The 54,367-nt window shown below is 69.4% G+C and carries 67 protein-coding genes (1 of these 67 only partly in view); 8 read left to right on the top strand and 59 right to left on the bottom strand.

Features of this window, described 5'->3' with window-relative positions; all coding sequences use genetic code 11:
* On the bottom strand, positions 1-538 hold the 5' portion of the coding sequence (locus tag ACFVTX_RS04215; RefSeq protein WP_386898310.1) for an ABC-F family ATP-binding cassette domain-containing protein. It extends 1,163 nt beyond the left edge of the window; only the first 538 of its 1,701 coding nucleotides appear in the window; it begins with the start codon at positions 536-538; its stop codon lies beyond the left edge, outside the window.
* Positions 539-682: 144 nt separating this feature from the next.
* Between ACFVTX_RS04215 and ACFVTX_RS04220 the strand changes: the two genes are divergently transcribed.
* The gene (locus ACFVTX_RS04220) at positions 683-1,837 is read left to right on the top strand and encodes a MalY/PatB family protein (RefSeq protein ID WP_386898313.1); all 1,155 of its coding nucleotides are present in this window, start codon (positions 683-685) and stop codon (positions 1,835-1,837) included.
* A gap of 60 nt (positions 1,838-1,897) precedes the next feature.
* Here the strand turns inward: ACFVTX_RS04220 and guaB are convergent, their stop codons facing one another.
* Entirely contained in the window at positions 1,898-3,400 is a 1,503-nt protein-coding gene (gene guaB / locus ACFVTX_RS04225; RefSeq protein ID WP_386898315.1) for an IMP dehydrogenase, read from the bottom strand.
* 405 nt (positions 3,401-3,805) lie between these two features.
* On the opposite strand from guaB, the gene ACFVTX_RS04230 reads away from it, so the two are divergent.
* The 4 genes from ACFVTX_RS04230 to ACFVTX_RS04245 are packed head-to-tail and all read left to right on the top strand — an operon-like array spanning position 3,806 to position 7,618.
* A complete protein-coding gene (locus ACFVTX_RS04230; RefSeq protein WP_386898316.1) occupies positions 3,806-4,957 on the top strand; it encodes a branched-chain amino acid ABC transporter permease in 1,152 nt (383 codons plus the stop codon).
* Positions 4,958-4,973: 16 nt separating this feature from the next.
* The gene (locus ACFVTX_RS04235; RefSeq protein WP_386898735.1) at positions 4,974-5,954 is read left to right on the top strand and encodes a branched-chain amino acid ABC transporter permease; all 981 of its coding nucleotides are present in this window, start codon (positions 4,974-4,976) and stop codon (positions 5,952-5,954) included.
* A complete protein-coding gene (locus tag ACFVTX_RS04240) occupies positions 5,944-6,858 on the top strand; it encodes an ABC transporter ATP-binding protein (protein ID WP_386898318.1) in 915 nt (304 codons plus the stop codon). Before ACFVTX_RS04235 ends, ACFVTX_RS04240 begins: the two co-directional genes overlap by 11 nt.
* Positions 6,845-7,618: an ABC transporter ATP-binding protein gene (locus tag ACFVTX_RS04245; RefSeq protein WP_386898320.1), complete on the top strand. Its 774-nt coding sequence runs from the start codon at positions 6,845-6,847 to the stop codon at positions 7,616-7,618. Before ACFVTX_RS04240 ends, ACFVTX_RS04245 begins: the two co-directional genes overlap by 14 nt.
* Positions 7,619-8,083: 465 nt before the next feature.
* Here the strand turns inward: ACFVTX_RS04245 and ACFVTX_RS04250 are convergent, their stop codons facing one another.
* From ACFVTX_RS04250 to groES, 3 genes are all read right to left on the bottom strand, one after another.
* Complete coding sequence (locus ACFVTX_RS04250) at positions 8,084-9,388, bottom strand: ABC transporter substrate-binding protein (RefSeq protein ID WP_386898322.1); 1,305 nt, start codon at positions 9,386-9,388, stop codon at positions 8,084-8,086.
* A gap of 219 nt (positions 9,389-9,607) precedes the next feature.
* Positions 9,608-10,558: an EamA family transporter RarD gene (gene rarD / locus ACFVTX_RS04255; protein WP_386898323.1), complete on the bottom strand. Its 951-nt coding sequence runs from the start codon at positions 10,556-10,558 to the stop codon at positions 9,608-9,610.
* A gap of 105 nt (positions 10,559-10,663) precedes the next feature.
* Positions 10,664-10,960, bottom strand: a complete 297-nt coding sequence (gene groES / locus ACFVTX_RS04260) for a co-chaperone GroES (protein ID WP_022889766.1) — start codon at positions 10,958-10,960, stop codon at positions 10,664-10,666.
* A gap of 215 nt (positions 10,961-11,175) precedes the next feature.
* Between groES and ACFVTX_RS04265 the strand changes: the two genes are divergently transcribed.
* Entirely contained in the window at positions 11,176-12,363 is a 1,188-nt protein-coding gene (locus ACFVTX_RS04265) for an SAM-dependent methyltransferase (protein WP_386898324.1), read from the top strand.
* A 17-nt stretch (positions 12,364-12,380) separates the two neighbouring features.
* On the opposite strand, the gene ACFVTX_RS04270 is transcribed toward ACFVTX_RS04265, so the two are convergent.
* The 10 genes from ACFVTX_RS04270 to glmS form a co-directional block, all read right to left on the bottom strand.
* Complete coding sequence (locus tag ACFVTX_RS04270; RefSeq protein ID WP_386898325.1) at positions 12,381-12,950, bottom strand: hypothetical protein; 570 nt, start codon at positions 12,948-12,950, stop codon at positions 12,381-12,383.
* A gap of 7 nt (positions 12,951-12,957) precedes the next feature.
* The gene (locus ACFVTX_RS04275) at positions 12,958-13,659 is read right to left on the bottom strand and encodes a DUF4190 domain-containing protein (RefSeq protein WP_386898326.1); all 702 of its coding nucleotides are present in this window, start codon (positions 13,657-13,659) and stop codon (positions 12,958-12,960) included.
* A gap of 40 nt (positions 13,660-13,699) precedes the next feature.
* Positions 13,700-14,134 carry a DUF4190 domain-containing protein gene (locus ACFVTX_RS04280; protein WP_386898327.1) on the bottom strand — a complete coding sequence of 145 codons (435 nt, stop codon included), beginning with the start codon at positions 14,132-14,134 and terminating at the stop codon, positions 13,700-13,702.
* A gap of 139 nt (positions 14,135-14,273) precedes the next feature.
* On the bottom strand, positions 14,274-15,329 hold the full coding sequence (gene tsaD, locus ACFVTX_RS04285) for a tRNA (adenosine(37)-N6)-threonylcarbamoyltransferase complex transferase subunit TsaD (RefSeq protein ID WP_386898328.1): 1,056 nt from the start codon (positions 15,327-15,329) through the stop codon (positions 14,274-14,276).
* Positions 15,326-15,925, bottom strand: a complete 600-nt coding sequence (locus ACFVTX_RS04290) for a GNAT family N-acetyltransferase (protein WP_386898329.1) — start codon at positions 15,923-15,925, stop codon at positions 15,326-15,328. The genes tsaD and ACFVTX_RS04290 overlap by 4 nt, the downstream gene beginning before the upstream one ends.
* The gene (tsaB, locus tag ACFVTX_RS04295; RefSeq protein ID WP_386898330.1) at positions 15,922-16,557 is read right to left on the bottom strand and encodes a tRNA (adenosine(37)-N6)-threonylcarbamoyltransferase complex dimerization subunit type 1 TsaB; all 636 of its coding nucleotides are present in this window, start codon (positions 16,555-16,557) and stop codon (positions 15,922-15,924) included. Before tsaB ends, ACFVTX_RS04290 begins: the two co-directional genes overlap by 4 nt.
* Before the next feature lie 10 nt (positions 16,558-16,567).
* Complete coding sequence (gene tsaE, locus ACFVTX_RS04300; RefSeq protein WP_386898331.1) at positions 16,568-17,116, bottom strand: tRNA (adenosine(37)-N6)-threonylcarbamoyltransferase complex ATPase subunit type 1 TsaE; 549 nt, start codon at positions 17,114-17,116, stop codon at positions 16,568-16,570.
* Positions 17,113-18,294, bottom strand: coding sequence for an alanine racemase (gene alr, locus ACFVTX_RS04305; RefSeq protein ID WP_386898332.1), 1,182 nt, complete (start codon positions 18,292-18,294; stop codon positions 17,113-17,115). The genes tsaE and alr overlap by 4 nt, the downstream gene beginning before the upstream one ends.
* Entirely contained in the window at positions 18,291-18,650 is a 360-nt protein-coding gene (locus ACFVTX_RS04310) for a holo-ACP synthase (protein WP_386898333.1), read from the bottom strand. Before ACFVTX_RS04310 ends, alr begins: the two co-directional genes overlap by 4 nt.
* Before the next feature lie 19 nt (positions 18,651-18,669).
* Complete coding sequence (glmS, locus tag ACFVTX_RS04315) at positions 18,670-20,520, bottom strand: glutamine--fructose-6-phosphate transaminase (isomerizing) (protein WP_386898334.1); 1,851 nt, start codon at positions 20,518-20,520, stop codon at positions 18,670-18,672.
* A gap of 116 nt (positions 20,521-20,636) precedes the next feature.
* Between glmS and coaA the strand changes: the two genes are divergently transcribed.
* Positions 20,637-21,593 (top strand): type I pantothenate kinase, encoded by a 957-nt coding sequence (gene coaA / locus ACFVTX_RS04320; RefSeq protein ID WP_386898335.1) that lies wholly within the window; start codon positions 20,637-20,639, stop codon positions 21,591-21,593.
* A gap of 128 nt (positions 21,594-21,721) precedes the next feature.
* Here the strand turns inward: coaA and glmM are convergent, their stop codons facing one another.
* The 35 genes from glmM to rpsJ form a co-directional block, all read right to left on the bottom strand.
* The gene (gene glmM / locus ACFVTX_RS04325) at positions 21,722-23,083 is read right to left on the bottom strand and encodes a phosphoglucosamine mutase (RefSeq protein ID WP_386898336.1); all 1,362 of its coding nucleotides are present in this window, start codon (positions 23,081-23,083) and stop codon (positions 21,722-21,724) included.
* A gap of 18 nt (positions 23,084-23,101) precedes the next feature.
* Positions 23,102-23,587: a 30S ribosomal protein S9 gene (gene rpsI, locus ACFVTX_RS04330; protein ID WP_386898337.1), complete on the bottom strand. Its 486-nt coding sequence runs from the start codon at positions 23,585-23,587 to the stop codon at positions 23,102-23,104.
* 43 nt (positions 23,588-23,630) lie between these two features.
* Positions 23,631-24,077, bottom strand: coding sequence for a 50S ribosomal protein L13 (gene rplM / locus ACFVTX_RS04335; RefSeq protein ID WP_386898338.1), 447 nt, complete (start codon positions 24,075-24,077; stop codon positions 23,631-23,633).
* Positions 24,078-24,234: 157 nt separating this feature from the next.
* On the bottom strand, positions 24,235-25,224 hold the full coding sequence (gene truA / locus ACFVTX_RS04340) for a tRNA pseudouridine(38-40) synthase TruA (RefSeq protein ID WP_386898339.1): 990 nt from the start codon (positions 25,222-25,224) through the stop codon (positions 24,235-24,237).
* 9 nt (positions 25,225-25,233) lie between these two features.
* On the bottom strand, positions 25,234-26,565 hold the full coding sequence (locus tag ACFVTX_RS04345) for an acyltransferase (protein ID WP_386898340.1): 1,332 nt from the start codon (positions 26,563-26,565) through the stop codon (positions 25,234-25,236).
* Between the two features lie 138 nt (positions 26,566-26,703).
* Positions 26,704-27,234 (bottom strand): 50S ribosomal protein L17, encoded by a 531-nt coding sequence (gene rplQ, locus ACFVTX_RS04350; protein ID WP_386898341.1) that lies wholly within the window; start codon positions 27,232-27,234, stop codon positions 26,704-26,706.
* Between the two features lie 48 nt (positions 27,235-27,282).
* The gene (locus ACFVTX_RS04355; protein WP_022889750.1) at positions 27,283-28,269 is read right to left on the bottom strand and encodes a DNA-directed RNA polymerase subunit alpha; all 987 of its coding nucleotides are present in this window, start codon (positions 28,267-28,269) and stop codon (positions 27,283-27,285) included.
* A gap of 133 nt (positions 28,270-28,402) precedes the next feature.
* Complete coding sequence (rpsK, locus tag ACFVTX_RS04360; RefSeq protein ID WP_092668574.1) at positions 28,403-28,801, bottom strand: 30S ribosomal protein S11; 399 nt, start codon at positions 28,799-28,801, stop codon at positions 28,403-28,405.
* Positions 28,802-28,833: 32 nt separating this feature from the next.
* The gene (gene rpsM / locus ACFVTX_RS04365) at positions 28,834-29,214 is read right to left on the bottom strand and encodes a 30S ribosomal protein S13 (protein ID WP_376944328.1); all 381 of its coding nucleotides are present in this window, start codon (positions 29,212-29,214) and stop codon (positions 28,834-28,836) included.
* Positions 29,215-29,374: 160 nt separating this feature from the next.
* Complete coding sequence (rpmJ, locus tag ACFVTX_RS04370; protein ID WP_008361054.1) at positions 29,375-29,488, bottom strand: 50S ribosomal protein L36; 114 nt, start codon at positions 29,486-29,488, stop codon at positions 29,375-29,377.
* Between the two features lie 67 nt (positions 29,489-29,555).
* Positions 29,556-29,777: a translation initiation factor IF-1 gene (infA, locus tag ACFVTX_RS04375; RefSeq protein ID WP_011186713.1), complete on the bottom strand. Its 222-nt coding sequence runs from the start codon at positions 29,775-29,777 to the stop codon at positions 29,556-29,558.
* Between the two features lie 192 nt (positions 29,778-29,969).
* Entirely contained in the window at positions 29,970-31,628 is a 1,659-nt protein-coding gene (gene ptsP, locus ACFVTX_RS04380) for a phosphoenolpyruvate--protein phosphotransferase (protein ID WP_386898342.1), read from the bottom strand.
* Between the two features lie 73 nt (positions 31,629-31,701).
* Entirely contained in the window at positions 31,702-32,529 is an 828-nt protein-coding gene (gene map, locus ACFVTX_RS04385; RefSeq protein ID WP_386898343.1) for a type I methionyl aminopeptidase, read from the bottom strand.
* A gap of 5 nt (positions 32,530-32,534) precedes the next feature.
* Complete coding sequence (locus tag ACFVTX_RS04390; protein ID WP_386898344.1) at positions 32,535-33,158, bottom strand: adenylate kinase; 624 nt, start codon at positions 33,156-33,158, stop codon at positions 32,535-32,537.
* A complete protein-coding gene (secY, locus tag ACFVTX_RS04395) occupies positions 33,155-34,480 on the bottom strand; it encodes a preprotein translocase subunit SecY (RefSeq protein WP_386898345.1) in 1,326 nt (441 codons plus the stop codon). The genes ACFVTX_RS04390 and secY overlap by 4 nt, the downstream gene beginning before the upstream one ends.
* A gap of 131 nt (positions 34,481-34,611) precedes the next feature.
* Positions 34,612-35,256, bottom strand: coding sequence for a 50S ribosomal protein L15 (gene rplO / locus ACFVTX_RS04400; RefSeq protein WP_386898346.1), 645 nt, complete (start codon positions 35,254-35,256; stop codon positions 34,612-34,614).
* Positions 35,256-35,441 (bottom strand): 50S ribosomal protein L30, encoded by a 186-nt coding sequence (gene rpmD, locus ACFVTX_RS04405; protein WP_022889741.1) that lies wholly within the window; start codon positions 35,439-35,441, stop codon positions 35,256-35,258. The genes rplO and rpmD overlap by 1 nt, the downstream gene beginning before the upstream one ends.
* Positions 35,441-36,112 carry a 30S ribosomal protein S5 gene (gene rpsE, locus ACFVTX_RS04410; RefSeq protein ID WP_386898347.1) on the bottom strand — a complete coding sequence of 224 codons (672 nt, stop codon included), beginning with the start codon at positions 36,110-36,112 and terminating at the stop codon, positions 35,441-35,443. Before rpsE ends, rpmD begins: the two co-directional genes overlap by 1 nt.
* A 26-nt stretch (positions 36,113-36,138) precedes the next feature.
* Complete coding sequence (gene rplR, locus ACFVTX_RS04415; RefSeq protein WP_386898348.1) at positions 36,139-36,498, bottom strand: 50S ribosomal protein L18; 360 nt, start codon at positions 36,496-36,498, stop codon at positions 36,139-36,141.
* A gap of 2 nt (positions 36,499-36,500) precedes the next feature.
* Entirely contained in the window at positions 36,501-37,037 is a 537-nt protein-coding gene (gene rplF / locus ACFVTX_RS04420; protein ID WP_386898349.1) for a 50S ribosomal protein L6, read from the bottom strand.
* Between the two features lie 4 nt (positions 37,038-37,041).
* A complete protein-coding gene (gene rpsH, locus ACFVTX_RS04425; RefSeq protein ID WP_386898350.1) occupies positions 37,042-37,440 on the bottom strand; it encodes a 30S ribosomal protein S8 in 399 nt (132 codons plus the stop codon).
* 170 nt (positions 37,441-37,610) lie between these two features.
* On the bottom strand, positions 37,611-38,195 hold the full coding sequence (gene rplE / locus ACFVTX_RS04430; RefSeq protein WP_386898351.1) for a 50S ribosomal protein L5: 585 nt from the start codon (positions 38,193-38,195) through the stop codon (positions 37,611-37,613).
* Entirely contained in the window at positions 38,195-38,554 is a 360-nt protein-coding gene (gene rplX / locus ACFVTX_RS04435; RefSeq protein ID WP_386898352.1) for a 50S ribosomal protein L24, read from the bottom strand. Before rplX ends, rplE begins: the two co-directional genes overlap by 1 nt.
* Positions 38,555-38,556: 2 nt before the next feature.
* Positions 38,557-38,925, bottom strand: a complete 369-nt coding sequence (gene rplN / locus ACFVTX_RS04440) for a 50S ribosomal protein L14 (RefSeq protein WP_386898353.1) — start codon at positions 38,923-38,925, stop codon at positions 38,557-38,559.
* Positions 38,926-38,957: 32 nt separating this feature from the next.
* Positions 38,958-39,260: a 30S ribosomal protein S17 gene (gene rpsQ, locus ACFVTX_RS04445; protein ID WP_204458663.1), complete on the bottom strand. Its 303-nt coding sequence runs from the start codon at positions 39,258-39,260 to the stop codon at positions 38,958-38,960.
* A gap of 2 nt (positions 39,261-39,262) precedes the next feature.
* Positions 39,263-39,589: a 50S ribosomal protein L29 gene (rpmC, locus tag ACFVTX_RS04450; protein ID WP_386898354.1), complete on the bottom strand. Its 327-nt coding sequence runs from the start codon at positions 39,587-39,589 to the stop codon at positions 39,263-39,265.
* Positions 39,589-40,008 (bottom strand): 50S ribosomal protein L16, encoded by a 420-nt coding sequence (rplP, locus tag ACFVTX_RS04455; protein ID WP_022889731.1) that lies wholly within the window; start codon positions 40,006-40,008, stop codon positions 39,589-39,591. Before rplP ends, rpmC begins: the two co-directional genes overlap by 1 nt.
* Positions 40,009-40,010: 2 nt before the next feature.
* On the bottom strand, positions 40,011-40,763 hold the full coding sequence (gene rpsC, locus ACFVTX_RS04460) for a 30S ribosomal protein S3 (protein WP_157423219.1): 753 nt from the start codon (positions 40,761-40,763) through the stop codon (positions 40,011-40,013).
* Positions 40,763-41,128, bottom strand: coding sequence for a 50S ribosomal protein L22 (gene rplV, locus ACFVTX_RS04465; protein WP_386898355.1), 366 nt, complete (start codon positions 41,126-41,128; stop codon positions 40,763-40,765). The genes rpsC and rplV overlap by 1 nt, the downstream gene beginning before the upstream one ends.
* Positions 41,129-41,153: 25 nt before the next feature.
* Entirely contained in the window at positions 41,154-41,435 is a 282-nt protein-coding gene (gene rpsS, locus ACFVTX_RS04470; protein ID WP_022889728.1) for a 30S ribosomal protein S19, read from the bottom strand.
* Positions 41,436-41,447: 12 nt separating this feature from the next.
* The gene (gene rplB / locus ACFVTX_RS04475) at positions 41,448-42,287 is read right to left on the bottom strand and encodes a 50S ribosomal protein L2 (RefSeq protein WP_022889727.1); all 840 of its coding nucleotides are present in this window, start codon (positions 42,285-42,287) and stop codon (positions 41,448-41,450) included.
* 16 nt (positions 42,288-42,303) lie between these two features.
* On the bottom strand, positions 42,304-42,606 hold the full coding sequence (gene rplW / locus ACFVTX_RS04480; protein ID WP_153685731.1) for a 50S ribosomal protein L23: 303 nt from the start codon (positions 42,604-42,606) through the stop codon (positions 42,304-42,306).
* A complete protein-coding gene (rplD, locus tag ACFVTX_RS04485; protein ID WP_386898356.1) occupies positions 42,603-43,262 on the bottom strand; it encodes a 50S ribosomal protein L4 in 660 nt (219 codons plus the stop codon). The genes rplW and rplD overlap by 4 nt, the downstream gene beginning before the upstream one ends.
* A gap of 3 nt (positions 43,263-43,265) precedes the next feature.
* Positions 43,266-43,922 carry a 50S ribosomal protein L3 gene (rplC, locus tag ACFVTX_RS04490; protein ID WP_386898357.1) on the bottom strand — a complete coding sequence of 219 codons (657 nt, stop codon included), beginning with the start codon at positions 43,920-43,922 and terminating at the stop codon, positions 43,266-43,268.
* An 8-nt stretch (positions 43,923-43,930) separates the two neighbouring features.
* Entirely contained in the window at positions 43,931-44,239 is a 309-nt protein-coding gene (gene rpsJ / locus ACFVTX_RS04495; protein WP_017201594.1) for a 30S ribosomal protein S10, read from the bottom strand.
* Positions 44,240-44,755: 516 nt separating this feature from the next.
* On the opposite strand from rpsJ, the gene ACFVTX_RS04500 reads away from it, so the two are divergent.
* Positions 44,756-45,214: an OsmC family protein gene (locus ACFVTX_RS04500; protein ID WP_386898358.1), complete on the top strand. Its 459-nt coding sequence runs from the start codon at positions 44,756-44,758 to the stop codon at positions 45,212-45,214.
* A 3-nt stretch (positions 45,215-45,217) separates the two neighbouring features.
* Here ACFVTX_RS04500 and ACFVTX_RS04505 read toward each other — a convergent pair whose 3' ends face one another.
* The 9 genes from ACFVTX_RS04505 to ACFVTX_RS04545 all read right to left on the bottom strand — a co-directional run bounded on the left by ACFVTX_RS04505 (position 45,218) and on the right by ACFVTX_RS04545 (position 54,253).
* Complete coding sequence (locus tag ACFVTX_RS04505; protein ID WP_386898359.1) at positions 45,218-46,432, bottom strand: acyltransferase family protein; 1,215 nt, start codon at positions 46,430-46,432, stop codon at positions 45,218-45,220.
* Positions 46,433-46,584: 152 nt separating this feature from the next.
* Entirely contained in the window at positions 46,585-47,778 is a 1,194-nt protein-coding gene (gene tuf / locus ACFVTX_RS04510) for an elongation factor Tu (protein WP_386898360.1), read from the bottom strand.
* A 132-nt stretch (positions 47,779-47,910) separates the two neighbouring features.
* Entirely contained in the window at positions 47,911-50,025 is a 2,115-nt protein-coding gene (gene fusA / locus ACFVTX_RS04515; protein WP_386898361.1) for an elongation factor G, read from the bottom strand.
* Positions 50,026-50,109: 84 nt separating this feature from the next.
* The gene (gene rpsG / locus ACFVTX_RS04520) at positions 50,110-50,580 is read right to left on the bottom strand and encodes a 30S ribosomal protein S7 (protein ID WP_022889721.1); all 471 of its coding nucleotides are present in this window, start codon (positions 50,578-50,580) and stop codon (positions 50,110-50,112) included.
* The gene (gene rpsL / locus ACFVTX_RS04525; RefSeq protein WP_022889720.1) at positions 50,580-50,954 is read right to left on the bottom strand and encodes a 30S ribosomal protein S12; all 375 of its coding nucleotides are present in this window, start codon (positions 50,952-50,954) and stop codon (positions 50,580-50,582) included. The genes rpsG and rpsL overlap by 1 nt, the downstream gene beginning before the upstream one ends.
* A gap of 274 nt (positions 50,955-51,228) precedes the next feature.
* Complete coding sequence (locus tag ACFVTX_RS04530; protein WP_386898362.1) at positions 51,229-51,876, bottom strand: spermidine/putrescine ABC transporter substrate-binding protein; 648 nt, start codon at positions 51,874-51,876, stop codon at positions 51,229-51,231.
* 103 nt (positions 51,877-51,979) lie between these two features.
* Positions 51,980-52,483, bottom strand: a complete 504-nt coding sequence (locus ACFVTX_RS04535) for a DUF6121 family protein (RefSeq protein WP_386898363.1) — start codon at positions 52,481-52,483, stop codon at positions 51,980-51,982.
* Between the two features lie 22 nt (positions 52,484-52,505).
* Complete coding sequence (locus tag ACFVTX_RS04540; protein WP_386898364.1) at positions 52,506-53,060, bottom strand: hypothetical protein; 555 nt, start codon at positions 53,058-53,060, stop codon at positions 52,506-52,508.
* Between the two features lie 47 nt (positions 53,061-53,107).
* On the bottom strand, positions 53,108-54,253 hold the full coding sequence (locus tag ACFVTX_RS04545) for a hypothetical protein (RefSeq protein WP_386898365.1): 1,146 nt from the start codon (positions 54,251-54,253) through the stop codon (positions 53,108-53,110).
* Positions 54,254-54,367 lie beyond the last annotated feature (114 nt).

A 54,367-nucleotide genomic window follows, 5' to 3' on the forward strand; every position in this document is an offset into this window, starting at 1 on the left:
GCGCCTCGAGCGCGAGCCGCTTCTGCTCGCCGCCCGACAGGGTCGAGAGCTCGCGCCACTTCGCACGCTCGAACGGGATGCCGAGGGCCGCGAGCGTGCAGTGGTCCCACACGACCTCCTGCTCGTAGCCGCCGGCCTCGGCGTAGTCGGCGAGCGCGGTCGCGTACCGCATCTGCGCCTCGGTGTCGTCGTGCTCGATGAGGGCGTTCTCGGATGCCTCGAGCTCGAGTGCGGCGGCCCTGATGCGTGCGGGCGCCACCGAGACGAGCAGGCCCGCGACCGTGGCATCCGTGCCCTCGATCGTCTGGCCGCTGCCGACGAACTGATCCATGACGCCGAGGCCGCCGTCGACCTGAACGCTGCCCTCGTCGGGCTTGAGCTCGCCGCGGATGATCCGCAGCAGGGTCGACTTGCCCGCGCCGTTCGCGCCGATGAGCGCGGTCGTCGCGCCGTCCGTGACGCGGAACGCGAGGCGTGCGAGCAGCGGCCGCCCGTCGGGGAGCGAGAAGGAGACGCCGTTGACGTCGATGAAGCCCATGGCCTGAAGTCCGATCGGTCTGCGGCCGTGCTCGGGACTCCCGCGGCCGCGCCGCCCGATGGGCAGCCGACCAGACTACAAGCTCAGCGCACTCCCCTGCCAGCGCCCCTGCCATCGGCGGGCGTTCTGCGGCAAGCTGGAGGCATGCATCGCATCGCAGCCGAGCCCCTCGACGCCCTCCGCCACCGCACGAGCGCGAAGTGGCGCCTGTACGACGCCGACGTGCTGCCGCTGCCCGTCGCCGAGATGGACTACCCGCTCGCCGAGCCGATCGCGGCGGCCCTGCACGCGGCCGTCGACCGCTCCGACACCGGGTACGCGGCGGGCAGCCGCGGTGTCGCGGAGGCCTTCGTCCCGTTCGCGGCCGACCGCTTCGGCTGGGAGGTCGACCCGGCGCGCGTGACCTGCACCGGCGACGTCGCGATGGGGCTCGTCGAGACCCTCCGGCAGGTCACCGAACCCGGCGACGGCGTCGTCATCACCCCGCCGATCTATCCCCCGTTCTTCGACATCGTCACCGAGGCATCCTGCGCCGTCGTCGAGGTGCCCATGCGCGGCGGCATCGACGAGGGCTGGGCGCTCGACCTCGAGGCCGTCGACGCCGCGTTCGCGGCGGGTGCGCGGGCGATGCTGCTCTGCAACCCGCACAACCCGATCGGCCACGTGCCGCCGCGCGACGATCTCGCCGCCCTCGCCGAACTCGCGGCGAAGCACGGCGCGACGATCGTCTCCGACGAGGTGCACGGCCCCCTCGCGCAGCCCGGCACCGGGTACACGCCGTTCCTCACGGTCTCCGACGCCGCCCGCGAGCACGGGGTGACGGTGACGGCGGCGTCGAAGGCGTTCAACCTCGCCGGCCTCAAGGCGGCGATGGTCGTCACCGCCTCCGAGCGCGGCGACGCGGTGCGCCGGGCGTTCCCGTACGAGGTCGAGTGGCGCATGAGCCAGTTCGGGTCGATCGCCTCGATCGCCGCGTTCCGCGAGGGCGCGCACTGGCTCGACGGGGTGCTCGCGAGCCTCGACGACAACCGGCGGCTGCTCGCCGAGCTCCTCGCCGACGAGCTCCCCGGCGTGCGCTACCGCGTCCCCGACGCCACCTACCTCGGCTGGCTCGACCTCAGCGCGCTCGGCTGGGGCGACGACCCCGCGGCGTACGCCCTCGAGCACGCCCGCGTCGCCCTCGGCATCGGCCCCCAGTTCGGAGCCGAGGTCGGGCGCGGCCACGTGCGGGTCAACTTCGCCTGCACGCCCGAGGTGCTCGGCGAGGCCGTCACGCGGCTCGCCGACGCGGCGCGCTGAGCGCCGCAGACGCCGAAGGGCGGCACGGTCGGAACCGTGCCGCCCTCCTCGCGTGAGAACTCAGCGCGTGTAGTTCGGCGCCTCGACGACGATCTGCACGTCGTGCGGGTGCGACTCCTTCAGGCCCGCGGGCGTGATCCGCACGAAGCGGCCCTTGGTCTTCAGCTCCTCGATGGTGCGCGCGCCGACGTAGAACATCGACTGGCGGAGGCCGCCGATGAGCTGGTACGCGACGGCCGAGAGCGGGCCGCGGTACGGCACCTGACCCTCGATGCCCTCGGGGATGAGCTTGTCATCGGTGGGCACGTCGGCCTGGAAGTAGCGGTCCTTCGAGTACGAGGTCTTCTTGCCGCGGGTCTGCATCGCGCCGAGCGAGCCCATGCCGCGGTACGCCTTGAACTGCTTGCCGTTCTGGAAGACGAGCTCGCCCGGGCTCTCGGCGGTGCCCGCGAGCAGCGAACCGAGCATGACGGTGTCGGCGCCGGCGACGAGCGCCTTCGCGATGTCGCCCGAGTACTGCAGACCGCCGTCGGCGATGAGCGGCACCCCGACGGGCTTCGTCGCCTTGGATGCCTCGTACACGGCCGTGACCTGCGGCACGCCGACACCGGCGACGACGCGGGTCGTGCAGATCGAGCCCGGCCCGACGCCCACCTTCACGGCGTCCGCGCCGGCCTCGACGAGCGCCTTGGCGCCCTCGTAGGTCGCGACGTTGCCGCCGATGACGTCGATGTGCGCGAAGCTCGGGTCGGCCTTCAGCCGCCGGATGATGTCGAGCACACCGGCCGACTCGCCGTTGGCGGTGTCGACGACGATGACGTCGACGCCGGCGTCGCGCACGGCCTCCGCGCGCTCCCAGGCCTCGCCGAAGAAGCCGATGGCCGCGCCGACGCGGAGGCGCCCCTCGCTGTCCTTCGTGGCGTTCGGGTACTGCTCGGACTTGTCGAAGTCCTTGACGGTGATGAGGCCGGTGAGGTGGCCCTCGTCGTCGACGAGGGGCAGCTTCTCGACCTTGTGCTCGGCGAAGATCGCGAGCGCCTCGTCGGGGTTCATGCCGACGCGGCCCGTGATGAGCGGCATCTTCGTCATGACGTCGCTGACCTTCGTCGTCGGCTTCTCGAAGTCGGCGACGAAGCGCATGTCGCGGTTCGAGATGATGCCGACGAGCTTGCCCGCCTCGTCGACGACCGGCAGCCCGCTGACGCGGTACGTGGCGCACAGCGCGTCGACGTCGGCCACAGAGGCATCCGGCGTCGTGGTGACCGGGTTGGAGACCATGCCCGACTCGCTGCGCTTGACCCGGTCGACCATCTCGGCCTGATCGGCGATCGAGAGGTTGCGGTGCAGGATGCCGATCCCGCCCTGGCGCGCCATGGCGATCGCCATGCGCGACTCGGTGACGGTGTCCATCGCGGCCGACAGGAGCGGCGTCGCGACGGTGATGCGACGTGTGAGCCTCGAGCTCGTGTCGGCGTCGCTCGGGATCACGTCGGTGTGACCGGGCAGGAGGAGGACGTCGTCGTACGTGAGTCCTGTGAATCCGAACGGATCTGCCTGATCCATGACTTCCCTTCGTGTCGAATGAGGCCGCGCGCAACGCATGTTCGGCGACTCGGCGGTGCATCAATGTTAAGCGAGTTTGCACGCGAGGCATTCCCCGGATAACAATCGAGGGCCTGTTGTGCCCATGTCGGAAACACATGGGACATAATCGGCACGTACCGTCGACGACGTCGTCAACGGGAAAGGATCGGTCCCGGAGGTCCACTCGGCCTTCGGTGACCCCTTGGAGGTGCAGTGGAACCCACGAGAACAGTCCAGACACGCTCTCGCGGGAGGTGGATTCTCCTCCTCGGAATACTTCTGTCCGCACTCACTCTGTCCGGCATCGCAGCGTCCCCTGCGATGGCGGAGGATGGGAGTACGGCCTCGGAGTCCGAGGAGTTCGAATACCACTTCCGCGGAAACGTGCAATACAACGGCGAGCCGCTCGAAGGAGTGCTCATCACCGTCGAAGGAAACGGCTTCGAAGCCGAGACCGAGACGGATGCCGACGGCCGTTGGGAGATCGGCGTGCCCGAGAAGGCCACCTACGAGGTGAGCCTCGACGAGGACACGCTGCCGAAGGGTGTGGTCGTCGCCGAGGGCGGCGCGACCCGTGAGGCCGAGTTCGGCCTCACGAAGAACGCCTCGGTGAACTTCTTCCTCGGCGAAGGCACCCGCGTGACGGTGAGCTTCTTCGACCAGTTCGCGCAACGATTGTTCAACGGCATCAACTTCGGTCTGCTGCTGGCCCTCGCCGCGATCGGCCTCTCGCTGATCTTCGGCACCACGGGGCTCTCGAACTTCGCGCACGCCGAGCTCATCACCTTCGGTGCGCTCATGGTGCTCACCTTCGGGGTGAACCTCGGGTGGCCGCTGTGGGCTGCGATCGGCATCGCGCTGCTGCTCAGCGCGGCCTTCGGCTGGGGGCTCGACGCCGCCATCTGGAAACCGCTGCGCAAGAAGGGCGTCGGCGTCATCCAGCTCATGATCGTGAGCATCGGCCTCTCGCTCGCGCTGCGGTACACGTACCAGTTCTTCTACGGCGGTTCGACGAGCCAGCTTCCCGGCGCCACGCTGCCGAGCGACATCCGCATCGGGCCCATCGCCCTCTCGTGGGTCGACCTCCTGAGCATGGGCGTCAGCATCGTGGTGCTTCTCGCGGTCGCGTTCTTCCTGCTGCGCACCCGCATCGGCAAGGCGACCCGCGCGGTCTCCGACAACGCGAGCCTCGCCTCCGCGAGCGGCATCGACGTCGACGGCGTCATCCGCATCGTCTGGGTGCTCGGCGCGCTGCTCGCGGGCCTCTCGGGCATCCTCTGGGCGTACTTCCGCCCGGGCGTCAGCTGGGACATGGGCTTCCAGATCCTGCTGCTCGTCTTCGCCGCGGTCACCCTCGGCGGTCTCGGCACCGCGTTCGGCGCTCTCGTCGGCTCGCTCATCGTGGGCGTGTTCGTGGAGCTGTCGACGCTGTGGCTGCCGAGCGACATGAAGTACGTAGGCGCCTTGGTCATCCTGATCCTGGTGCTGTTGTTCCGGCCGCAGGGCATCCTCGGCCGTCGAGAGCGAATCGGATAAGGAGGGGACGACCATGATCGACTGGGGAGCAATCTTCGGAAACGCGGCCGTCGAGCTGATCAGCCCGACGACAGCCGCCTACGCGCTCGCCGCGCTGGGTCTGGCGATCCACTTCGGCTTCACCGGCCTGCTGAACTTCGGCCAGGCGGGATTCATGCTGCTCGGCGCCTACGGCTACGCCATCCCGGCGCTGAAGCTCGGCTGGCCCTGGTGGGCCTGCCTGCTGAGCGCCCTGCTGGCCTCTGTGGTGTTCGCGCTCATCCTCGGTATTCCGACACTGAGGCTCCGCGCGGACTATCTCGCGATCGTGACGATCGCCGCGGCAGAAGTGCTCCGGCTGGTGTTCACGACCAACGAGTTCCAGCCGGTGACCGGCTCGGCGAACGGACTCTCCGAGTTCCAGGCCGGCCTGCTCGAGTTCAACCCGTTCCCGCCCGGGCGCTACGGCTTCGGCCCGTGGGTGTTCGACAACCGGGTGTGGTTCTTCCTCGTGCTCGGCTGGATCGTCGTGGCGCTCGCCGCGCTGCTCACCTGGCTCCTGATGCGCAGCCCGTGGGGCCGCGTCATCAAGGGCATCCGCGAAGACGAGGACGCCGTGCGCTCGCTCGGCAAGAACGTCTACTCGTACAAGATGCAGAGCCTCATCCTCGGCGGACTCTTCGGTACGCTCGCCGGCATCATCTTCGTGATGCCGCGCGCGGTCGTGCCGTCGTACTTCCAGCCGACGCTGACCTTCATGGTCTACGCCATCCTGCTGCTCGGCGGCGCCGCGACCATCCTCGGACCGATCGTCGGTTCGATGGTGTTCTGGGTGCTCCTCTCGTTCTTCTCGGGCTTCATCTCCCGAGCGGTCGAGGCCGGCTGGTTCCCCTTCATGACCCAGGTGCAGGCCGGTCAGCTCCGCTTCATCCTTGTCGGCATCGCGATCATGCTGATCGTCATATTCATGCCGCAGGGCCTCCTCGGAAATCGGAAGGAGCTGGCTTTTGTCAAGTGATGCCACTCCCACGTCCAAGCCGGTGAAGACCACCGGTCTCCACGTCGGCGATGCCGCACCGGGCGTCAAGAAGCACGACCCGATCCTCATCGCCGACGGCGTCAAGCGCACCTTCGGCGGCCTCACCGCCGTCGACGTCGAGCACGTCGAGATCCCGCGGGGCGCCATCACGGCGCTCATCGGCCCGAACGGCGCCGGCAAGACGACCTTCTTCAACCTGCTGACGGGCTTCGACAAGCCCGACACGGGCACCTGGTCCTTCGACGGGCGCGCGCTCGCGCACGTCCCGGCGTACCGGGTGGCGCGCATGGGCCTGATCCGCACGTTCCAGCTCACGAAGTCCCTCGGCCTCCTCTCGGTCATGGACAACATGAAGCTCGGCGCGAAGGATCAGGTCGGCGAGAACCTCTTCCGCTCCCTCATCCCCTCGCTCTGGCGCAAGCAGGACGCGGAGATCGAGGAGCGGGCGCTCGAGATCCTCAACCGCTTCAAGCTCGATGCGAAGAAGGACGACTACGCGGCGAGCCTGTCGGGCGGCCAGCGCAAGCTCCTCGAGATGGCGCGCGCGCTCATGAGCAGCCCGACGCTCGTCATGCTCGACGAGCCGATGGCCGGTGTGAACCCGGCGCTGACGCAGTCGCTGCTCGACCACATCCTCAACCTCAAGGCCGAAGGCATGACCGTGCTCTTCGTCGAGCACGACATGCACATGGTCCGGCACATCGCCGACTGGGTGATCGTGATGGCCGAGGGCAAGGTCGTCGCCGAAGGCGACCCGCACTCGGTCATGGAGGACCCGGCGGTGATCGACGCCTACCTCGGCGCCCACCACGACGCCGACCTCGGTTCGACCGACACCGGTCACGTCGAAGCACTGAAGGAGCTCATCGATGACGAACAGTAGCCCTGCCCCGTCCGTCGCCGAGCCGCCCGCCGGTGACCTCGTCGTCGAGGTGCGCGACGTCACCGCCGGGTACCTGCCGGGCGTGAACATCCTCAACGGATGCTCGCTCACGGCTGCCCAGGGCGAACTCATCGGCATCATCGGCCCGAACGGCGCCGGCAAGTCGACGCTGCTGAAGTCGATCTTCGGCCTTGTGAAGGTCCGCGATGGCGGCATCTTCCTCCACGGCGAGGAGATCACGAACCTCAAGGCGAACAAGCTCGTCGCCCAGGGCGTCGGGTTCGTGCCGCAGACGAACAACGTGTTCCCCTCGCTCACCATTCAGGAGAACCTCGAGATGGGCATCTTCCTGAAGCCCAAGGGGCTGAAGGAGCGCCTCGAGTTCGTCACCGAGATCTTCCCCGAGCTCGGCAAGCGGCTCGGCCAGCGGGCGGGCTCGCTGTCGGGCGGTGAACGTCAGATGGTCGCCATGTCGCGCGCGCTCATGATGGGGCCGCACGTGCTGCTCCTCGACGAGCCGAGCGCCGGCCTCTCCCCGGTGCGTCAGGACGAGGCGTTCCTCCGGGTGAAGGAGATCAACCGGGCCGGCGTCACGACGATCATGGTCGAGCAGAACGCCCGCCGCTGCCTGCAGATCTGCGACCGCGGCTACGTGCTCGACCAGGGTCGCGACGCCTACACCGGCACGGGCCGCGAACTGCTCAACGACCCGAAGGTGATCGGCCTGTACCTCGGCACCCTCGGTCAAGACGAGGAGTAACCCGGCAGAATACGGCGAAGGGGCGGATGCTACGGCACCCGCCCCTTCGTCGTTCCCGGGTGCGCTGCCCCGACCCGCCCGCAGCGCGGCCGCTCGATGCACAGAGCCAGGATGCACCGTCCGCTCCCCGCCGCGCGTCGCGCATCGCGGGGCGGGGAGCGGACGTCGCGCGCCGACCGTACGGCGCTGCGGCCGCACGGCGCTGCGTCCGCAGCATCCTGAACGAGGCACGCCGTACCCGCTGTCGGCGCCGTGGTACGCCCCCCCAGGCCGCGAGACCGCGCTCGCCCGCTCTGCCCGCCCCCGTCCCGCCCCGCACCGCCCAGCCCTGGCCCGCCCACGGGCTTGCCACAGGGCACAGCAGCCCGCCAGACGGTGCAGCACCCACGACCCGGGGCAACAAACTCCCGGGCATACGGAAAGGGCCCCGGCCGAAGCCGGGGCCCTTCACGTCAAGCGCTTGGATCAGCCGTCGCCGATGCGCTCATAGGTGTTGTCGTCGAGGTACTGGAAGATACCGATCGTCGCCTCGGTGGGGTCGCCGTTCTCGTCGAACGTGATCGGACCGGACGGGCCGTCGTAGTCGATCTGCTGACCCTCGGCGAGGAGCGCGATGCCCTCTTCGTACGTGGTGACCTTCTCGCCGTTGCCGATGCCGCCCGAGACCTGCTGGAGGTACTTGGCGATCTCTGCACCGTCGGTGCTGTTGGCCGCGTAGGCCGCCAGCGCGAGCAGCACCACGGCGTCGTAGGACTCGGCCGCGTAGCTGTAGTCGGTCAGGTCGGGGTCGATGCCGAGCAGGCGGTCGGTGAAGTCACCGAGCGTGCCCGTGTCGAGACCCGGCAGCGTGCCCTTCGAGCCGGCCACGAGGCCCGGAGCGAAGTCGGCGCTGTAGTCGGACAGGTTGCCGTCGACGAAGTACAGCTGGTCGCCGGGGTAGCCCGAGCCGACCAGGGCCGGCGTGATGATCTTGGCCTGGTCGAACGTGACCAGCGCGATCGCGTCGGGGTTGGCCGCCGTGACCTCGGCGATCTGCGCGTCGAAGCTCGAGTCGCCCTCGTTGAAGAGCGCCTCGGCGACGACCTCGCCACCGGCCGCCTCGAAGGCGTCCTTGGTGAACTGCGCGAGACCGGTGCCGTACGAGTCGTTCAGCACGATGAGGCCGAGCGTCGCGTTGCCGTCTTCGGCGATCAGGTTGCCGAGCACCTCGCCCTGCAGCACGTCGGACGGAGCCGTGCGCCAGTACAGGCCGTTGTCGTTGTAGTCGGTGAAGTCGGCCGAGGTGTTCGCGGGCGAGAACTGGATGACGCCCGCAGCCACGATCTGGTCGATGACGGTCTTCGAGACGCCCGACGATGCGGCGCCGATGATGGCCGAGACGTCCTGCGAGAGGAGGTCGGTCACCGAGACGGTCGCGGTGTCGGTCGTGGTGTCGCCCGAGTCGCGGTAGACGACCTCGACGGCGAGGCCCGAGTCGACCGCGTTGACGTCGTCGGCACCGAGCTGGACGCCGGCCTCTTCGGGCGGGCCGAGGAACGCGAGCGCACCACTCTGCGGGAGGATCGTTCCGAGCTTGAGCGCGAGGTCGCGCTCTCCCTCGGCGATGGGCAGGGCGTCGCCGGCGTCCGCTGCCGGTTCTTCGGATTCGGCGGGGGCCGGGGTACCCGTGCTGCACGCGGTGAGGAGAAGGGCACTGACGCCGGCGATGGCGATGCCCGTCCAGGCTGCGCGAGCCGAGCGCGTGGCCGAGGCCTTCGCGAAAACGCTCATGTTGCTCCTTGGGACTGAAGGAATTGGTACACAATGCAGCGCCGTGGTGACGCCGTTGTCTGACAGTATTCCGGGGCATCCGCAGAAACAAGGGAACCCGGTCACAACCCGGTAACACCCGCCGGATCGTTACCGCTTCGACATTCTGGAGGGGTTCTGCGCACGGAATCCGCGTCATCCGGCGTCATCGTGCGCGGAATCCGCACACTCGCCGACGACTCAGACCGGCTCGGCGACCACCCGTTTGGGGGCCTTGCGGGCGTTGCGCAGCATGTCCACGGTGAGCACCGCGAGGGCGGCCCACACGAGGGCGAAGCCGATCCAGCGCTCGAGCGGCATCGGCTCGCCGAGCACCACGACGCCCACGAGGAACTGGATGAACGGCGCGAAGTACTGGATGAACCCCATGTAGATGAGCGGGAGCCGTCGCGACGCGGCCGCGAAGAGGAGGAGCGGCACCGCCGTCACGGCACCGGCGCAGAGCAGGAGCACCGTGTGCCAGGCCCCCTCCGTGCCCATCGTGAGCCCGGTCGTCGCGGCGACCCACCACAGTTGTACGGCGGCGAGCGGCGCGAGCCAGAGGGTCTCGAGCGTGAGCCCCGAGACGGCGTCGACGCGGGCGCCGACGCGCTTCTTGATGAGGCCGTAGAAGCCGAAGGAGAACGCGAGCAGCAGCGCGATCCACGGGAACTGCCCGTGACCGACCGCGAGCACGACGACGGCGCCGATCGAGATGCCGACGGCGACCCACTGCGTCGTGTTCAACCGCTCGCGCAGCACGAGCACCCCGAGGAACACGGTCACGATCGGGTTGATGAAGTAGCCGAGCGAGGCCTCGACGACCTGCCCGGAGGTGGCGGCGAAGACGTAGGTCTGCCAGTTCACGTAGATGAGCGCACCCGCAGCGCCCATCGTGAACAGCACCCGCCGATCGCGCAGCAGCGCGAGGAAGGCGTCCCAGCCGCGCGTCACGGTGATGAGGAGGGCGCAGAAGACGAGGGAGAGCAGGATGCGCCAGGCGACGATCTCGAGCGAGCCGGTCGGCGCGAGCGCGATGAAGTAGATGGGGAGGAAGCCCCAGAGCACGTAGGAGGAGATCGCGTACCCGAGCCCGGCCCGGTTGATGCCCGAAGGCGACGAGACGTCAGGGCTTGCGGGGCTGGGATTCACCGATACAGACTACGCCCGCGCGCCCCGGCGGCCAACGCCCCCGTGCGGACATGCAGAACGGCCCGGAGGCGAGGCCTCCGGGCCGTTCTGAAAGGTTCGTGTCGCTCAGCGAACGACGACCGCGAGCACGTCGCGAGCCGAGAGGACGAGGAAGTCCTCGCCGCCGAACTTGACCTCGGTGCCACCGTACTTCGAGTAGATCACCTTGTCGCCGACGGCGACGTCGAGCGGCACGCGGTTGCCGTTGTCGTCGATGCGGCCGGGGCCCACGGCCACGACCTCGCCCTCCTGGGGCTTCTCCTTGGCGGTGTCGGGGATCACGAGGCCCGACGCGGTGGTCTGCTCGGCCTCGACCTGCTTGATGACGATGCGATCCTCGAGCGGCTTGATGGAAACCGACACGGTTGCCCCTATCTCTCTGATGAAATACTGTCTTGCGAAGACTGGTTAGCAGCCTCTGAGTGAGAGTGCTAAGCCGAGTCTAGGCGCGTTTTGGCACTCGTGCAACGTGAGTGCCAGTCCGTTCACGGGCGGCGAACACCAGAGGCGGATGCCTCGTGCCGCCGCCGCTCGACGGCCGCCCACGCGTCCGTGCGCGGCGGTGCTAGCGTGGCCGGGTGGAACGCTCAGAGCTCGTCGAACTCCTCTCGCCCGAGGGGCTGCGCCTCCTCGACGGCCTCCCCGAATGGGACTCGAAGGCCGACATCGTGAAGACCGTCGCCGCGCTCCGCAAGCAGGGGCATCCCGCGTCCCTCGTCGCGACGGTGCTGAGCCAGGCGAAGCTGCGCGCCAAGGCCGGCGCCAAGTTCGGCCCGTTCGCCGCCCGCATGCTCTTCACCGAAGCGGGTCTCGAACAGGCGACCCGGCTCCAGGTCGCCGCGCTCCACGCGGGCCGGTTCTCGCGCGCCGGAGTGCGGCACGTCGCCGACCTCGGCTGCGGCATCGGCGGCGACGCGCTCGCGATGGCGGCGATCGACCTCGAGGTCACCGCGGCCGACGCCGACGAGGTCACCGCCGCGATCGCCGCGTACAACCTCACGCCGTTCCCGCAGGCGCGCGTGCTGCACGAGCGCGCCGAGGACGTCGCGCTCGGCGGCATCGGCGGTATCTGGCTCGATCCGGCGCGGCGCACCACCGCGGGCGGCACCACGACGCGCATCGCGGATGCCTCGGCGTACTCGCCGAGCCTCGACTTCGCCTTCGGCCTCGCCGACCGGTTCCCCGTCGGCGTGAAGCTCGGCCCGGGCACCGACCGCGACGTGATCCCCGCGGGCGCCGAGGCGCAGTGGGTGTCGATCGACGGCGACGTGGTCGAGCTCGGCGTCTGGCTCGGCGCGCTCGCGCGCCCCGGCGTCGGGCGCTCAGCGCTCGTCGTCCGCGGTGAGGTCGCGCACGAGCTCGCCGCGGCCGCCGACGCACCCGACGCACCCGACGGGCCGCTCGGCGACTACCTGTACGAGCCCGACGGCGCGGTCATCAGAGCACGTCTGATCGGCGACCTCGCCCGCGCGCACGGCGCGTGGATGCTGAGCCCGGGCATCGCGTACCTCACGGCCGACACCGCGTTCGACTCGCCGTTCGCACGGGGGTTCCGAGTGCTCGATCGCCTTCCCGCCGACGAGCGCGGGTTGCGCCAGGCGCTGCTCGCGCGCGGCGTCGGCACGCTCGAGATCAAGAAGCGCGGCGTCGACGTCGACCCCGCAGCGCTCCGCACGCGCCTGAAGCTGAAGGGTACCGAGCACGCGACGGTCGTGCTCACCCGCGAGCAGGGCCGGCACGTGGCGCTGCTCGTCGAGCGCATCTGAGGCGCGTCGACGGCGGCTCAGGTGGGCAGTGCGCCGAAGACGATCGCGTAGTACCCGATCCAGAGCGACGAGAACACGAGCCCGCCGATGCCGGTGCCGATGCCGATGAAGGCCAGCGTGCGACCGTGCTCCTCGCGGCGGAGGCCGAGCACGCCGAACACGATCGCCGCGATCGAGAGAGGAAGCATCCATCCGACGAACAGCGACGCGGTCGAGCCGATGATGCCCGTGACCGCGGCGACCCAGCTGTAGACGCGGCGCTGCTGCGCTTCCTCGACGACCTCGTACGGGTCGTACTCGGGTCGGTGCACCACGAGCAGCTGGCCGGTCGAGATGCGGCGGAGCTGCCCGGTGTCGACGGGGACGTCGAACTCGCGGACGGCGGGGTCGGCGCGCAGCGTCGGCTCGGCGGGCCGGTACGGGGCCAGGGGGTCGTCGGCCGGATCGACCTCGGGACCGTCGGATTCGGGACCGGCGGATTCGGGCACGTCGGGTTCGGGCACGTCGAGTTCGGGCCCGTCGGATTCGGGCCCGGAACGGCGGTCGGGGGCCTCGCCCTCAGGCGAGACCCCCGCTCGGTCGTTCATGTCGTGCTCAGTAGACGTCGTAGCTGTAGGGGGCGCTCGCGAAGAGCAGCGCCCACAGCACGATCGAGAGCAGGCCCAGGGCGATGCCGATGAAGCCGAGGATGATGCCCGTCAGCCACATGCCCTTCGCCGCGGGCTCCTTGCGCTTGCCGATGAAGCCGAGCACCACGGCCGCGGCCGGGATGAACAGCTGCATGATGCCGCCGACGAACGGGATCCACACGACGGCGAAGCCGCCGACGATGCCGAGGACGCCCGCGACCAGCGAGATGATGCTGTACACCGGCGAGGGCTTGCTCGGCGCAGTGCCGTACGCGCCGTAGCCCGGCTGCGCCGGAGCGCCGTACCCGGGCTGCGCCGGAGCGCCGTACCCGGGCTGCGCCGGAGCGCCGTACCCAGGCTGCGCGGGAGCGCCGTATGCGGGCTGTGCCGGAGCGCCGTATGCGGGCGGCGGAGGCGGCGTCGCCGCTCCGTAGCCTGCGGCGGGCGCGCCGTACGCGGGCGGGGCCGGAGGCGCCGGCGGAGCGGGCGGTGCCGGCGGAGCAGTCGGCGGCACGGGGGCAGCCGGAGGCTCGGGCACCGACGGGACCTCGGGAGTCGAGGCCTCGGGCGCTGCGGCGACCGATTCGGGCTCGCCGCCGACCGGCGCGTCGGGAGCGGCGGCCTCGGCCGCGCCCTCGACCTCGTCGGGAGTGTTCGGATCAGTCATCGGGACATCCTCAATCTGCTCGTGCGGGCGTCGACGCGGCTCAGTACGTGCTGTAGCTCGACGAGAAGCCGCCGGCCGCCGCGAGGCCGATGATCGCGATGATCCAGATCAGGCCGACGACGAGGCCGATGTAGCCGAGCACGAGGCCGGCGATCGCGAGGCCACGGCCCTGCTCGCCCGTCTTCTTGATCTGGCTGAGCGCGATGTGACCGGTGATGACGGCGACGAGCGAGATGAAGAACGCCGACACGAGCGAGACGATCGCGAGCACGTTGGTCTTCGAGGAGGCCGGCGCGGCGTACGCGGGAGCCGCGTAGGCGGGAGCGGCGGGCGCCTGCGGTGCACCGTACGCGGGAGCGGCCGGAGCGGCCGGAGCTGCGGGAGCGGCCGGAGCCGCCGGGGGCACGGCCGGAGCTGCCGGGGGCACGGGCGGAACGGCGCCGGCGGGCTGCTCGGGAAGGTTCGGGTCGGTCACGGTGGTTCCCCTCAGAATGCTGTGTGATCGCGGCCCCTCGGGATGAGGGGACGCACGGGGTACGTCGGAAGGACGTTTGTACCCCGCTGATTTCTCCTCACACTATCGCGAGGAGGGCCGCCTGCACAGGATTCAGGCGTCAGATGACCTGGATGTCGGTGACCGGGAGGGTCGAGTCGGCACCGAAGTCGAGCGACGACGGCGCGTGCCCGTTCATGACGAGCTGCGCCCCGAGCGCCGCGATCATCGCCCCGTTGTCGGTGCAGAGCGAGAGCGGCGGGATGCGCAGCGCGACCCCGGCCGCGGCCGCGCGCTCGGCGGCCACCTCGCGCAGGCGGGCGTTCGCGATGACGCCGCCGCCGAGCAGCAGACGGGGCACGCCGAGCTCGGTGCATGCGGCGATCGCCTTCGAGACGAGGACGTCGACGACCGCCTCGCGGAAGCTCGCGGCGACGTCGGCGACCGGCACCGGCTCGCCCGCCGCCTCGCGCTGCTCCACCCACCGCGCGACGGCGGTCTTGAGCCCCGAGAAGCTGAAGTCGTAGCGGTGCTCGACCAGGTCTTTCGGGCGGGTGAGCCCGCGCGGGAACCGGATCGCCGCAGGGTTCCCGCCGACGGCGGCCCGGTCGATCTCGGGGCCGCCCGGGTAGGGCAGGCCGAGCACGCGGGCGACCTTGTCGAAGGCCTCCCCCGCGGCGTCGTCGATGGTCTCGCCGAGCAGTTCGACGTCGGAGACGAGGTCGCGGACGAGCAGCAGCGAGGTGTGCCCGCCCGAGACGAGCAGCGCGATCGTGGGGGTCTCGAGCGGGTCGGCCGCGTCGAGGAGGTCGGCGCCGACGTGCCCGACGAGGTGGTTCACTGCGTAGATCGGCACCTCGAGCGAGAGGGCCAGCGCCTTCGCCGCGCCGACCCCGACCATGAGCGCCCCGGCGAGCCCCGGACCGCTCGTGACCGCGACGGCGTCGAGCTCGTCGAGCGAGACGGATGCCTCGGCGAGCGCCGCGCGGATCGTCGGGCCGAGCGCCTCGAGGTGCGCACGCGCGGCGACCTCGGGCACGACGCCGCCGTAGCGCGCGTGCTCCTCCATGGAGGAGGCGATGGTGTTGGCGAGGAGCGTCGTCCCACGGACGATGCCGATGCCGGTCTCGTCGCAGGAGGTCTCGATGCCGAGGATGAGGGGTTCACCGGTGTTCATCGGGTCGCCCCTCGGGTCGTGCCGTCGCCGGCGGGGCGGGTGACGGCGGGCGGGACGGCCAGCTGCATCATGACCGCGTCGACCCCGTTGCGGTAGTAGCCGCGTCGCACCCCGATCTCGACGAAGCCGAGCGACTCGTAGAGGGATCGTGCGATGGGGTTGTCGGCGCGCACCTCGAGGAAGAGCTCGGCGATGCCGCGGCGCCGCGATTCGGTGATGAGCGCGTGCATGAGCCCGCGCCCGAGGCCGATGCCCCGCGCGGCGGGGTCGACGGCGATGGTCTGGATGTCGCCCTGATCGCTGCCCGAGGGCGCGAGCAAGCCCGCGTAGCCGAGCAGCGGCGGCCACGTGGCATCCGTCTCGTGATCGACCCCCGCGGATGCCTCGTCGTCGGCCTGCGAGGGATCGATCGCCGTGATCGAACCGGTGCGCGCGGCGAGTTCGTCGTCGACCGCGACGAGGTAGTAGCCGTGGGGGCTCTCGATCTCGCGACGCATCGCGTCCTCGGGCCAGGCATCGTCGACGAACGTCGCACGTTCGAGCTGCATGATCGCGTCGAGATCGGCGAGCCTCGCACGGCGCATGAAGACGCTCACTGGAGCACCCGCTTTCCGGCCGAGGGCGTGACGTCGGGGGCGCGCAGGTAGAGCGGGGCGTCGTCGGCGAGCGGGAGTCGGCCGGCTGCGAACGCGAGTTCGGCGAGGAGGCCGAGCGCGCCGGCCGACACGACGGTCGCCTCGTATCGGATGCCGCGTGGTTCGGGCAGCGCGTCGCGAGGGGCGAGTCCGGGGCCGCTCACGCGCACGGGCAGCCCGTCGTCGTCGAGCCCGTCGAACTCCGAGATCGCGAACTCCCGGCGACGGGCGTCGGTCACGACCTGCAGCGCACCGGTCTCGCCGCCGCGATAGCGCGACCAGGCGATCGCGTCGTGGCTCGGCACGGGAACGAACGGACGCCCGATGCCGAGCGCGAAGGCGTGCGCCGCGGCGATGCCGACCCGGAGGCCGGTGAACGGCCCCGGGCCCATCCCTGCCGCGACGCCGGACAGGCGGCCGGGTTCGATCCGCGCGGCCGCGAGCGCGTCGCGGATGAAGCCGCCGATGACCTCGGCATGGCGCATCGTGTCGTCGGTGCCGGTCTCGGCGAGCACGCGGAGATCGCCGGTCACCGCGTCGCGGTCGACGATCGCGACGCTCGTGCCCGTCGAGGTGTCGATCGCGAGGAGCATGGAGTCAAGCCTAGGCGGTCGCGGCGTAGCGGGTGCCCGCCCAGCGCGGCCCGATGCCGCGCACGCCGACCGTGCGGGGCTCGTCGGCGTCGAGCTCCTCGTCGGAGTCCGAATCGGCGTCGTCGGCGCCGTCGCCGTCGTCGGCGCCGTCGCCGTCGTGCGCCTCGCTCGCGCCGGTCGGGCGCTCGATCACGATCTCGAGCCGCGAGTCGCTGAGCTCCTCGACGATCCCGGCGCCCCACTCGACGACGACGACCGAGTGCGCGATGTCGAGGTCGAGGTCGTCGACGAGCGCGGCCTCCCCGAGGCGGTAGGCGTCGACGTGGATGAGCGCCGGGCCGTCACCGAGGTTCGGGTGGGTCCGGGCGATGACGAAGGTCGGGCTCTGCACCGGGCCGCGCACGCCGAGGCCCGCACCGATCCCACGGGTGAGGGTCGTCTTGCCCGCGCCGAGCGGGCCCGTGAGCACGAGCAGGTCGCCGGCACGAAGCTCGGCGCCGAGCTCACGGCCGAACGCCGACATCTCTTCAGGGGTCGCGAACGACCGGACGACGCTCACGCGCGAGCCTCGCCGCTCGCGCCCACCCAACGGCGCGGCACGCGCGGGCCGATCCGGGTGACGATCTCGTAGCCGATCGTGCCCGTCCACTCGCCCCATTCGTCGGCCGTCGGCGCCCCGGTGGCGGGGTCGCCGAAGAGCACGACCTCGTCGCCGACCTCGACCTCGTCGTCGCCTGCGTCGACGATGAACTGGTCCATCGCGATTCGGCCGACGATCGGCCGGCGACGCCCTGCGAGCAGCACCTCCGCGCCGGTGCCCGAGGCGTGGCGCGGCACGCCGTCGGCGTAGCCGAGCGGCACGAGAGCGAGCGTGGTCGGCCGCTCGGCGTGCCAGATGTGGCTGTACGAGGCGCCGGCGCCCGGTTCGACGCGGCGCACTGCGGCGACCCGGGCGCGGAGCGTCATGATCGGCGTGAGCCCGAGGTCTGCAGCGGTCGTGCCGTCGCCGAACGGGGTGAGCCCGTACAGGCCGATGCCGATGCGCACGGCGTCGTAGCGCGCGCTCGGATCGCGCAGCGCCTGCTCAGTGGAGGCGATGTGCCGGATCACCGGAGTCAGGCCGGCCTCGCGGGCGACGGCGAGCGCACGGTCGAAGGCGGCGAGCTGCGCCGCGTCGACCTCGCGCGAGGTGTTCGCGAAGTGGCTGAACACCCCGACCACGTCGACCAGCCCGCCGCGCTCGAGTTCGGCGGCGCGGGCGACGACCTCGGCCCACTCGGACTCGGGCACGCCGTTTCGGCTGAGGCCCGTGTCGATCTTGAGGTGCACCCGCGCCCGAGTCGACGCCGCGGGGCCGCGATCGGCGACGGCCGTCGCCGCCGAAGCCGCGCGCTCGAGCTGCGACCGGCTCGAGATGCCGAGTTCGATGTCGTCGGCGACGGCTCGCGCGAAGTCGGGCTCGGGCCCGTGCAGCCACGCGAGCACCGGCACGTCGATGCCCGCCGCCCGGAGTTCGTGCGCCTCGGCGAGGTCGGCCACGCCGAGCCGGGACGCACCGCCCGCGAGCGCGGCACGCGCGGCGGCCACGGCGCCGTGCCCGTAGGCATCGGCCTTCACCACGGCGATGACCTCGGCCGGGGCCACGCGTGCGGCGATCGTGCGGACGTTGCCCGTGAGCGCGTCGAGGTCGACGACGGCCTCGCGGAAGGGCAGCCCCGTGGAATCCGGCCCGTTCATCGCACGCCCTTCTCGAGCACGACGAACGCGCTCGCGATGCCTGCGTCGTGGCTCATCGAGAGATGCACCCGCTCGATGCCGAGGCTCGCGACGTGTGCTGCGAGCGCCCCGGAGAGCACGAAATCGGGGTTCCCGTCGGCATCCTGCACGATCCGCATGTCGTGCCAGCGGATCACGGTGTGACCGCCGAGCGCCTTGATCAGCGCCTCCTTCGCGGCGAAGCGCGCCGCGAGCGAGCGGGCGGGGCGGTCGCGTTCGCTCTCGGCGAACAATCGTTCGACGAGCGCGGGAGTCCGGGCGATCGAGCGCTCGAAGCGCCCGATGTCCACGACATCGATGCCGATGCCGGCGATCACTCGGCCCCCGCGCCCAGGGTCACTCGACCGTCACCGACTTCGCGAGGTTGCGCGGCTGGTCGACGTCGAGGCCCTTCGCCTGCGAGAGCTCCATCGCGAAGATCTGCAGCGGCACGACCGCGAGGAGCGGCTCGAAGAGCGGCGCGGCGAGCGGGATGCGGATGACCTCGTCGGCGAACGGCAGCACCGCCGCGTCCCCGGCCTCGGCGATCGCGATGACGCGGGCGCCGCGGGCGCGGATCTCCTGGATGTTCGAGACGACCTTCGGGTGGAGGCTGCCCACGTGACGCGGGCTCGGCACGACGACGAAGACGGGCTGGCCGGGCTCGATGAGCGCGATCGGGCCGTGCTTCAGCTCGCCCGCTGCGAAGCCCTCGGCGTGGATGTACGCGAGCTCCTTGAGCTTCAACGCGCCCTCGAGGGCGATCGGGTAGCCGACGTGGCGCCCGAGGAAGAGCACCGCGCGGGTGTCCGCCATCCAGTGCGCGAGCTGCGCGACCTTCTCGCCCTCACCGAGCACCTGCTCGAGCTTCCCGGGCACCGCCGTGAGCTCGGCGAGCTGTGCGGCGAGCGCCGCGTCGTCGAGCGTGCCGCGCACGCGCGCGAGGTGCAGGCCGAACAGGTAGAGCGCCGTGATCTGTGCGACGAACGCCTTCGTCGAGGCGACTGCGACCTCGGGGCCGGCGTGGGTGTAGACGACGGCGTCGGACTCGCGCGGGATCGTCGCGCCCTGCGTGTTGCAGATCGAGATCGTGCGCGCACCCTGCTCACGGGCGTACTTGACGGCCATGAGCGTGTCCATCGTCTCGCCCGACTGGCTGATTGACACGACGAGCGTGTCGTCGTCGAGCACCGGTTCGCGATAGCGGAACTCGTGGCTGAGCTCGACCTCGACCGGCACGCGGGCCCACTGCTCGATCGCGTACTTCGCGACCATGCCCGCGTACGAGGCGGTGCCGCACGCGATCACCGAGATGCGGCGGATGCCGCGGAGCTCGTCGTCGCCGAAGCCCTCGAGCTCGGGGATCACGACGGCCCCGTCGACGACGCGGCCTCGGATCGTGTTCGCGACGGCATCGGGCTGCTCCGACACCTCCTTGCGCATGAACGACGACCAGCCGCCCTTCTCCGCGGCCGAGGCATCCCAGGCGACCTCGAAGGGCTCGACCTCGACGGGCGCGCCCTCGAAGTCGGTGACGACGACGCCGTCGGCGGTGATCGCGACGATCTGGTCCTGGCCGACGGCGACGGCATGCTTCGTGTACTCGACGAAGGCCGCGACATCCGAACCGAGGAAGTTCTCACCTTCGCCGAGCCCGATCACGAGCGGGGAGTTGCGGCGCGCACCGACGACGAGGCCGGGCTCTGAGCGGTGGACCGCGAGCAGGGTGAACGCGCCCTCCAGGCGGGAGACGGTGTTGCGGAACGCCCGACGGAGGTCGCCGGCGGCACGGTACTCACGGCCGAGGAGCACCGCGGCGACCTCGGTGTCGGTCTCCGACTCGAAGGTGAAGCCCTCGGCGAGGAGCTCGTCCTTCAGCTCCGCGAAGTTCTCGATGATGCCGTTGTGAATGAGCGCGAGACGCCCCTCGTCGCCGAGGTGCGGGTGTGCGTTGACGTCGGTCGGGCCGCCGTGCGTCGCCCAGCGCGTGTGGCCGATACCGGTGCCGCCCGCGTGAAGCGGGTTGCGCTCGAGTTCCTCGGCCAGAACTTTCAGCTTGCCCGCCCGCTTCGCGGTCTCGATGGCGCCGTCGCCGTCGACGACCGCCACTCCCGCGGAGTCGTAACCGCGGTATTCGAGACGGCGCAGGCCGCCCATGAGGACGTCGAGGCTGTTGCGCTCTCCGACGTATCCGACGATTCCACACATGCGGCCGATTCTACTGGCGCGCGACTGGGCGACCGCCCCGAGCGGTTGCGGCTCGAGCGTCCGGGACGACGAAGCAGGCGACCACCCGGCGTCCGGGCCCGCACTACACTGGCACGGTGCCGGATCAGCAGAGCCCGTCGTCGCACTCGACGCAGATCTCGCCGTTCATCGAACTCGACCGAGCCGACTGGGCGGCGCTCGCCCCGTCGATGCCGTCTCCGCTCCGCGAGACCGAGATCGTGCAGCTGCGCGGGCTCGGCGAACCGCTCGACCCCACCGAGGTCGCCGAGGTATACCTTCCCCTCAGCCGGCTTCTGAACCTCTACGTCGGCGGCACGAAGTCACTGCACAAGGTCGCGAGCGAGTTCCTCCGCGAGCGATTCGAGTCGACGCCGTTCGTCATCGGCGTCGCCGGCTCCGTCGCGGTCGGCAAGTCGACGATCGCACGCCTGCTGCGCGAGCTCCTCGCCCGCTGGGAGCACACTCCCCGCGTCGAGCTCGTCACGACCGACGGGTTCCTCTTCCCGAACGCCGAACTCGAGCGCCGGGGTCTCATGGCACGCAAGGGCTTCCCCGAGTCGTACGACCGTCGCGCACTCCTCCGATTCGTCAGCGAGGTCAAGGCCGGAGCCGCCGAGGTGCGGGCCCCCTTCTACTCGCACCTCGCGTACGACATCGTCCCAGACGCGCAGGTGACCGTGCGCCGTCCCGACGTGCTGATCGTCGAGGGCCTCAACGTGCTGCAGCCGCCCGGCCCCGGGCATCGGCTCGCCGTGAGCGATCTCTTCGACTTCACCATCTACGTCGACGCACGCACGAACGACATCGCGCGGTGGTACGAGGAGCGCTTCCTGAAGCTCCAGCGCGGCGCGTTCACGAACCCCCGCTCCTACTTCCACCGCTATGCCTCGCTCACCGAGGACGAGGCACGTCAGCGGTCGCGCGAGATCTGGCATTCGATCAACGAGCCGAACCTGCTGCAGAACATCCGGCCGACGCGCTCGCGGGCGTCGCTCGTGCTGCGTAAGAGCGCCGATCACACCGTGTCGAGCGTGCTGCTGCGCAAGCTCTGAAGTGCGGCGGGCCACCGCACGGCACGGCGTCGCGGCGCAACAGCACAGCACGAAATGCGCGTTTCAGGACGGTTCCGTGGGAGCCGTCCTGAAACGCCCGCGTTCTGCTGGGCGCGAGGGGTTGCGCGTCAGAGCGCGAGTTCGGCCTTCACGACCTCGGCGAGGGCCGCAGCATGACGGTCGGCCTCCGCCTGGTCTGATGCCTCGACCATGACCCGCACCATGGGTTCGGTGCCCGAGGGGCGCAGGAGCACGCGACCGGAATCGCCGAGCTCGGCCTCGACCGCGGCGACGGCGGCGGCGATCGCCTCGTTGCCCGCAAGCCGGTGGTGGTCGACGCCGCGCACGTTCACGAGGATCTGCGGGTAGACCGTCATCACCGAGGCGAGCTCGGCGAGACTCTTGCCGGTGCGCGCGACCTCTGCTGCGAGATGCAGGCCGGTGAGCACACCGTCGCCGGTCGTCGCGTACTCGCTCATGATGACGTGGCCCGACTGCTCGCCGCCCAGGGCGAATCCGCCCGCGCCGAGGGCCTCGAGCACGTAGCGGTCTCCGACCTTCGTCTCCACGATGTCGATGCCGTGCTCGGCCATCGCGTGCTTGAGTCCGAGGTTCGACATGACCGTCACGACGAGGGTGTCGTCGGTGAGCGTGCCCCGCTCCTTCATCGAGACGGCGAGGATCGCCATGATCATGTCGCCGTCGACGATGTTGCCGTCGCCGTCGACCGCGAGGCAGCGGTCGGCGTCGCCGTCGTGGGCGATGCCGAGGTCGGCGCCGTGTTCGAGCACGGCGGCCTGGAGCTGCGCGAGGTGGGTCGAGCCGACGCCGTCGTTGATGTTGATGCCGTCGGGGTCGGCCCCGATGACGACGAGCTCGGCGCCTGCGTCCGCGAAAGTCTGGGGTGAGACGCCCGCGGCAGCGCCGTGGGCGCAGTCGAGCACGATCTTGAGACCGTCGAGCCGATGCGGCAGCGTGCCGAGCAGGTGCACGACGTAGCGGTCCTCGGCGTCGGAGAAGCGCCGGATACGGCCGACGCCGTCGCCGATGGGCGCGAGCTTCTGCTTGCCGAGGTGCGACTCGATCCGGTCTTCGACCTCGTCGGGCAGCTTCGTGCCGCCGTAGGAGAAGAACTTGATGCCGTTGTCGGGCGCCGGATTGTGCGACGCCGAGATCATGACCCCGAAGTCGGCGTTGATCGAGTCGATGAGGAACGCGGTCGCGGGAGTCGGGATGACCCCGGCGTCGAGCACGTCGACGCCGGAGCTCGCGAGGCCGGCGGACACCGCGGCGGTGAGGAACTCACCGGAGACACGAGGGTCGCGTGCGACGACGGCGACGGGGCGCTTGCCCGCCGCACGGATCTCGTCGGCGTGACGACCCTTCGTGAGGACGGCCGCAGCCGCCTGGGAGAGGCCCAGGGCCAGGTCAGCCGTGAGTTCACGGTTGGCCAGGCCCCGGACCCCGTCCGTTCCGAAAAGCCGAGGCATACGGAATCGCGGAGCGGATCAGCGCTTCGAGAACTGCGGAGCCTTGCGGGCCTTCTTGAGACCGGCCTTCTTGCGCTCGATGACGCGGGCGTCACGCGTGAGGAAGCCGGCCTTCTTCAGGGTCGGCCGGTTGTTCTCACGGTCGATCTCGTTGAGCGCGCGAGCGATCGCGAGACGGAGCGCACCGGCCTGGCCGGCGGGGCCGCCACCGGTGATCTTCGCCACGACGTCGTACGAGCCGGTGAGCTCGAGCACGGTGAAGGGGTCGGTGATGAGCTGCTGGTGCAGCTTGCTCGGGAAGTACGCGGCGAACTCACGGCCGTTGACCGTGATGGTGCCGGCACCGGGGATGACGCGCACGCGGGCGATGGCCTGCTTGCGACGGCCGACGGCTGCGCCCGAGACGTTGAGCACGGCGCGGGGGGTGGTGGGAGCGGCCGCGGGGGCGCTCTCGGTCGTGTAGCTCTCGGGAGCCGCTTCGATCTGGTCTGCGATCTTCGCCATTTTGGTGTGAATCCTTATTTCGAGAACGTCGAGGGTGCCGGAATTACTGGGCGACCTGGGTGAGGGTGTACGGCTTGGGCTGCTGCGCCGCGTGCGGGTGCTCGGGGCCGGCGTAGACCTTGAGCTTCTTCAGCTGGGCCCGGCCGAGCGAGTTCTTCGGGAGCATGCCGCGGATCGCCTTCTCGACGGCGCGAACGGGGTTCTTCTCGAGGAGCTCGGCGTAGCCGACGGCCTTGAGGCCGCCCGGGTAGCCCGAGTGGCGGTACGCCTTCTTCTGCTCGAGCTTCTGGCCGGTGAGGGCCACCTTGTCGGCGTTGACGATGATGACGAAGTCACCGGTGTCGACGTGGTTGGCGAAGATCGCCTTGTGCTTGCCGCGCAGCAGGGCTGCGGAGTGGCTCGCGAGACGGCCGAGCACGATGTCGGTCGCGTCGATGACGACCCAGTCGCGCTGGATCTCGTTCGGCTTGGGGGTATAGGTGCGCGTCACGGAAGTGCTGCTTTCTGATCGAGTGAGGGGTTCGTGAATCCCACTCCGTGGGGAGTTCGAACGCGATGCGCGCGAACGCCCGGTTGGAGGGCTCAACATCGGGCACCGCTGCAGAGAACGGCACCAAAGGGAGATCTTAGCAGCTTCGCTGCACGAATCAGAATCGCGCCGGCTCAGCGGGCGCTTCAGCTGCGGCCGGGTCGCCCGCGACATCGGCGTCGGGGTCGTGGATGCCACGCTCCCGGAGCTCCCGTCGCGCCCGGGTCTGCACGGCGCGCGCCTCGAGCTCGGCGTCGTCGGGGTACCCGACCTCGGTGAGCACGAGCCCCTTGGCGGGCATGACCTTGAACGCGCTCGTCCGCTCGCGGGCGGCGAGCAGCACCTCGGGGTCGGTCGGCGCGAGCCGGCCCTCCCCCACGGCGACGCACGCTCCGACGAGTGCGCGCACCATCGAGTGGCAGAAGGCGTCGGCCTGCAGCCGGGCGACGAGCACCCCGTCGTCTGCGCGGTGCCAGCCGAACTCCTGCAGCGTGCGGATGGTCGTCGCCTCGGGACGCGGCCTGCAGAACGCGGCGAAGTCGTGGAGGCCGGTGAGGGTGCGGGCCGCGGCATCCATCGCGGTGACGTCGAGTCCGCGGGGCATCCAGACCGTGCGGAGCCGTTGCAGCGGATCGCGAGCCGAGCCGCCGTCGGCGATGCGGTACTCGTAACGACGCCAGATGGCGGAGAATCGCGCGTCGAACCCCTCGGGGGCGGGCTCGGCATGCGTGACCACCACGTCGGCATCGGCCGCGCCGATGATGCCCGAGAGCCTGCGGAGCAGGACGCCCGCCGCATCGGCCTCTGGGCCGTCCTCGCCGCGGCGGGGCCGCGTCACCGCCGCGAGCGCTGCACTCGGCACGTCGAAGTGCGCGACCTGCCCGGTCGCGTGGACGCCCGCATCCGTACGGCCCGCGACCGTGAGACGCGGCACGACGTGCTCACGGCGGAAGAGCGTGGCAAGTGCCTCCTCGACGACCCCCTGCACGGTGCGGAGCCGCGGCTGGCGGCTCCACCCCTTGAAGTCGGTCCCGTCGTAGGCGATCCCGAGGCGGATCCTGACCGGAGCTGGATCGTCGCCGACGACGACGGGCTCGGGTTCGGACATGGCTCAAGCCTACGCGCGAACGCCGCCGCCTGTCTGCGCGCTCGATGCGGCTGCCCCCGGGCGCGCGCCGGCGGCCTCGTCGGCGCCGCCCGTGTGACGCCCGGCACCCGGCCCGCCGACGATGAGCGCCACGACCGCGACCGTCACGAGCGACCAGCCGAGGAGCCCGTGCGTCCACGGAACGTACCCGAGGGTGAGCAGCACGCCGACCCCCGCGACGGCGAAGAGCGACCAGACGATCACGAACGGCAGCGGCGTCGTGCGTTCGACCGGGGCGGGCCAGTGCCGTTCGAGACGCGGCACGACCAGGCAGCAGCCCGCGACGACGATCGCGATCGCGAGGATCCAGAGGGGCCTCGTCGCCCACCACCCCGGTGAGAGCACCGGCGGGAACGGCACACCGGCCGCGAGCTGCGCACCCGTCACGACCGCCATCGCGAAGGTGTGCCAGAGGTAGATCACCATGCCGTACACGCCGAACACGTAGACCGCGCCGAGCATCGGACGCCACCGCATGGCGCGCCGGATCGCCGGCTGGAACAGTGCGAAGAGGCACGCCTGGCCGAGCGCGAGAGCGAGGATCGCGAGCGTGGGCGGGTTGAGGTTGTCGAGCATGTCGTGCGAGTACCCGAACACCGTGACCAGTACGCCGATGACGGCGTAGGCGCCGGCTGCGACGGCGACGAGCACGAGCCGGGATCGGCGTGCGAACCAGCCGTCGCGCAGCCCGAAGCCGAGCTGCTGCGCGAAGAGCCACACGAAGAGCCAGTTGAGCGCACCGATCGGAAGGCCGAGCCCGCGACTCGCGACGTCGACCGCGACGACGGCCGCGGCGAGCCCGAGATACGTCGGCCACGGCGCATGCCGGTGGAGGCGGCTCATGAGCGGCACGAACGCCGTGCAGACGAGGTAGACGGGGATGAACCAGAGCGGCTCGGCCAATCGCACGGCGAAGGTGCGCACGAACTCGGGATCGACCCCGGCGGCCGTCATGACGACGAGCACTGCGCCGACCGCGGCGACCACGCCGACGACCGGCTGCGCCAGGCGGATCGCACGGACCCGGACGTAGTGGGCGACCGTCTCGCCGTGGCCCCTGAGCCGACGCCACTGGGTGATCGAGGCGAAACCGCCGCAGATGAAGAACACGGGCATGATCATGAGCGGCCACGTCGCCCATGCGAGCGGCTCGAAGCCGTCGAGCGCGTTGAACGCACGCAGCGGGTCGCCGCCGATCCCCATCTGCAGCGCATGCAGCAGCACGACGACCGGCAGGCAGAACGCCCGGGCGAAATCGATCGAGAGGTCCCGGTCGACCGGGACCATCGTGCTCGTGACCATCTCGTCCTTCGGCGGTGGAGGGCGGCATGCGCCCCGCGGGCGATGCCGAGCCCGAGCCACGGGCCGACGAGAGTCTAGCGAGTACGCGAACGGGCCCCTGTGCGTTGTGCACAGGGGCCCGTTCGACGGCGATCGAGGCTACTTGGCCTCGGCGGCCTCGGTCTCCTCGGCGGGAGCCTCGTCGGCCGCAGCCTCGCTGGTCTCCTCGGCGGCGGGGGCCTCGGCGGCCTCCTCGACGACCTCGGTCTCCTCGACGACCTCGGCGGGCGCGGCCTCGGCGGCGGGCTTCGCGGCGCGCTGCTTCTTCACGACCGGCTCGAGCACGAGCTCGATGACCGCCATGGGCGCGTTGTCGCCCTTGCGGTTGCCGATCTTCGTGATGCGGGTGTAGCCGCCCTCACGGTCGGCGACCTGCGGTGCGATGACCGCGAACAGCTCGTGCACGACGGCCTTGTCGCCGATCACGGCGAGCACGCGACGGCGGGCGTGCAGGTCGCCGCGCTTCGCGAAGGTGATGAGGCGCTCGGCGAGCGGACGGAGTCGCTTCGCCTTGGTCTCGGTCGTGGTGATGCTCTTGTGCGTGTAGAGCGCAGCCGCGAGGTTCGCGAGCATGAGCCGCTCGTGCGAGGGGCCGCCTCCGAGGCGGGGGCCCTTGGTGGGCTTCGGCATGGTTCGTTATCTCCAGTGTGTGGGGGTCGGTGCTACGTGCGCGAGCGACTAGTTCTCGTCGTCGAAGCCGGTGTAGAAGTGGGCGCCGTCGAAACCGGGAACCGAGTCCTTGAGGGACAGGTTCATCTCAGTGAGCTTGTCCTTGACCTCGTCGACCGACTTCTGACCGAAGTTGCGGATGTTCATGAGCTGCGACTCCGAGAGGGCGACGAGCTCCGACACCGTGTTGATGCCTTCGCGCTTCAGGCAGTTGTAGCTGCGCACCGAGAGGTCGAGATCTTCGATCGGGATCGAGAGCTCGCTCGAGAGCACGGCGTCGACCGGCGCGGGGCCGATCTCGATTCCCTCGGCCGCGGTGTTCAGCTCGCGTGCGAGGCCGAACAGCTCGGTGAGGGTACGGCCTGCCGACGCGATCGCGTCGCGCGGCGAGATGGCCGGCTTCGACTCGACGTCGACCACGAGGCGGTCGAAGTCGGTGCGCTCGCCGGCACGGGTGGCCTCGACGCGGTAGGTGACCTTGAGCACCGGCGAGTAGATCGAGTCGACCGGGATCTGGCCGGCCTCGGAGTACTCGTTGCGGTTCTGCGAAGCCGAGACGTAGCCGCGGCCACGCTCGATCGTGAGCTCGAGCTCGAACTTGGCCGAGTCGTTGAGCGTCGCGATGACGAGCTCGGGGTTGTGCACCTCGACGCCCGCCGGAGCGGAGATGTCGGCTGCCGTGACCTCACCGGCGCCCTGCTTGCGCAGGTAGGCGGTGATGGGCTCGTCGTGCTCGCTCGAGACGACCAGGTTCTTGATGTTCAGGATGATCTCGGTGACATCCTCCTTCACACCGGGGACCGTCGAGAACTCGTGGAGCACGCCGTCGATGCGGATGCTCGTCACGGCCGCGCCGGGGATCGAGGAGAGGAGGGTGCGGCGAAGCGAGTTGCCGAGGGTGTAACCGAAGCCCGGCTCGAGGGGCTCGATCACGAAACGCGAACGGAACTCCGAGATGTTCTCTTCGGTGAGCGTCGGGCGCTGTGCGATCAGCACTGTTGATTCCTTTCGGCAGGGTGTCCGCTATATGACACCTGCGAGGTCGAGGATCTTGAGTTGTGTGAGAACGGATGCCCGGTGGCCGGGCGCGCTCCGAAGAGCGCGGGCCCGACCACCGGCACGGAGAGCCTTAGACGCGGCGGCGCTTGGGCGGGCGGCAGCCGTTGTGCGCCTGGGGCGTCACGTCGTTGATGCTGCCGACCTCGAGGCCCGCGGCCTGGAGCGAACGGATCGCGGTCTCACGGCCCGAGCCGGGGCCCTTGACGAAGACATCGACCTTCTTCATGCCGTGCTCCTGCGCCTGGCGCGCGGCCGACTCGGCGGCGAGCTGAGCGGCGAACGGGGTCGACTTGCGCGAGCCCTTGAAGCCGACGCCACCGGAGGAGGCCCAGCTGATCACGGCACCGGTGGTGTCGGTGATCGAGACGATCGTGTTGTTGAACGTCGACTTGATGTGGGCCTGGCCCACGGCGATGTTCTTCTTTTCCTTCTTGCGCGGCTTGCGAGTAGCCGCCTTGGGTGCTGCCATGTGTGAAATCTCCTAGATCTGGCGACGAGCGGTTACTTGCGGCCGGGCTTCTTCTTGCCGGCGACGGTGCGCTTCGGGCCCTTGCGGGTACGAGCGTTGGTCTTGGTGCGCTGACCGCGGACCGGGAGACCACGGCGGTGGCGGAGGCCCTCGTACGAGCCGATCTCGACCTTGCGGCGGATGTCCGCGGCGACCTCACGGCGGAGGTCACCCTCGACCTTGAAGTTGCCTTCGATGTAGTCACGAAGTGCGACGAGCTGCTCGTCGCTGAGGTCCTTCACGCGGATGTTCCCGTCGATGCCGGTCTCCGCGAGCGTCTGCAGCGCGCGAGTGCGGCCGACGCCGAAAATGTAAGTCAGTGCGATCTCCACGCGCTTCTCGCGCGGGATGTCGACTCCTGCCAGACGTGCCATGTTGTGGCTTCTCCTGTTTCGAAGTGGAGGTGTGGAGCACTGCCGGTGCCCGGGCCTCCGTCCCGAGGTGTCCCCCGCGTGAGCGGGATCTGGCAGTGCCGATTTCGTATTCAGTTGTGGGAGTGGGGGCACGCCCGAGGCGGGCCCCCGCGTCCGGCGACTAGCCCTGGCGCTGCTTGTGGCGCGGGTTCTCGCAGATGACCATCACGCGGCCGTGACGGCGGATGACCTTGCACTTGTCGCAGATCTTCTTGACGCTGGGGTTGACCTTCACAGTGGTTCCTCTGGTTCGCTGTCCTCGTGCCCGCGGGATGCCGCGGGCCGTTACTTTCCGGCAGCCCTTACTTGTAGCGGTAGACGATGCGCCCGCGCGTCAGGTCGTACGGGCTCAGTTCCACGATCACGCGGTCCTCGGGGAGGATGCGGATGTAGTGCTGGCGCATCTTTCCTGAGATGTGCGCGAGGACTTTGTGCCCGTTCGTGAGCTCGACCCGGAACATTGCGTTCGGGAGAGCCTCGATGACCGAGCCTTCGATCTCGATGACGCCGTCTTTCTTGGCCATAGCCTCACTATCGCTTGGAGTTTGGGATGCTGGTCGTGCGATGACTGCTGCACGCGAGCCGTTCGGGATGCCCTTCGACGAGGTCGTCGGGCATGCCAAGGCAGGCGTGCAGAACACCAAGGGTCAACTTTAGGTCATTTCGCCCGATTTCGCCAGTCGAGGCCGCGATCGCCGGATGCAACGGGGCGGACGTCACCCGAGGAACGCGTCGGCGGCGGCCCGGGCGGCTCGTCGCGCGGTCGCCGCGTCGTCCGCGTCGAGGGCCGCTGCGGCGATCTCCCGGGCTTGCGCAGCGGTGACCCGCGCGAGCTGCGCGCGGACCCCGGCCAGCGCCGAGGGCGACATCGAGAGGCTCGTCGCGCCGAGGCCGACGAGCACGACGGCGAGCAGCGGATCGGCGGCGGCCTCGCCGCAGATGCCGACCGGCTTCCCGAGGGCGGCGCCGGCCTCCCCCACCTCTCGGACGAGCCGCAGCACCGCAGGATGCCAGGGATCCTGCAACTCCGCCACCCCGCCGAGGAGCCGATCCGCGGCCATCGTGTACTGCGTGAGGTCGTTCGTGCCGATCGAGGCGAAATCGACGACGCCGAGCATCCGTCGTGCGAGCAGCGCCGCCGCCGGCACCTCGATCATGACCCCGGCGACCGGGAGCCCCGACTCGCGCGCGACGGCGGCGAACCAGTCGGCCTCCTCGACCGTGGCGATCATCGGCGCCATGACCTCCACCTTCGCCGAGCTTCGGGCGGCGGCGCCGGCGAGGGCGTCGAGCTGGTCGCGCAGCACCGGTTCGGCACGCCGAAGGGCACGGATGCCGCGGAGCCCGAGCGCAGGGTTCTCCTCGTGCGCTCCGCCGAGGAACGCGAGCGGCTTGTCGGCGCCCGCGTCGAGGACGCGGACGACCACCTTCCGGCCCGGGAACGCGGCGAGGAGCCGTTCGTAGGCGTCCCGCTGCGCTTCGACCGTCGGTGCGGCCTCCGCGTCGAGGAACAGGAACTCGGTGCGGAACAGGCCGACGCCCTCCGCCCCGAGCCGCACCGCTTCCGCGGCCCCGTCGGGTGAGCCGAGGTTCGCGAGGAGCGGCATCGGGGTGCCGTCGGCGAGGCGCCCGGCGGTGATCGGCGCGGCGGCCTCGGCGACGAGCGCCTCCTGCCTGGCGGTCGCGGCAGCGACGTCCTCCGCAGTCGGGTCGGTCAGGATGCGACCGCGTTCCGCGTCCACGATCACCGTCGCGCCCTCGACCAGCCCCGAGGCATCCGCGCCGACGATCGCGACGAGCGATTTCTCACGCGCGAGGATCGCGGTGTGCGAGGTCGGGCCGCCTTCGAGCGTGACGACCGCGAGCACCTGCTCGAGGTCGAGGGTCGCCGTGTCGGCCGGCGCGAGGTCGTTCGCGACGAGCACGAACGGATGCCCGGGGTCGGGAACGCCGGGCGGGGACGAGTGCGTGAGCACGGCGATCACCCGCTGCGACAGGTCGGCGAGGTCGGCGGCGCGCTCGGCGAGATACCCGCCCATGCCCATGAGGAGCGCACGGTACCCCGCGAACGCGTCGAACACCGCCCGTTCGGCGGTGACCCCCCTGGCGAGGTGCTCCCTGACGCTCGAGTCGACCGCGGGATCCTCGAGCATGAGCGCCTGGGCCTCGAGCACCTCGCGACCGCTGCCGTCGACCGTGCCCGCACGACGGCGGAGCTCCCGCGCGACCTCTGCGGCGGCGTCCTGCGCGCGCTCGAGCTCGCGCTCCGCGGTGACGAGACTCGGCGCCGCCGAGGGCTCCGGCATCGGCGGCGACATCCAGGCCACCGGGCCGATCGCGATGCCGCGCCCGACGCCGGTTCCGCTGTACTCCACCTCGACCACCCCCGGCCCGATCGGAACAGGGCGACCTCGCGAGCGCCCGATCCCAGCCTAGCCCTCGGGGCGTTCAGGCGATGGGGGCGGGCACGATGCCGAACGGCGCGAGTCCGGCGGCCCCGCCGTCGGGCGCGGTCAGCACCCAGATGCCGCCCGCGTGCACGGCGACGCTGTGCTCCCAGTGGGCCGCGTCGGCTCCGTCGGCCGTGGTGACCGTCCAGTCGTCGTCGCGGATGAAGCTCTCGATCGCACCGGCGACGAGCATCGGCTCGATCGCGACGACGAGCCCCGGCTTGACGGCGGGCCCGCGCCGGTCGACCCGGTAGTTGAAGACCGGCGGCTCCTCGTGCATGGTTCGGCCGATGCCGTGTCCGACGTAGTCGGTGAGGATCCCGTACTCCCCTTCGGAGCGCACGTGGTCCTCGATGGCCGCACCGACCTCGTTGAGGTGCGAGGCGCGGGCGAGCGCCGCGATGCCGACCCAGAGCGCGGACTCCGTCACGGCCGACAGTCGCTCGCGCGCGGCGACGATCTCGGGGCGCGACGGGTCGGGCAGCACCACGGTGAATGCGGAGTCGCCGTTCCACCCGTCGACCTCGGCGCCGCCGTCGACCGAGACGATGTCACCCGGCTGGAACCGACGCTCCCCCGGGATGCCGTGCACGATGTCGTCGTTCACCGAAACGCAGAGCGTGTGCCGGTACCCGGGCACGAGCTGGAAGTTCGAGCGGCCGCCGGCCTGGGTGATGACCCGCTCGGCCGCGGCGTCGAGTTCGAGCCCGGTCGCTCCGGCGACGGCGAGACGACGGGCCTCAGCAAGCGCAGCGGCCGTCGCACGGCCCGCCGCGACCATCGATCGCAGCTGGGCCGGCGACTTGTAGATCGAACGCCGGAACACGCGACTCAGGCTGCGGCGCCGGGGTGCCGCGGAGCCAGGCCCCGAGCGGCGAGCGACTCGAAGATGCGGGCGGTGACCTCGGCGAGGGTGCCGACTCCATCGATGCGGACGACGAGCCCGCTTTCGCGGTACACGTCGAGGATCGGCGCGGTCTCGCGCTCGTAGATCGCCAGGCGGTTCGCGATGACCTCTTCGGTGTCGTCGGTGCGCCCCTGCTCGATCGCACGCTGGTGGATGCGCTGGATCGACTCGTCGCGCGGCACCTCGAGCTCGATCACGGCGTCGAGCGACTCGCCGCGCGACGAGAGGAACGCGTCGAGGTCGTCGACCTGACCGCGGTTGCGGGGGTAGCCGTCGAGCAGGAAGCCCTCAGCGGCATCCGGCTGCGCCAGACGATCGCGCACCAGCTCGCTGGTGAGCGCGTCGGGAACGAGGTCGCCGGCCTCGATGATCGCCTGGACCCGCTTGCCGAGCTCGGTGCCACCCGCGACGTTCGCGCGGAAGATGTCGCCGGTGGCGACCTGCGGTACCCCGAACGCCTCCGCGACGAGCACGCCCTGTGTTCCCTTGCCGGAGCCCTGGGGCCCGACGATCAGGAAACGGGCGGAGCTGGTAGCGGAAGCTGTCATCGGAGAAGTCCTTCGTAGTGTCGCTGCTGGAGTTGGGCGTCGATCTGCTTGACGGTCTCGAGACCGACGCCGACGATGATGAGGATCGACGCGCCGCCGAACGGGAAGTTCTGGTTGGCGCCGACGAGGACGAACGCGATCAGCGGGATCAGCGCGACGAGGCCGAGGTAGAGCGAGCCGGGCGCCGTGATGCGCGTGAGCACGTAGTCGAGGTACTCGGCCGTCGGGCGGCCCGCGCGGATGCCCGGGATGAAGCCGCCGTACTTCTTCATGTTCTCGGCGACCTCGTCGGGGTTGAAGGTGATCGCGACGTAGAAGTACGTGAAGCCGACGATGAGCAGGAAGTACAGCAGCATGTAGAGCGGGTGGTCGCCCTTGGTCAGGTAGTTCGTGATCCAGAGCACCCACGGCTGCGGGTCCTCACCGGCGGCGGGCTGGTTGAACTGCGCGATGAGCGCAGGCAGGTACAGCAGCGACGAGGCGAAGATGACGGGCACGACGCCGGCCATGTTGACCTTGATCGGGATGTACGTGTTGTTGCCGCCGTACGTGCGTCGCCCGACCATGCGCTTCGCGTACTGCACCGGGATGCGCCGCTGGCTCTGCTCGACGAAGACGACCGCCACGACGATCGCGAGGCCGATGAGGAGCACGATCGCGAAGACGTCCCAGCCGCGCGCGATGCCGATCGCCCACAGCGAGCCCGGGAAGGTCGCGGCGATCGAGGTGAAGATCAGGAGCGACATGCCGTTGCCGATGCCGCGCTCGGTGATGAGCTCGCCCATCCACATGATGAGGCCGGTACCGGCGGTCATGGTGATGACCATGAGCAGGATCGCGTACCACGCGTCGTTCGTGATCAGCGCCGAGCACGCGGGGTCGCTGTTGGGGAAGAGCGCGCCGGAGCGGGCGACCGTGATGAGCGTCGTCGACTGCAGCACGCCGAGCGCGATGGTCAGGTAGCGGGTGTACTGCGTGAGCTTGCCCTGGCCGGCCTGGCCCTCCTTGTAGAGGGTCTCGAAGTGGGGGATCACGACACGGAGCAGCTGCACGATGATCGACGCCGTGATGTACGGCATGATGCCGAGCGCGAAGATCGAGAGCTGCAGCAGCGCGCCGCCCGAGAAGAGGTTCACGAGGTCGTAGAGACCCGACGCCCCGGCCGCCTGGTTCGCCGCGAGACACTGCTGCACGTTGCCGAAGTCGACGAACGGCGCGGGGATGAAGGATCCGAGCCGGAACAGGGCGACAATGCCCAGCGTGAAACCGAGCTTGCGGCGAAGATCCGGCGTGCGGAAGATCCGCCCGATGGCGTTGAACACTCGTCCTCCTGTTGCTCCGAGCGGCGCGTCCGTGCCCCGCGTGGAGTTGGTTCGTATACGACTCGAGCCAGTCGAGACCCCGCTTATCCTACGCGAGGTCCCGACTGGCTCGAACCAATCGTGTTTCGGTCTTACTTGACCGAGCCGCCGGCGGCGACGATCTTCTGCTCAGCCGAGCCGGAGACCTTGTCGACGGCCACGTTGAGCTTGACCTGGATGTCGCCGTTGCCGAGCACCTTGACGCGCTCGTTCTTGCGGACGGCACCCTTCTCGATCAGGTCGGCGATGGTGACGTCGCCGCCCGTCGGGTAGAGCTCGGCCAGCTTGTCGAGGTTCACGACCTGGTACTCGACGCGGAAGGGGTTCTTGAAGCCGCGGAGCTTCGGCGCACGCATGTGGTACGGAAGCTGGCCACCCTCGAAGCCGGGGCGGATGTTGTTGCGGGCCTTCGAACCCTTGGTGCCGCGACCGGCGGTCTTGCCCTTCGAACCCTCACCGCGTCCGACGCGGGTCTTGTCCTTCTTGGCGCCGGGAGCCGGGCGGAGGTGGTGGACCTTCAGGACCTGCTCGCGCTTCTCCGCGACGTCGGCCTTGGGGGCCGCCTTCTTCGCGGGAGCCTTCTTCGCAGGAGCCTTCTCAGCCGTCTCGGCCTTCGCAGCAGCAGCCTTGGGGGCGGCCTTCTTCGCGGGGGCCTTCTCGGCAGCCGCCTTGGCGGGGGCCTTCTTGGCGGGAGCCTTCTTCGGGGTCTCCTCGGCGACGTTCTTCTCGTCAGCCATTAGTCAATCTCCTCAACCTTCACGAGGTGAGCGACGGTGTTGACGTACCCGCGGTTCTGCGGGGTGTCCTCACGCACGACCGACTGGCCGATTCGCTTGAGACCGAGGCTGCGCAGCGTGTCACGCTGGTACTGCTTCTCGCTCACCTTGGACTTGATCTGGGTCACCTTCAGCTGCTTGGCCATCAGGCACCTGCCTTCGCTGCTGCGGCGGCCTCGGCCGCCTGCGCCTCGGCACGGATGAGACGCGCGGGGGCGACCTCGTCGTAGTCGAGACCACGACGGGCGGCGACCGCACGGGGCTCTTCGAGCTGCTTCAGCGACTCGACCGTGGCGTGCACGATGTTGATCGTGTTCGAGGAGCCGAGCGACTTCGAGAGCACGTCGTGGATGCCGGCGCACTCGAGCACGGCGCGGACCGGGCCACCGGCGATAACACCGGTACCGGGCGACGCCGGGCGCAGGAGCACCACACCGGCAGCGGCCTCACCCTGGACGGGGTGGGGAATGGTCGAACCGACGCGGGGGACGCGGAAGAAGTTCTTCTTCGCCTCCTCGACGCCCTTCGAGATCGCGGTCGGGACTTCGCGGGCCTTGCCGTAGCCGACGCCCACGAGGCCGTTGCCGTCGCCCACGACGACGAGCGCCGTGAAGCTGAAGCGACGACCGCCCTTGACGACCTTCGACACGCGGTTGATCGTGACGACGCGCTCGAGGAACTGGCTCTTCTCGGCGTCGCGACCACCGCGGTCACGGCCGCCCTGGTTGCGGTCGCGACCGCCGCCGCGGCGGTTGTCGCGCTCGTTGCGAGCCGGCTCAGAAGCTGCGGCCGTCTCGACGGGTGCCTCTGCAGTCACCTCGGTCTCCTTCACAGTGTTCTCGCTCACAGGTTGAGCCCTGCCTCTCGCGCTCCATCGGCGATCGCGGCAACGCGACCGGCGTACTTGTTGCCGCCGCGGTCGAAGACGACGGACTCGACACCGGCCTGCTTGGCGCGCTCGGCGACGAGCTCGCCGACCTTCTTCGCCTTGGCGGTCTTGTCACCGTCGAACGCACGGAGGTCGGCCTCCATGGTCGACGCCGACGCGACGGTGTGACCCTTGGCGTCGTCGACGACCTGCACGAAGACGTGGCGGGCCGAACGGGTGACGACGAGACGGGGGCGGAGCTCCGTGCCGACGATCTTCTTGCGAAGGCGGGTGTGGCGGCGCGAACGCGCGGCCGTCTTGCTCTTCACAGCCATGATTACTTACCTGACTTTCCGGCCTTGCGACGCACGACCTCGCCGGCGTAGCGGATGCCCTTGCCCTTGTACGGCTCGGGCTTCTTGATCTTGCGGATGTTGGCGGCGGTCTCGCCGACGGCCTGCTTCGAGATGCCGGCGACCGTGATCTTGTTGTTGCCCTCGACGGTCAGCGTGATGCCTGCAGGCGCCTCGACCGTGACCGGGTGCGAGAAGCCGAGCGCGAACTCGACGGCGCTGCCCTTCTGCGCGACGCGGTAACCGGTACCGACGATCTCGAGGCCCTTGGAGTAGCCCTGGGTCACGCCGATGATGTCGTTGGCGATGAGGGTACGCGTGAGGCCGTGCAGCGAACGCGAGGCGCGCTCGTCGTCGGGACGGGTCACGACGACCTGGTTCTCCTCGAGCTTGACCTCGATGGGGGACGCGACGTTGAGCGAGAGCTCGCCCTTCGGGCCCTTGACGGTGACGGCCGAGCCGTCGATCTTGACGTCGACACCCGCGGGGATGTCGATGGGGAGACGTCCGATTCGTGACATGGGATTACCACACGTAGGCGAGGACTTCCCCACCCACGCCCTTCTTCTCGGCCTGGCGGTCGGTGAGCAGACCGCTGGAAGTGGACAGGATCGCAACGCCGAGGCCGCCGAGGACCTTGGGGAGCTCGGTCGACTTCGCGTACACGCGGAGACCGGGCTTCGAGACGCGCTTGATGCCGGCGATCGAGCGCTCGCGGTTCGGGCCGAACTTGAGCTTCAGCGTGAGGGTCTTGCCCACGCGAGCGTCAGCGACCTCGAAGTCGGCGATGTAGCCCTCGGTCTTCAGGATCTCGGCGATGTGCGCCTTGAGCTTCGAGTTCGGCATCGACACGGAGTCGTGGTGTGCGGAGTTGGCGTTCCGCAGGCGGGTCAGCATGTCAGCGACCGGGTCGGTCATCGTCATGACGATTCGTTCCTTACGTTCACCAGGTTTCAGGACCCGTTACACGGGGACTGACCTGTGGTGTGGCCTCAGCGATTGCGTGAGACCGAAGTCCCTCACCCGCCGGCCTCCGAGCGATCGGAGACCGGCAGGTGCGAGCACAAACTCGTAGAGCTTACTACACGCAGCTCTTACGCGTTGTCGGTCGACTTGAACGGGAAGCCGAGCGCCTTGAGCAGCGCACGACCCTCCTCGTCGTTCTTGGCGGTGGTCACCACGGTGATGTCCATGCCGCGAACGCGGTCGATCTTGTCCTGGTCGATCTCGTGGAACATCGACTGCTCCGTGAGACCGAAGGTGTAGTTGCCGTTGCCGTCGAACTGCTGGTCGCTGAGGCCGCGGAAGTCGCGGATGCGGGGCAGGGCGAGCGAGAGCAGGCGGTCCAGGAACTCCCACATGCGGTCGCCGCGCAGCGTGACGTGCGCACCGATCGGCTGGCCCTCGCGCAGCTTGAACTGCGCGATGGACTTGCGGGCCTTGGTCACCTGCGGCTTCTGGCCGGTGATCTTGATGAGGTCGGCGATCGCACCGTCGATGACCTTGCCATCGCGGGCGGCCTCGCCGACACCCATGTTCACGACGATCTTCACGAGGCCGGGCACCTGGTGCGGGTTCGAGTACTCGAACTGCTCGGTGAGGCCCTTGGCGATCTCGCCGCGGTACTTGGTCTTCAGTCGCGGCTGGATTTTGCCAGCCTGCGTAGCCGTGTCGGTCATTACAGGTCCTTACCTGACTTCTTGGCGTAGCGGACGCGGACGGTCTTCGTGACGCCGTCCTTCGTCACCTGCTCGGTGCGGAAGCCGACGCGGGTCGGCTTCTTCGTCTCGGGGTCGACGATCGCGACGTTCGACACGTGGATCGGCGCCTCGTGGGTCTCGATGCCACCGGTCTTCGAGCCGCGCTGCGTCTGGCCGACGCGAACGTGCTTCGTGACGAAGTTGATGCCTTCGACGACGACGCGGTTCTCGGCGACGAGCACCTCGAGGACCTTGCCCTGCTTGCCGCGGTCTCCACCGCGTGCCTGGCTGCGGCCCGAGATGACCTGGACGAGGTCGCCCTTCTTGATGTTGGCCATGTTTACAGCACCTCCGGTGCCAGCGAGATGATCTTCATGAACTTCTTGTCGCGGAGCTCGCGACCGACCGGACCGAAGATACGGGTGCCGCGGGGGTCACCGTCGTTCTTCAGGATGACCGCGGCGTTCTCGTCGAACTTGATGTACGAGCCGTCGGGACGACGGGTCTCCTTGACGGTGCGGACGATGACGGCCTTGACCACATCGCCCTTCTTGACGTTGCCGCCGGGGATCGCGTCCTTGACGGTCGCGACGACGACATCACCGATGCCGGCGTAACGGCGCTTGGACCCGCCGAGAACGCGGATCGTGAGCAGCTCCTTGGCGCCGGTGTTGTCGGCGACCTTGACTCGTGATTCCTGCTGAAGCACTTCGAACTCCTTCTTTCAAGCAAGCCCGAGGCTTACTTGGCCTTCTCGACGATCTCGACGAGACGCCAGCGCTTCGTGGCGGAGAGGGGACGGGTCTCGCTGATCACGACGAGGTCGCCGATGCCGGCGGTGTTCTGCTCGTCGTGCGCCTTGACCTTCGAGGTACGGCGGATGACCTTGCCGTACAGCGGGTGCTTCACGCGGTCCTCGACCTCGACGACGATGGTCTTGTCCATCTTGTCGCTGACGACGTAGCCGCGACGAACCTTGCGGTAGCCGCGGACGAGCTCGGCCGCGGTGTCGACCTCGGCCGAAGCCTTCTTGGTCTCAGCCATGATCAGGCCTCCTTCGTCTCTGCGGCCTCAGCCGGGGCTTCCGCCTCGGCCTTGGCCTTCTTCGTCTTCTTCTCAGCCTTGGCGGGAGCCGCCTCGACCGGCGCGGGCGTGGCACGGATGCCGAGCTCGCGCTCACGGATGACCGTGTAGATGCGGGCGATGTCGCGCTTGACCGCACGGAGGCGGCCGTGGCTCTCGAGCTGGCCGGTGGCCGACTGGAAGCGCAGGTTGAACAGCTCTTCCTTGGCCTTCTTCAGCTCGTCGACGAGTCGCTCGTCTTCAAAGGTGTCGAGCTCTGCGGGGCTGAGCTCCTTGGTGCCGACGGCCATTATGCGTCGCCCTCCTCGCGCTTGATGATGCGTGCCTTGAGGGGCAGCTTGTGGATGGCACGGGTCATGGCTTCGCGGGCGAGCTCTTCAGAGACGCCCGAGACCTCGAAGAGGACGCGACCCGGCTTGACGTTGGCGACCCACCACTCGGGCGAACCCTTACCGGAACCCATTCGGGTTTCGGCCGGCTTCTTCGTGAGCGGACGGTCGGGGTAGATGTTGATCCACACCTTGCCGCCACGCTTGATGTGACGCGTCATGGCGATACGAGCGGACTCGATCTGACGGTTGGTCACGTAAGCGGGCGTGAGCGCCTGGATGCCGTACTCACCGAACGACACCTTGGTGCCACCGGTGGCCTGGCCCGAGCGGCCGGGGTGGTGCTGCTTGCGGTACTTGACTCGACGGGGAATCAACATGGTTATGCCTCAACTCCTGCGGTCGCCGGCTCGGCCTTGGGGGCGCGGTCGCGACGGGGACGGTCGTTGCGGTCGCGGGACGGCTTCTGGGCCGCCTGCTCGCGCGCGAGTTCCTTGTTGGTGATGTCGCCCTTGTAGATCCAGACCTTCACGCCGATGCGGCCGAAGGTGGTCTTGGCCTCGTAGAAGCCGTAGTCGATGTTCGCGCGGAGGGTGTGCAGGGGCACACGGCCTTCGCGGTAGAACTCCGAGCGGCTCATCTCGGCGCCGCCGAGACGGCCCGACACCTGGATGCGGACACCCTTGGCGCCGGCGCGCTGCGCGCCCTGCAGGCCCTTGCGCATCGCGCGGCGGAACGCCACACGAGCCGAGAGCTGCTCGGCGATGCCCTGCGCGACGAGCTGGGCGTCGGCCTCGGGGTTCTTCACCTCGAGGATGTTGAGCTGGATCTGCTTGCCGGTGAGCTTCTCGAGGTCGGCGCGGATGCGCTCGGCCTCGGCGCCGCGGCGACCGATCACGATGCCGGGACGCGCGGTGTGGATGTCCACACGCACGCGGTCACGGGTGCGCTCGATCTCGATGCGCGAGACACCCGCGCGGTCGAGCGAGGTCTGGAGCAGGCGACGGATCTTGACGTCCTCGGCGAGGTAGTCGGCGTAGCGCTGTCCGGGCTTCGTCGAGTCGGAGAACCACCGCGACACGTGGTCGGTGGTGATGCCGAGACGGAAGCCGTACGGGTTGACTTTCTGACCCATTACTTCGTACCCTCCTCGGGCGTGCCGAGCACGACGGTGATGTGGCTCGTGCGCTTGTTGATGCGGAAGGCACGACCCTGCGCGCGCGGCTGGAATCGCTTGAGGGTGGTGCCCTCGTCGACGAATGCCGTCTTCACGTAGAGGTCCTGCTCGTCCAGGTAGGTGTTCGTGGCATCGGCCTTGACGCGAGCGTTCGCGATGGCCGAGGCGACGAGCTTGTACACGGGCTCGCTCGCACCCTGGGGGGCGAACTTCAGGATGGCCAGGGCCTCCTGAGCCTGCTTGCCGCGGATCATGTTGACGACACGACGGGCCTTCATGGGGGTCACGCGGATGTGACGCACGCGTGCGATCGACTCCACCATTTCTTTCCTCCTTCACGCCACCGCTTTAGCGGCGGCGGCCCTTCTTATCGTCCTTCACGTGACCACGGAAGGTGCGGGTGGGGGCGAACTCGCCGAGCTTGTGACCCACCATGGTCTCGGTGACGAACACCGGGATGTGCTTGCGGCCGTCGTGCACGGCGATCGTGTGCCCGAGCATGGCCGGGATGATCATCGAGCGACGCGACCACGTCTTGATGACGTTCTTCGAGCCGGCTTCGTTCTGGACGACGACCTTGCGAAGCAGGTGCTCGTCGACGAAGGGGCCCTTCTTGAGACTGCGAGGCATCTTCTCTTACTCCTACTTGCGCTTCTTGCCGACGGTGCGACGACGGACGATGAGCTTGTCGCTTTCCTTGTTGGGGCGACGAGTACGGCCCTCGGCCTTGCCCCAGGGGCTGACCGGGTGGCGACCACCGGAGGTCTTGCCCTCACCACCACCGTGCGGGTGGTCGATCGGGTTCATCGCGACACCGCGGACGGTCGGGCGGACGCCCTTCCAGCGCTTGCGGCCTGCCTTGCCCCAGTTGATGTTCGACTGCTCGGCGTTGCCGACCTCGCCGACGGTCGCGCGGCAGCGCGCGTCGACGTTGCGGATCTCGCCCGAGGGCAGACGGAGCTGCGCGTAGGGGCCGTCCTTGGCGACGAGACGCACCGAGGCGCCGGCCGAGCGAGCCATCTTGGCACCGCCACCGGGGCGCAGCTCGATGGCGTGCACGACGGTACCGGTGGGGATGTTCTTCAGCGGCAGGTTGTTGCCCGGCTTGATGTCGGCACCGGGGCCCGACTCGACGATGTCGCCCTGCGAGAGCTTGTTCGGAGCCAGGATGTAGCGCTTGGTGCCGTCCACGAAGTGGAGCAGCGCGATGCGCGCGGTGCGGTTGGGGTCGTACTCGATGTGCGCGACCTTGGCGTTGACGCCGTCCTTGTCGTTGCGACGGAAGTCGATCACGCGGTACTGGCGCTTGTGGCCACCACCGATGTGACGGGTCGTGATGCGACCCTGGTTGTTGCGACCACCGGTCTTCGACAGCGGGCGGAGCAGCGACTTCTCGGGAGTCGAACGCGTGATCTCCGCGAAGTCGGCGACCGACGAACCGCGACGACCCGGGGTCGTGGGCTTGTACTTACGAATAGCCATTTTCTACCTCTGCTCCTTAGCCGACAGCCGTGAAGATGTCGATCGAGCCGGACTTGAGGGTGACGATCGCGCGCTTGGTGTCCTTGCGCTTGCCCATGCCGAACCGGGTGCGGCGGGTCTTGCCCTGACGGTTCAGGGTGTTGATCGACGCCACCTGGACGTTGAAGATCTTCTCGATGGCGAGCTTGATCTCGGTCTTGTTCGAGCGGGGGTCCACGATGAACGTGTACTTGCCCTCGTCGATCAGGCCGTAGCTCTTCTCCGAGACGACCGGCGCGATGATGATGTCGCGCGGGTCCTTGTTGTGAGCGGCGCTCATGCGGAGACCTCTTCCTTCTTCGCCGACTTCGCGGCCACGAAGGCCTCGAGCGCGGCGGCGCTGAAGACGATGTCGTCGGCGACGAGCACGTCGTAGGCGTTGAGCTGGTCGACCGGCAGCGCGTGCACGGTCGGGATGTTGCGGACGGCGCGCTCTGCGAGCTCTTCGCCGCGCGTGAGCACGACGAGGAAGTGCTTGGCCGGGGCGATGCCGCCGAGGAGCGCGATGGCGTCCTTCGTGCGGGGGGTCTCGCCGGCGAAGAACCCGTCGACCGCGTGGATGCGGCCACCGCGAGCGCGGTCGGAGAGGGCGCCGAGCAGGGCAGCGGCGATCATCTTCTTGGGGGTCCGCTGCGAGTAGTCGCGCGGCTGCGGGCCGTGCACGACGCCACCGCCGGTCATGTGCGGAGCGCGGATCGAGCCCTGACGAGCGCGGCCGGTGCCCTTCTGCTTGAACGGCTTGCGACCAGCGCCCGAGACTTCACCGCGGGTCTTGGTCTTGTGGGTGCCCTGACGCGCAGCGGCGAGCTGGGCGACGACGACCTGGTGGATGAGCGGGACGTTGGTCTGCACGTCGAAGAGTTCGGCGGGCAGCTCGAACGAGCCGGACTTCTTGCCGGTCGCGTCGAGCACGTCGATGGTGTTGGCGGTAGCCATGGACTACGCCCCCTTCACTGCGTTGCGGACGAAAACGAGACGGCCGCGAGCACCGGGAACCGCGCCCTTGACGAGCATGAGGCCCTTCTCGGCGTCGACGGCGTGCACGCGGAGGTTCAGCACGGTCACGCGCTCGCCACCCATGCGACCGGCCATGCGCATGCCCTTGAAGACACGGCTGGGGGTCGACGAAGCACCGATCGAGCCGGGCTTGCGGTGGTTGCGGTGCGAACCGTGCGAAGCGGAGACGCCCTTGAAGTTGTGGCGCTTCATGACACCGGCGAAGCCCTTGCCCTTGCTCGTGCCGACGACGTCGACGAGCTGGCCGGCCTCGAAGGCGCCTTCGATGGTGAGCTCCTGGCCGAGCGAGTACGACGCGGCGTCAGCCGTGCGGACCTCGGTCACGTGGCGGCGGGGGGTCACGCCTGCGGCGCCGAAGTGGCCGGCGGCGGGCTGGTTGACCTTGCGCGGGTCGATGGCGCCAGCGGCGATCTGGACAGCCTCGTAGCCGTCCTTCTCGACGGTGCGGAGCTGCGTGACCACGTTCGGGGCGATCTCGATGACGGTGACCGGAACGAGCTTGTTGTTCTCATCCCAGACCTGGGTCATGCCGAGCTTGGTGCCGAGCAGACCCTTCACGTTCTTGGTAGCGGAAGACATCTGTTACCTCAGAGCTTGATCTCGATGTTGACGTCGGCCGGGAGGTCGAGACGCATGAGCGAGTCGACGGCCTTGGGCGTCGGGTCCACGATGTCGATGAGACGCTTGTGGGTGCGCATCTCGAAGTGCTCGCGGCTGTCCTTGTACTTGTGGGGCGAGCGGATGACGCACACCACGTTCTTCTCCGTCGGAAGCGGCACGGGGCCGACGACCGTGGCGCCCGCGCGGGTCACCGTGTCGACGATCTTGCGCGCCGAGGTGTCGATGACCTCGTGGTCATACGACTTCAGTCGAATGCGGATCTTCTGTCCCGCCATTGCTGACTCTCTCTCTGTCAAGGCGTCTTACCCCTTCCGAGGGCATCGGACGCCGCGTAGCTACTCCGTGTGAAGCACCACTGTTCTTCTGTCAAAGGCCGGTGATCGAGCCTGTCGAAGCCACCCTCCCGGGTGACCCGGGGCGGTGCCCTCGACACGCTCGACCTTCGAGCCCCAACCGGCGCGCACGCAGCAGGAGAAGGCCCCTGCCCTGTGGTTGTCGGTTGTGTGTTCTGCTGCCTGCCGCCTAACCTGACCTCGGAGCTGCGCTTCGAGTGGTTATGCACTGCCTGACAGTGATTCGAACGCGCGCACGAGGGCACGCGTTCGAAATGTTGAACTCAACGAGTTTGCCACAGTCCCGACTTCCGTGCAACCCGGGCGTGTCGCGCCCGGCTCTCCTCACAGGGAGGTCGCAGTTTCGCGGCCTCCACCAACGAGAATCGCGCGCTCGGATGCCTCGCGCCGACGTTCGGCATGATGGAATCAGGACCGCGCCGATCGAGGAGGAACGCCATGACCGAACCCACCCCCCAGCCGAGCACGAACGAGGGCCCCGGAAGCGTCTCGGCGACGCGGATCGGCACCCGTCGCTACGTCGGCCGCAACGCACGCGGCGCGACCGTCGCCATCGGCGGGCTCGATGTGGAGGGCGAGCACTTCTCCCCCGGTGAGCTGCTGAAGCTCGCCCTCGCGGGGTGCGTCGGGCTCTCCGTCGATCGGCCGATGACGAGGCGCCTCGGCGACGACGCCGAACTCACGGTGTGGGCGCACGGGCAGTCCGAAGAGGCATCCAACCGCTACGAGCGCATCCAGGAGGAACTCGTGCTCGATCTCTCGGGCCTCGACCCCGCCGAGCGCGAGAAGCTCCTCGACATCATGGTCCGCTCCATCGAGCGCGCGTGCACGGTCGGCCGAAGCGTCGAGGGGTCTATCGACGTCAGCACCGTCATCGACGGCGTCGAGATGGGCTGAGCCCTACTCGTCGCTGCGACGCTCGCAGGCGACCTGACGTTCGGCCGCGACCGTCGGTGCGACGACCCCGGCGCCGACGATCAGCGCGATCACCCCGGCCATCCCGCTGAGGAGGAACACCGGGCGGAGCCGCATCCCCCGCCGGCCGTGCCGGAACGGGTCCTCGATCCACCGCTTCGAGAGCCCGGCGACGAGGAACGACAGGGCGACGAGCACCGCCATCAGCCACGGCGGGCTCGGGACCCCCGTCAGGTAGGGGGTGAACATGAAGATCGGCCAGTGCCAGAGGTACAGCGAGTACGAGACGTCGCCGGTCCACTGCACGGGCCGGAGCGCCGCGAGGCGAGCGGGCGACCACACCGCCACGGGCATCCCCGCCCAGATCACGGCGAGCGTGCCGAGCACCGGCACCAGCACCACGAACCCGGGGAACACCTCGGGCGAGCGGAACGCGACGATGGGCACGGCGATGAGCAGGAGCCCGGCCCACGAGACCGCCGAGCGGACGCCCGCCCGATCGGTGCGCGGCGAGCGGCTGACGATCGCGAGGATGCCGCCGACGCCGAACTCCCAGGTGCGGGCGAAGGTCGAGAAGTAGGCGAGGTTCGCGTCCTGCGCGGTGAGGAGCACCGAGTGGATGAAGGACGCGACGGTCACCACCGAGAGCGTCACGAGCACGACGGTGACGGATGCCGCGGCGCGGCGCGCCGCGATCCAGAGCGCGGCGATGATGAGGATCGGCCAGAACAGGTAGAACTGCTCCTCGACCGAGAGCGACCAGAAGTGCTGGACGGGCGTCGATTCGAGGTCGGCCCGCCGCGGGATCTGGGAGTCGACCGCGAGCTGCCAGTTCTCGTAGTACAGCGTCGACGCGATGATCTCGCGGAACCACGAGCGCCACTCGCGCTGCGGGACGACCAGGAGCGTCAGCGCGGAGACGACGGCGAGCGTCGCCATCGCCGCGGGCAGGATGCGGCGGGCTCGGCGGAGGTAGAAGTCGCGGAGCGAGAGCCGGCCGCGCTGTTCGATCTCGCGCATGAGCAGGCCCGTGATGAGGAACCCCGAGACGACGAAGAAGACGTCGACCCCCATGTAGCCCGCCGGCGCGACGGCCGGCCAGCCGTGATGGAGCACGACCGCCCCCACGGCGACCGCCCGGAGGGCCTGGATCTCGGGACGTACCGTTGAGCGAGCGAATGGCGAGGGGGAACCGACCATCGGTTCCACCCTATGTGCGGCGTCGGCTCACGCATAGGGGTTTCGGCGCACTCCGTACGGCGCACGGCGAATGCGTGCCGGGCCCTGTACGACGAAGGGGGCCGGGCCTCCAGTGGAAGCCCGACCCCCTCACAGGTCGCGTATCGCGAAGATTACTTGATGATCTTCGTGACGGTACCGGCGCCGACGGTGCGGCCACCCTCGCGGATGGCGAAGCCGAGGCCCTCCTCCATGGCGATCGGCTGGATGAGCTCGACCGTCATGTCGGTGGTGTCGCCGGGCATGACCATCTCGGTGCCCTCGGGCAGCGTGATGACGCCGGTGACGTCGGTGGTGCGGAAGTAGAACTGCGGACGGTAGTTCGCGTAGAACGGGTTGTGACGGCCGCCCTCGTCCTTCGAGAGGATGTAGGCAGTGCCCTCGAAGTTGGTGTGGGGGGTGACCGAACCCGGCGCCACGACGACCTGGCCGCGCTCGACGTCCTCGCGCTTGGTGCCACGGAGCAGGAGACCGCAGTTCTCGCCGGCCCATGCCTCGTCGAGCTGCTTGTGGAACATCTCGATACCGGTGACGGTGGTCTTCTGCGTCGGGCGGATGCCGACGATCTCGACCTCGGAGTTGATCTTCAGCGTGCCACGCTCGGCGCGGCCCGTGACGACCGTGCCACGGCCGGTGATGGTGAAGACGTCCTCGACGGGCATGAGGAACGGCTTGTCACGGTCGCGCACCGGGTCCGGAACGGACTCGTCGACAGCGGCCATGAGCTCGAGCACCGACTCGACCCACTTCTCGTCGCCCTCGAGAGCCTTGAGGCCCGAGACGCGAACGACGGGAGCGTCGTCGCCGGGGAAGCCCTGCGACGAGAGCAGCTCGCGAACCTCGAGCTCGACGAGCTCCAGGATCTCCTCGTCGTCGACCATGTCGCTCTTGTTGAGGGCGACGAGCAGGTACGGCACGCCGACCTGCTTGGCGAGCAGCACGTGCTCACGCGTCTGAGCCATCGGGCCGTCGGTGGCGGCGACCACGAGGATCGCGCCGTCCATCTGAGCCGCACCGGTGATCATGTTCTTGATGTAGTCGGCGTGACCAGGAGCGTCGACGTGCGCGTAGTGGCGCTTCGGCGTCTCGTACTCGACGTGCGAGATGTTGATCGTGATGCCGCGCTGACGCTCTTCGGGAGCCGAGTCGATCGACGCGAAGTCGCGCTGAACGTTGGTCGCCGAGGGGTACTTGTCGGCAAGCACCTTCGAGATCGCAGCGGTGAGCGTGGTCTTGCCGTGGTCGACGTGACCGATCGTTCCGATGTTGACGTGCGGCTTGGTCCGCTCGAACTTGGCCTTAGCCACTGTGGGTCCTCCTCAGGACTCGTGTAGAGCCGCCGGGCGCTGGATTGCGACCGGAGGCCTACGGGGGTTGTGTTGATATGTTACGCGAACCGGAAGGTTCGTGCGGGCAGGGCCCGAACTCCTCGGAAGGAGCTACTCGCCCTTGTTCTTCTGGACGATCTCGTCGGCGACAGCCTTCGGGACCTCCGCGTAGCTCTCGAACTCCATCGAGTACACCGCGCGGCCCGAGGTCTTCGACCGCAGGTCACCGATGTAACCGAACATCTCCGAGAGCGGGACGTGCGCACGCACGACCTTCACACCGGCGGCGTCCTCCATGGACTGGATCTGGCCGCGGCGCGAGTTCAGGTCGCCGATGACGTCGCCCATGTACTCCTCGGGAGTACGGACTTCGACGCTCATCAGCGGCTCGAGCAGAACGGGGTTCGCCTTCTTCGCGGCTTCCTTGAAGCCCATCGAACCGGCGATCTTGAACGCCATCTCCGAGGAGTCGACGTCGTGGGCGGCACCGTCGAGGAGACGTGCCTTGACACCGACCATCGGGAAGCCCGCGAGGATGCCGTACTGCATGGCGTCCTGGAAGCCGGCGTCGACCGAGGGGATGTACTCGCGGGGGATGCGACCACCCGTGACCTCGTTCGAGAACTCGTAGGTCTTGTCACCCTCGACCTCGAGCGGCTCCAGCGCGAACTGGATCTTCGCGAACTGGCCCGAACCACCCGTCTGCTTCTTGTGGGTGTAGTCGTGCTTCTCGACCGAACGACGGATCGTCTCGCGGTAGGCCACCTGCGGCTTGCCGACGTTCGCCTCGACCTTGAACTCCCGCTTCATGCGGTCGACGAGGATGTCGAGGTGGAGCTCGCCCATGCCCTTGATGACGGTCTGGCCGGTCTCCTGGTTGAGCTCGGTGCGGAACGTCGGGTCTTCTTCGGCGAGCTTCTGGATCGCGGTGCCGAGCTTCTCCTGGTCGGCCTTGGTCTTCGGCTCGATGGCGACCTCGATCACGGGGTCGGGGAAGGTCATCGACTCGAGCACGACCTGCTTGTCGGGGTCGGAGAGGGTGTCACCGGTGGTGGTGTCCTTCAGGCCGATGACCGCGTAGATGTTGCCCGCGGTGACCGAGTCGACCGGGTTCTCCTTGTTGGCGTGCATCTGGAAGATCTTGCCGATGCGCTCCTTCTTGCCCTTGGTCGAGTTGACGACCTGGGCACCCGAGTCGAGCTGACCCGAGTAGACGCGCACGTAGGTGAGGCGACCGAAGAAGGGGTGGACGGCGACCTTGAACGCGAGTGCTGCGAAGGGGTCGGTGGCGTCGGGGTGACGCTCGATGATCTCTTCCTCGTTGCGCGGGTTGCGGCCCTGGATGGCGGGCACGTCGAGCGGCGAGGGGAGGTAGTCGACGACCGCGTCGAGCATGGGCTGCACGCCGCGGTTCTTGAAGGCCGAGCCGCAGAGCACGGGGTAGATCTCGGAGTTGACGACCATCTTGCGGATGGCGCCCTTGATCTCCGCGACCGTGAGGTCTTCGCCGCCGAAGAACTTCTCGAGGAGCGCGTCGTCGGTCTCGGCGACGGTCTCGAGGAGCTGCTGACGGTAGTCGGCGGCCTTCTCCTTGAGGTCCTCGGGGATCTCCTGGACCTCGTACTTGGCGCCCATGGTCACGTCGCCCTTGGCGTCGCCGGGCCACACGAGGGCGCGCATCTCGACGAGGTCGATGACGCCGATGAAGTCGTTCTCGGCACCGATCGGGAGCTGCAGCACGAGCGGCTTCGCGCCGAGGCGCGAGATGATCGTGTCGACCGTGAAGTAGAAGTCGGCGCCGAGCTTGTCCATCTTGTTGACGAAGCAGATGCGCGGGACGTTGTACTTGTCGGCCTGACGCCAGACGGTCTCGGACTGGGGCTCGACGCCCTCCTTGCCGTCGAAGACGGCGACCGCGCCGTCGAGCACGCGGAGCGAGCGCTCGACCTCGACCGTGAAGTCGACGTGGCCGGGGGTGTCGATGATGTTGATCTGGTTCTTGTTCCAGAAGCAGGTCACGGCGGCAGACGTGATCGTGATGCCGCGCTCCTTCTCCTGCTCCATCCAGTCGGTCGTCGAGGCGCCGTCGTGCGTCTCGCCGAGCTTGTGGTTCACGCCCGTGTAGAACAGGATGCGCTCGGTGGTGGTGGTCTTGCCGGCATCGATGTGCGCCATGATGCCGATGTTGCGGACCTTGCTCAGGTCGGTGAGCACGTCTTGTGCCACGGGGGTTCCTCCGGAGGATTCAGGAAGGGACGGTGGGGGGCGGGTGGATGCCGCGGCGCGGGGCCGTGGCATCCACCCGGCCTACTACCAGCGGTAGTGGGCGAATGCGCGGTTCGACTCGGCCATCTTGTGCGTGTCTTCACGACGCTTGACGGCTGCACCGAGGCTGTTCGACGCGTCGAGGATCTCGTTGGTGAGACGCTCGGTCATCGTCTTCTCGCGACGGGCCTTCGCGTAGCTCGTGAGCCAGCGGAGGGCGAGGGTGTTCGCGCGGTGCGGCTTGACCTCGACGGGGACCTGGTAGGTCGAACCGCCGACGCGGCGCGAGCGCACCTCGAGGGTGGGGCGCACGTTGTCGAGCGCCTTCTTGAGGGTGGCGACCGCGTCCTGGCCGGACTTGGCGGCGACGTTCTCGAGCGCTTCGTAGACGATGCGCTGCGCGAGGTCCTTCTTGCCGTCGACGAGGATCTTGTTGACGAGCTGGCTGACGACCGGCGAGCCGTAGACGGGGTCTGCGACGACGGGGCGCTTCGGAGCGGGTCCCTTGCGAGGCATTACTTCTTCTCCATCTTCGCGCCGTAGCGGCTGCGAGCCTGCTTGCGGTTCTTCACGGCCTGCGTGTCGAGGGCGCCGCGGATGATCTTGTAACGGACACCCGGGAGGTCCTTCACACGGCCGCCGCGAACGAGCACCATCGAGTGCTCCTGCAGGTTGTGGCCCTCACCGGGGATGTAGGCGGTGACCTCGGTGCCGTTCGAGAGCTTCACACGGGCGACCTTGCGGAGCGCGGAGTTCGGCTTCTTCGGGGTGGTGGTGTACACACGCGTGCACACGCCGCGCTGCTGGGGGTTGGCCTTCAGGGCGGGAGCCTTGGTCTTGGTGACCTTCGGCGAGCGACCCTTGCGGACCAACTGCTGAATGGTTGGCACTGCTTCTCCTTGTTGATGCTGCACGGTGACAGCGGGTGATGGATTTCACATCAGACCCACCGGCACCGCAGAACTGCGGTGCCTTCAAGTGGTGGGTATGCCGTGGGGGTGACCTGCTGACCGACGGAGCCGGAACAGCGCAAAGCACCCTGAGCGTGCGCGCCGAAACGCACACACCCGATCTATGGTAATGCCACGTAACCTGACGGTCAAATGAGGGCGGATGCCACGGGCCGTCGTTCTCCGAGGGCGGAACGCCGCCCGGGCACCGTGGTCAGCCGGCCCACCCCGGGGCATCCAGCTCGCGATCGAGGTCGGCGAGCATCTCGGCGACCTGCGGCTCGACGAGCCGTTCGACCGCGTTGCCGATGCGGTACCGGTGCTGCGCGAGCTCGATGCAGATGCGGCGGCCGAGCTGCTTGGCGAACTCGTCGGCGAGCCGGACCTCCTCGCGGAGCGCCTCCTTCTCCTCGGGGGTGAAGGGGCGCGGCGCGGGCTCGTTCGCCTCGGCGGCGACATCGGCCTCGAGGCCACCGAGCGTGAAGAGGAACGGCTGGTCGGGCACCGGTTCTGGATCGACCTCGAGGCCGAGGTACTCGGGGTCGAGCCCCTCCCCTGCGCGGTACGGGCGACGGGCCTTGCGCTCCTCCGCGAGCCGGATCTCACGGTGCAGCATCGGCAGGTTGCGGGCCGTGTAGTCGTCGACGGAGACGTCGATCACGCCCTTCATGCGCATCGAGAAGGCGTGCTGCACCGGGTGCGGGATGTCGACGTCGAGCCCCGCGGCTGCGAGGATCGGCGAACCGAAGCAACGCTGGCAGAGCCGCACGCGGGCGCGGTGCGTGCCCGGTCGCCACCGCGGCAGCCACTGCAGCCAGCGGTCGACCTCGTGGCTCACGCGCGCCTCGACCGAACCCTCCATCGGGTTCACGATACTGCGCCGGGTGCGGCACTGCGTCCACCGGCGAACGACTGGCGCGCCGCGACGGCGTGCGGGCGGGTGCGCGGAGCGCGTGGCATCCGCCCTATTCTTCGTCGTCGCGCTCCCACGGCCAGCGGGGGCGCTCCATGCCGCCCTGCCTGCCGCGCGCGACGAGCACCGCGAGCGAGGCCGTGAGCGCCGCGCACGCGGGGATCAGCAGGCCGAACCATCCGACGCCGAAGACGAGCGCGAAGCGCAGGCTCGCGAGCACCGCCGTCGAGGAGCCGAGCAGGTGGCCGATCGCCGCGACCGCGACGAACGCGAGCCACGCGAGGGCCGCGACGACGAGCACCGTCGACGCCATCCGCTCGGGGCGGCGCAGCAGCAGGCCGAGCGCGACGAACACCGTCGCCACCGAGGCCCCGACCGCCGCCGGCGCGACGAACAGCCCGACCGACGGATCGCCCACGACCTCGAGATCGAGCAGCAGGCTCACGAACCCGAAGCCGCACACCACGAGCGCGAGATCGAGCGCCGTCGCGAAGCTCGCGACGACCCACGCGTCGCGCGCGGGATGCGACTCGCCCGCCGATCGATCGATGCTCACCCTCCGAGGCTACGCGCCTTCGTCAGTCGACGAGCCGGAGGGAGGCGACGATCTTCGCGAGCGAGGGCGCGGCGTGCGCGACGAGTTCCTGCGGGGCGGGGCTCGCCATCACCCGCACGGTCGCCCGCTCCCCCTGCAGCAGGTAGGCGAGGCCGGCGGCCGGCTTCCGGTCGGCGGCGGCGGGGGCGAAGAGGCAGCGCACCGAGATGCCGGCGCCGACGCCCGGCACCTCGACCGGGTCGACGATCGGTCGGCCGACGAGCTCGGCCTCGCCGAGCAACGCACGGACGAGCGAGCCCTCGATCGCCTGGGGCTCGGAGATGCCGATGCTCACGAGGAGGCCGAACGGATTCGGCTCGGGCAGGTAGAGGAGCCCGACGGCAGCACCCGGCAGAACGCCGTCGCGGGCGCGCAGCACGGCCTGGCGCACGGCGTCGAGCTGCTCCGCCGACGCACCCGGGTGGCGTCGACGCACGCCAGCGAGGGCCTCGTCGACCCACCCCTCGTCGCTCGCGCTCGAAGGGTCGGTGGGCACGCGCACCCATGCGCTGCTCGGGGCGTCGAGTTCGAGTCTCATCAGAACAGCATCGCACGCCGCCGGACCGCCGGCCTGCATGGGCCCGATCAGCGCTGCAGCTGCGGCCCCGCCGCGAGCTCGCGGTCGTACTCCTCGACGGCCAGGCGGTTGCGCTCCGTCACCGTGCGCCCGCGCGCGGCGATCCAGCCGCCGAGCCAGATCGGGATCTCGCGCGCGATCAGCGCCGCGACGATCGCGAACGGGTCGAGCCAACGGTCGGCGATGAACGACTGCGCCTGCGGGAACGTGAGCGTCCACGCCTCGACCGTGAGCAGCGCCCCGCCGAGGTACGAGAAGTAGACGAGCACGCCGACGAGCAGGCCGAACACGACGTAGGCCCACCACCGGCCGCGGTTGACGATGGCGGCGAGCAGCGTGAAGCCGACGAAGAAGGCGACGATCGGCACCCAGTACACGGGCTTCGCGAGGAACCGCTCGACGAACACGGTGTTCACCGCCGCCGGGTCGCCCTGGCTCAGCAGCAGGAGGTACGCCACTCCCGCGTACAGCGCCGCGAACAGGGCGGCGCCGATGAGCGCGACGAGCGTGCCGAACGCGCGATTCCCCTTCGCGCGCGGCGGCTCGGGCGCCTGCACGTAGACGGTCTGCGGGCCACCGGGGAACACGGGCTCGCTCGGCGGCTCGGGGGCGAGGGTCGCGGCGCCCGTCGCCGCAGCGACGGCCGCGGTGGACGCCGGCACGTAGGTCTCGCGGCGCACCGATCCCGCGGCGACCGGCTGCGGTGCGGTCTCGGCATCGTCGATGCCGTCGCCGGGCTCGGATGCCTCGGCGCCCGCGTTCGCCCGGAGCACCGCCGCATCGAGCGCGCTCGTCTCCGATGCGCCGCCCGGCTCCGGTTCGTCGAGCGGAGCCGGCTCCGTGGCATCCGCATCGACCGGGTGGTCGTCGGGGCCGGCCGCGACCGCCGCATCGTCGGCGGCGGACGAGACGGTGTCGGGCTCGTCGGGCTGGTCGTACGCGGGCTCGGGCGCGGGCGCGGGCTCGTGCGCGGACTCGGGCGCGGGCTCGGGCGCGGGCTCGGGCGCGTCGACCGCGGCGGGCTCGTCGGCCACGCCGTCGGCCTGCGCCCCGTCGGTGTCGGCCGCCTCGGGGATCGCGTCGGATTCAGGCTCGTTCGCGTCGTCCCGACCGGCCTCGTCGGCCGGCTCGGATCCTGGAGTCGTGCTGCTCATGATCGCGCTCCTTTCGGGCGCCCTCGCACCCGCGGTGCGGCAACTGTAACGCCGCCCGCGCGGATTCGACGCCTCGGCGCGCGGTGAGCGCATGCACCGCCCCCGCCCGCACCC

Origin of the sequence: Agromyces sp. NPDC058136 (genome assembly GCF_042884375.1) — a bacterium.
In the GTDB taxonomy this organism is placed as follows: Bacteria; Actinomycetota; Actinomycetes; order Actinomycetales; family Microbacteriaceae; genus Agromyces.

Coding starts and splice junctions, on each gene's coding strand:
- ACFVTX_RS04220 (WP_386898313.1), top strand. CDS start 683: ATGCATCGCATCGCAGCCGAGCCCCTCGACGCCCTCCGCCACCGCACG.
- guaB (WP_386898315.1), bottom strand. CDS start 3,400: ATGGATCAGGCAGATCCGTTCGGATTCACAGGACTCACGTACGACGAC.
- ACFVTX_RS04245 (WP_386898320.1), top strand. CDS start 6,845: ATGACGAACAGTAGCCCTGCCCCGTCCGTCGCCGAGCCGCCCGCCGGT.
- ACFVTX_RS04250 (WP_386898322.1), bottom strand. CDS start 9,388: ATGAGCGTTTTCGCGAAGGCCTCGGCCACGCGCTCGGCTCGCGCAGCC.
- ACFVTX_RS04270 (WP_386898325.1), bottom strand. CDS start 12,950: ATGAACGACCGAGCGGGGGTCTCGCCTGAGGGCGAGGCCCCCGACCGC.
- ACFVTX_RS04275 (WP_386898326.1), bottom strand. CDS start 13,659: ATGACTGATCCGAACACTCCCGACGAGGTCGAGGGCGCGGCCGAGGCC.
- tsaD (WP_386898328.1), bottom strand. CDS start 15,329: ATGAACACCGGTGAACCCCTCATCCTCGGCATCGAGACCTCCTGCGAC.
- tsaB (WP_386898330.1), bottom strand. CDS start 16,557: ATGCTCCTCGCGATCGACACCTCGACGGGCACGAGCGTCGCGATCGTC.
- alr (WP_386898332.1), bottom strand. CDS start 18,294: ATGAACGGGCCGGATTCCACGGGGCTGCCCTTCCGCGAGGCCGTCGTC.
- glmS (WP_386898334.1), bottom strand. CDS start 20,520: ATGTGTGGAATCGTCGGATACGTCGGAGAGCGCAACAGCCTCGACGTC.
- glmM (WP_386898336.1), bottom strand. CDS start 23,083: ATGCCTCGGCTTTTCGGAACGGACGGGGTCCGGGGCCTGGCCAACCGT.
- rpsI (WP_386898337.1), bottom strand. CDS start 23,587: ATGGCGAAGATCGCAGACCAGATCGAAGCGGCTCCCGAGAGCTACACG.
- truA (WP_386898339.1), bottom strand. CDS start 25,224: ATGTCCGAACCCGAGCCCGTCGTCGTCGGCGACGATCCAGCTCCGGTC.
- ACFVTX_RS04345 (WP_386898340.1), bottom strand. CDS start 26,565: ATGGTCACGAGCACGATGGTCCCGGTCGACCGGGACCTCTCGATCGAT.
- rplQ (WP_386898341.1), bottom strand. CDS start 27,234: ATGCCGAAGCCCACCAAGGGCCCCCGCCTCGGAGGCGGCCCCTCGCAC.
- rpsK (WP_092668574.1), bottom strand. CDS start 28,801: ATGGCAGCACCCAAGGCGGCTACTCGCAAGCCGCGCAAGAAGGAAAAG.
- rpsM (WP_376944328.1), bottom strand. CDS start 29,214: ATGGCACGTCTGGCAGGAGTCGACATCCCGCGCGAGAAGCGCGTGGAG.
- infA (WP_011186713.1), bottom strand. CDS start 29,777: ATGGCCAAGAAAGACGGCGTCATCGAGATCGAAGGCTCGGTCATCGAG.
- ACFVTX_RS04390 (WP_386898344.1), bottom strand. CDS start 33,158: ATGACAGCTTCCGCTACCAGCTCCGCCCGTTTCCTGATCGTCGGGCCC.
- rplO (WP_386898346.1), bottom strand. CDS start 35,256: ATGGCTGACGAGAAGAACGTCGCCGAGGAGACCCCGAAGAAGGCTCCC.
- rpmD (WP_022889741.1), bottom strand. CDS start 35,441: ATGGCCAAGCAGCTGAAGGTGACCCAGATCAAGTCCAAGGTGAGCGAG.
- rplR (WP_386898348.1), bottom strand. CDS start 36,498: ATGGCTGTGAAGAGCAAGACGGCCGCGCGTTCGCGCCGCCACACCCGC.
- rplF (WP_386898349.1), bottom strand. CDS start 37,037: ATGTCACGAATCGGACGTCTCCCCATCGACATCCCCGCGGGTGTCGAC.
- rpsH (WP_386898350.1), bottom strand. CDS start 37,440: ATGACGATGACCGACCCGGTCGCTGACATGCTGACCCGCCTGCGGAAC.
- rplE (WP_386898351.1), bottom strand. CDS start 38,195: ATGACCGACACGGCTACGCAGGCTGGCAAAATCCAGCCGCGACTGAAG.
- rplX (WP_386898352.1), bottom strand. CDS start 38,554: ATGGCCAACATCAAGAAGGGCGACCTCGTCCAGGTCATCTCGGGCCGC.
- rpsQ (WP_204458663.1), bottom strand. CDS start 39,260: ATGGCTGAGACCAAGAAGGCTTCGGCCGAGGTCGACACCGCGGCCGAG.
- rpmC (WP_386898354.1), bottom strand. CDS start 39,589: ATGGCCGTCGGCACCAAGGAGCTCAGCCCCGCAGAGCTCGACACCTTT.
- rplP (WP_022889731.1), bottom strand. CDS start 40,008: ATGTTGATTCCCCGTCGAGTCAAGTACCGCAAGCAGCACCACCCCGGC.
- rpsC (WP_157423219.1), bottom strand. CDS start 40,763: ATGGGTCAGAAAGTCAACCCGTACGGCTTCCGTCTCGGCATCACCACC.
- rplV (WP_386898355.1), bottom strand. CDS start 41,128: ATGGTGGAGTCGATCGCACGCGTGCGTCACATCCGCGTGACCCCCATG.
- rpsS (WP_022889728.1), bottom strand. CDS start 41,435: ATGCCTCGCAGTCTCAAGAAGGGCCCCTTCGTCGACGAGCACCTGCTT.
- rplB (WP_022889727.1), bottom strand. CDS start 42,287: ATGGCTATTCGTAAGTACAAGCCCACGACCCCGGGTCGTCGCGGTTCG.
- rplW (WP_153685731.1), bottom strand. CDS start 42,606: ATGAGCGCCGCTCACAACAAGGACCCGCGCGACATCATCATCGCGCCG.
- rplD (WP_386898356.1), bottom strand. CDS start 43,262: ATGGCTACCGCCAACACCATCGACGTGCTCGACGCGACCGGCAAGAAG.
- rplC (WP_386898357.1), bottom strand. CDS start 43,922: ATGTCTTCCGCTACCAAGAACGTGAAGGGTCTGCTCGGCACCAAGCTC.
- rpsJ (WP_017201594.1), bottom strand. CDS start 44,239: ATGGCGGGACAGAAGATCCGCATTCGACTGAAGTCGTATGACCACGAG.
- ACFVTX_RS04500 (WP_386898358.1), top strand. CDS start 44,756: ATGACCGAACCCACCCCCCAGCCGAGCACGAACGAGGGCCCCGGAAGC.
- ACFVTX_RS04505 (WP_386898359.1), bottom strand. CDS start 46,432: ATGGTCGGTTCCCCCTCGCCATTCGCTCGCTCAACGGTACGTCCCGAG.
- rpsG (WP_022889721.1), bottom strand. CDS start 50,580: ATGCCTCGCAAGGGACCCGCTCCGAAGCGCCCCGTCGTCGCAGACCCC.
- ACFVTX_RS04530 (WP_386898362.1), bottom strand. CDS start 51,876: ATGGAGGGTTCGGTCGAGGCGCGCGTGAGCCACGAGGTCGACCGCTGG.
- ACFVTX_RS04540 (WP_386898364.1), bottom strand. CDS start 53,060: ATGAGACTCGAACTCGACGCCCCGAGCAGCGCATGGGTGCGCGTGCCC.
- ACFVTX_RS04545 (WP_386898365.1), bottom strand. CDS start 54,253: ATGAGCAGCACGACTCCAGGATCCGAGCCGGCCGACGAGGCCGGTCGG.